We start from the raw sequence: 57671 nt of genomic DNA, 5'->3' as shown, positions 1-57671 counted from the left end.
ACGTGCGCACACGATTCAAACTGCTGTGGCTGCTCATGCCAAACCGGCAGATATTGTACAGCCAGGACATATCTTCCCGCTGATGGCGCAACCAGGCGGTGTCTTGCACCGTGCCGGACATACTGAGGCAGGTTGTGATCTTTCCCGTTTGGCAGGACTGGAACCGGCATCAGTCATTTGTGAAATCATCAATGAAGATGGCACCATGGCGCGCCGTCCGGATCTTGAAGTGTTTGCTGAAAAGCATGGCCTGAAAATCGGTACTATTGCCGATCTGATTCATTACCGCATGACCAATGAACAGACGGTTGAGCGTATTGATCAGCAAAGTATTGATACTGAATACGGCAGCTTTGACCTGTACCGCTATCGTGAACTGGGTAACCCGGATATCCATTTGGCCTTGGTCAAAGGTGAGCCTAAAGAGGGTGTGACCACAGTGCGTGTACATGGTTTTAACCCGACCCGCGACTTGCTCAAACTGAAGAAACAGGATGGCGAGCCGGCCTGGAACCTGGATCGTGCCTTGAAAGAAATTTCCAACAGTGATCGTGGTGTCTTGGTCTGGATTGGCCAACACCATTTACAGGACCTGGGTCCAGCATTAGATACCCTTAAAGCACCAAAAAATGTAAAATCAAATTCTGCACTGTCTCAGCAGTATCAGACCATTGGTGTGGGTGCACAAATTTTGCGTGATTTAGGCGTTGAAAAAATGAAGCTGCTGAGCTCTCCATTGCGTTTCAATGCCCTGTCAGGCTTTAACTTAGAAGTGGTAGAATACATCACCGCACAACAAACATCTTAAGAAATCATCGAGGTTGTTATGGCAGTTCGCCGTATTGAAGGTATGTTACATCTCGCGAACGAAGACCGTTATGCGATTTTAGTTGGTCGTTTTAACAGCTTTGTGGTTGAACATCTGTTAGAAGGTGCCATTGATACATTGAAACGTCATGGTGTATCAGAGGATAATATCACTGTTGTTCATGCACCTGGTGCCTGGGAACTTCCTGTCGTTGCGAAAAAACTGGCAGCTTCAGATCGTTTCGATGCCATCATCGCGCTTGGCGCCGTGATTCGTGGTAGCACGCCTCACTTCGATTTCGTTGCAGGCGAATGTGCCAAAGGTTTGGGCGTAGTTGGCCTCGACACTGGCTTACCTGTAATTAACGGTGTACTCACTACGGACAGTATTGAACAAGCGATTGAACGCTCTGGAACAAAAGCAGGCAATAAAGGTAGCGAAGCTGCCCTGACTGCGATTGAAATGGTTAACTTGTTAAAGGCTATTTAACGCTATGTCGCAAACACTTCAAGCAACTTATGCAGCAAAACGTAAAGCACGTCGCTTTGCTGTACAAGGAATTTATGAATGGCAAATGAGCCACAATCCGGTGCATGAGATTGAAGCACGTACGCGTGTGGAAAATGCCATGCACAAAGTGGATCTGAGCTATTATCATGAATTGTTGACTCAAGTGGTTGCCAATCATGAAGCATTGGATGCGCTCTTAATCCCGGTACTCGATCGCGAACTTTCAGCACTTGACGGTGTTGAACTTGCGACCCTTCGTCTTGGTGCATATGAACTTAAAGAACATCTTGAGATTCCATATCGCGTGGTTCTAGATGAAGCGATCGAGCTGGCTAAACATTTTGGCGGTGCCGATAGCCATAAATACATCAATGGTGTATTGGATCGTTTAGCGACAACTTTGCGTGCAGCAGAAAAACAGCAGTCTAACTAATAGCGTAGATTCGTTGTATGGCTGAATTTTCGATTATCGACACCTATTTCAATCGCAAGAATACCAATTCTGTCGATTTAGGCGTCGGTGACGATTCAGCCTTGCTCACCCCTCCTCTACAGCAACAACTGGTCATCTGTGCCGACACTCTGGTTGCTGGACGCCATTTTCCAATAGACACCGATCCGCATGCGATTGGCTGGAAATCTGTGGCTGTCAATTTATCTGATATTGCCGCGATGGGCGCAACCCCGCACAGTATTTTACTCGCGTTGAGCCTACCCCAAATTGATCATGACTGGCTAAAAGCTTTTAGTCAGGGTCTGTACGATTGCTGTGATCAATTTGGGGTGAGTTTAATCGGTGGTGATACCACTCAAAGTCCTCATTTAACCCTTTCTGTTACTGCATTAGGCTGGGTTGATATTGGTCAAGCCATTCCACGCTCAGGTGCAAAACCGGGTGATCTGATTTGTGTCAGTGGAACGGTCGGTGATGCAGCTTTTGCACTACAGCATCTTGGTCATCCACTACAAAAACGTCTGGACTATCCAACGCCACGTTGTCAGCTCGGTGCTGCCCTAAAAGGTCTGGCGCATAGCATGATTGATGTCTCGGATGGTTTGGCCCAAGATCTTGGACATATCCTGAAAGCCTCTGAAGTCGGTGCAAAGCTGCAACTCGAAAACCTGCCGATCAGTCCTGCCCTGTATGCCTTAAGTGATGAACAAAAATGGCAATATGCCCTCGCTGGTGGCGATGATTACGAATTATGCTTTACAATAAGCCCGCAAAATTACGAAAAATTATTGCAAAAACAACTTGATGTTTCGATTAGTATGATCGGCACAATTCAGCAGCAACACGGCTTAACTTTTGAAAAAGATGGCGTAGATCATTCACTTCAATTTAATGGGTATCAACATTTTGCATAAACCTGCGATTAATTTTAAAGCCATGTCATGGATCGACCGACTGATTGTCTTTAGTGGGGTTGGTTTTGGTTCTGGTCTGGCACCTAAAGCACCCGGTACCTTTGGTTCGGCCTTTGCACTTTTATTTATTCCTATTTGGCTGCATCTTGGTTTTCTAAACAGTGTTTTTGCCATTGCCATCATGTCCCTGGTTGGCATATATATCTGCGGGCATACTGCTAGAGTCATGGGTGTACATGATGATGGCCGCATCGTCTGGGATGAATTTGCCGGACAATCCATCACATTTTTGCCCCTGATCTACTTAGGTCAGATGAACTGGTTATGGTTGCTCATCGGTTTTGCGCTATTCAGATTATTTGATATCTGGAAACCTTGGCCGATCCGTGTGATTGACCGACAGGTCGACGGTGGCTTCGGCATCATGCTGGATGACATTATTGCCGGCCTTTGGGCTGCTCTTTGTATTTTGCTTTATTTTTACTTCATCGTGGCATAAGCCATATTTAGGATTAGAACATGTCAACGACTGTTATTATTCTTGCTGCAGGTAAAGGAACGCGCATGCGCTCTAGCTTACCGAAAGTATTACAACCCCTTGCAGGACGTCCTTTACTGGGTCATGTCATTGAAACGGCAAAAAAATTAAACGCAGATAATATTATTACGATTTATGGTCACGGCGGTGATCGGGTTCAGACAGCATTTGCACAAGAGGATATTAAATGGGTCGAACAGGCTGAACAGCTGGGTACCGGTCATGCCGTACAAATGACCTTGCCTGTCCTGCCACAAGACGGCGTCTCGCTGATTCTTTCCGGCGATGTACCGTGCATTAATCCTGTGACCTTGCAAAAATTACTCGATGCCACTGCAGAAACCGGTATTGGTCTGGTGACGCTTACCCTGCTGGATGCCAATGGTTATGGTCGTATTGTACGTGAAAATGGTGAAATCCAGGCCATTGTGGAGCACAAGGATGCTTCCGAAGAACAGCGTCAGATCAAGGAAATCAATACCGGTATTTATGCCGTCAGCAATGCCAAGTTGCATCAATGGCTGCCAAATTTAAGCAATGACAATGCGCAGGGTGAATATTACCTGACTGATATTGTCGCGATGGCTTTGGCAGATGGTATACAAGTTGCATCGGTAGAACCTGAGCAGGCTTTTGAAGTTGAAGGGGTAAATGACCGCGTGCAGCTCGCTGCTTTAGAGCGTCAGTTCCAGTCTTATCAAGCCAAACAGCTAATGCAGCAAGGTGTACATCTGATTGATCCAAGCCGCTTTGACTTGCGTGGTAATTTAACTGTCGGTCAGGATGTCCGCATTGATATCAATGTGATTATCGAAGGTGATTGCGAGCTGGGCGACAACGTTGAAATTGGCGCTGGCTGTATCATTAAGAATAGCAAGATTGCAGCTGGCACCAAGGTTCAACCATATAGCATTTTTGACAATGCTATCGTTGGTGAAGATACCCAGATTGGACCTTTTGCACGACTCCGTCCGGGTGCACAATTGGCCAATGAAGTGCATATCGGTAACTTTGTTGAAGTTAAAAATACCTCGATTGGTCTAGGCTCTAAAGCCAACCATTTTACCTATCTGGGTGATGCTGAAGTTGGTGCAGGCTCAAACATCGGTGCAGGGACTATTACCTGTAATTACGATGGTGCAAATAAATTTAAAACGATTATTGGTGATCAGGCCTTTATTGGCTCGAACAGTTCATTAGTGGCACCTGTGAAAATTGGCAATGGCGCCACTGTAGGTGCAGGCTCAACGATTACCCGTAATGTGGAAGACAACTGTTTGGCAGTAGAGCGCTCTAAGCAATTTGCCAAAGAAAACTATCCACGTCCGCAAAAAATCAAGAAATAAGGGGAACAAATATGTGTGGTATCGTTGGTGGCATTGCAGAACGTAGCATTACCAATATTTTGATCGAAGGCTTAAAACGCCTGGAATACCGGGGTTATGATTCAGCAGGTTTGGCACTGATTAATAATAGCCAGGTCCTGCGTGAACGCCGTGTCGGTAAGGTCGCAAACCTTGAACAGGCGGTGAATGAATCCCAGATTAGCGGTTCACTCGGCATTGCGCATACACGCTGGGCCACCCATGGCAAACCGACTGAAGAAAATGCCCATCCGCATATTTCTGAAAATGTGGCAGTGGTGCATAACGGAATTATCGAAAACTATCAGGAACTCAAAGATGATCTTGAAGCTTTGGGCTATGTGTTTACCTCACAGACTGATACTGAAGTGGTGGCCCATCTGATCAATGATGCACTGAAATCTACCCCGAGCCTGTTAGAAGCTGTACGCCAAGTGGTTCCGCAATTGAAAGGTGCCTATGCACTGGGCATCGTACATACTGACCACCCGGATGAACTGATTACCGTGCGTGAAGGTTCTCCACTGGTGATTGGTGTCGGGATTGGTGAAAACTTCATTAGTTCAGATCAATTAGCCTTACTTCCAATTACTAACCGTTTTATCTACCTGGAAGAAGGTGATATTGCCCGTTTGACCCGCACCACCATTGAAGTCTTTGTCGATGGTCAGCTGGTAGATCGTCCGGTCAAGGAACTGGATGCTGCGGTCAGCAATGCGTCTAAAGGTGAATACAAGCACTATATGCTCAAAGAAATTTATGAGCAGCCTGAAGCGATTAAACAGACCATTTCCCAAGCTTTAAATGGCAATGACCTGCGTGAAGATTTTCTTGCTAGTGCGGAACAAGACTTTTCAAAAATTCAGCAAATCCAGATTATTGCCTGTGGTACCAGCTATCATGCCGGCATGATCGCCAAATATTGGTTTGAACAGCTGATTGACCTGCCTTGCCAAGTCGAAATTGCCAGCGAGTTCCGTTATCGCACGCCGGTGATTGTGAACAATACGCTGTATGTGTGTATTTCCCAATCTGGTGAAACGGCCGACACCTTGGCTGCATTACGTGATACGCAAAAACGTGCAGCAGCCAAAGGCCTGGACATTACCACGATGACCATCTGTAACGTGGCGACCTCTTCGATGGTGCGTGAAACTCAGCATAGTCTGTTGACGCTGGCAGGTCCTGAAATTGGTGTAGCTTCAACCAAAGCCTTTACCACCCAGCTTGCTGCTTTAATGCTGTTGGTATTAAAAATTGGTTCGGTCAAAAATAGCATTTCTACAGAACAGATGACGAAGATCAGCACAGAACTCTGGCATTTGCCTAAAGTGATTCTGGACACTTTACGTCATGATAATGAAATTTTACGTCTTTCAGAACTGTTTGTTGAAAAGCAGCACTGCCTGTTCCTGGGTCGTGGTACGCACTTCCCGATCGCTCTGGAAGGTGCACTCAAACTGAAAGAAATTTCATATATTCATGCTGAAGGTTATGCTGCAGGCGAACTGAAACACGGGCCATTGGCACTGGTTGACAATGACATGCCGGTGGTGATTCTGGCGCCACAGGATGACATGCTGGACAAACTGAAATCCAATATGGAAGAAGTTCAGGCACGTGGTGGTGAACTATTTGTTTTTGCTGATGAGCACAGTGGCATTAAAGCCAAAGAGCGCAAGCACGTGGTCCATATTCCGGCAGTCAATGCAGTGCTAGCACCGATTGTGTATAGCATCCCGGTGCAGTTACTCTCTTATCATGTAGCAGTGCTACGTGGTACGGATGTGGATCAGCCACGTAACCTGGCAAAATCGGTTACTGTAGAATAATTAAAATTGAATCGAGGCTGGGTAACCGGCCTTTTTTCTTCTGAATGGAGAGCCTCTAAATGACAAAACTGACTTGCTTTAAAGCCTATGATATTCGCGGCAAACTGGGTACAGAACTCAATGAAGATATTGCCTACAAAATTGGCCGTGCTTATGGACAGATTTATCAGCCCAAAACCGTGGTCATCGGTTGTGACATACGTCTTAGCAGTGAAGGCTTAAAACAGGCGACCATTCGCGGTTTAAATGATGCTGGGGTCAATGTGCTGGATCTTGGCATGACCGGGACTGAAGAAGTGTATTTCGCAGCTTTCCACCTGGATGTCCAAGGTGGTATTGAAGTGACTGCCAGTCATAACCCGATGGATTATAATGGTATGAAACTGGTGCGTGAAAATGCGCGTCCAATCAGTGCCGATACGGGTCTTAAAGAGATTCAGGCTTTGGCAGAATCAGGTCAGTTCGTTGAAGTTAGCCAAAAAGGTCATACGGAAAAATATAATATCCTGCCAGAATTTATCGACCACCTGATGACCTATATTGATCCAGCAAAAATCCGCCCGATGAAACTGGTGGTGAATGCCGGTAATGGTGCAGCAGGTCATGTTATTGATGCAATCGAAGTAAAATTTAAAGAGCTCAATATTCCGGTTGAATTTATCAAAATTCATAATGAAGCTGATGGTAACTTCCCGAATGGCATCCCGAATCCAATTCTGGTTGAAAACCGGGATAGTACCAGTGATGCAGTCATTCAGCATGGTGCGGATATAGGAATTGCCTGGGATGGCGACTTTGACCGCTGCTTCCTGTTCGATGAAAAAGGCCAGTTTATTGAAGGCTATTATATTGTTGGTCTTTTGGCTCAGGCATTCCTGCTGAAGCAGTCTGGTGAAAAAATTGTGCATGATCCACGTCTGGTCTGGAATACGCTGGATATCGTGGAACAATACCAAGGGATCACGGTTCAGTCAAAGTCAGGCCATGCCTTTATCAAAGATGTAATGCGTGAACACAATGCGGCCTATGGCGGTGAAATGAGTGCCCATCACTATTTCCGTGATTTTGCCTATTGTGATAGCGGCATGATTCCATGGTTACTGGCGATAGCGGTACTATCTGAAACAGGAAAATCATTATCCTCTCTCGTGGAAGAAATGATTGCCAAATTCCCATGTTCAGGTGAGATCAACTTTAAAGTGGCAGACACTCAAACCACGATTCAAAAACTCTTTGATCATTATGCCGATCAAAACCCTGCTATCGACCAGACAGATGGGGTCAGTTTGGATTTTGGTGCATGGCGTTTTAATGTGCGTGCATCCAATACTGAACCGTTATTGCGTTTGAATATTGAAAGCCGCCGTGATCATAATCCACGCCCCATGCAGGACTATGTTGATGAATTAACCCAGCTGATCCAGAGTTAACTCACTTTAAAAATAAAAAGCTCTATTTAAATTTTGTCATTTAAATAGAGCTTTTGAACTTTTAAGAAGATTTTTTAGAATAATGCACGATCCAAAGGTATCTCAACTCCTAAAGACATCCCACTATCCTTTCCATTTCGGTCTGAGTCGCTTAGCCAACCCCTAACTTTGAGCGGCGTGTCCGGTTGTAGATAATGTGTCCACGTTAAATCCAGCGCTTTTACTTCATCAGCTTGAGGAAATGCATGATTAATTTCAAGCCCTGATTGATTGACTTTAGCCAACATGATCCGCCCATTTAAACGGTTCATTTTATCAAAGCGAATATCACCACCTATGCTGTACATCTGTCCATCTCCCCCGATCGCATGACCTAATGGAAAACCATGTTGGTAATAACCATCTTGATAAATATGGTGATTATATGAGTATCCTGATGCCTCTCCATTGGTACGCGTATCCGACCATTCTGTATAAACTTGGAAAGGCATATTGTTTAACTGGGAGGCATAATCCACCCCAGCCAAATACATTTTTTTCGCAGGAAGTAAACCTGCTTCATCTTCACCAACAAACTGACCATATAGGCTTAGAGGAAGGTTGAACCATTGCTGAAAGTTTAAACGCGCATCCAAACCAGCAATCTGATTTGATGCATTTCCTTCCCCGTTGCACTCATCCGCATTACACTCATTATCTTTACCAATAAAAGCATTCCAATAAGCTTTGAAACTGTCAGGTCGCCCCTGACCATCAATCTGGAATATACGTGATGCGCCGAGTTCAAGATATGGTAGAGGTTGCGCAGTTAAACGCAAACCTAATAAATTAGTGTCACGAACAAGATAGTCATCTAACTGACCCGCAAATGCTTGATATTGCCAAGGTCCAATCCAAGATAGCCATTTGCTCTCAAATGCCTGCTGTTCTGCTCTCTGTATAGTCAAACCATAGACTGGACGGCTCGCATCGCCTCGGATCAAACTACCATCATGCCCGGGTCCCCAATAAGTTGGAATCTGCCCAGCAATTAACCATTGATCCCACAATTTTCCAGCAATATATGAGCCTTCAATATTGATATCATGTCCATGATCTATGATGGAGTCTTTTTCCGCACTAACTCGAAGCTTAGCATCCCATTGAGCTCCACCTGCATTCAATTCAAGCGTAGCTTGATATTGGGATTTTTGATCATCTGCAAATTTTTGAGGTATCTTTTGTGGATCGGTTTCAGCGAATAAAGCTAACTTCACCTGTGTATTTCCTGCATGCAAACTGGCTTTCACTGAATCAAGAACTTTCTGCTGAACTAGATTATCAATTTTAGCTTTGGATAATGCGCGTTGAATCTCCTCCCCACTTAAAGGCCAAGTCGAGGTACTAATTTGAATCACGCCTTGTTGATTCAACCAATTTAAATCCGTGCGTAAATCTTCATTATTTAATACTAAGCCTTGAGCATAAGTAAAAACACTGAAACACGGCAGCAGACAAAGAGATAAAACTTTTCTTTTTAAATTGCGCATAATCGATATATTCATATGAAATAGAAATAATAGTTAGATATTGCTTTAAAGCATTAATTATTTAAAGCCGTTTGGATTCTGCTTCTGCCATTTCCAGCTGTCGGCAAGCATATCCTCCAAGCTATATTCGGGTGTCCAGCCCAACTCTTTTACTGCACGAGCATTGTCTGCATAGAAACTTGCCAGATCACCGGCACGTCGTGCAGTAAACTCAAATGGAATCCGGATCTGATTAACTTTCTCAAAGGTATCTTTCAGGGTTAATACCGATATCGGTTGGCCCGTACCAATATTCCAGGCCCGGCAGCCTTGATGATTTAAACGGTTCTGAATCGCCAGGACATGAGCTTTGGCTAAATCTACCACATGAATAAAGTCACGTTCACAGGTCCCATCCTGAGTTGGATAATCATCACCGAAAATAGACAGCTTATCACGATGACCGACTGCCACCTGAGTCACAAAAGGCATCAGGTTATTGGGAATACCCAATGGATCTTCACCAATTTGGCCACTTTTATGCGCACCCACTGGATTAAAATAACGTAGGAAAGCAATCGACCAATTTTCATCTGCAAGTGCTACTTTTTCTAACATTTGCTCAACAACCAACTTGGTATATCCATAATTATTATTTGGCATACTCAATGGCATATCTTCTTGATATGGAGGAGGATTTTTTTCACCATAGACCGTGGCAGAAGAGCTGAATACCAGTTTGAATACCTGAGCACGCTGCATTGCCTGCACCAGACTGATCGAGCCGGCAATATTATTATCAAAATAAGCGAGTGGAATCTGCTGGCTTTCACCCACGGCTTTAAGACCGGCAAAATGAATCACTGCATCAATCGAATGTTGTTGAAAGACCTGAGCCAGTAACTGACCATCCCGGATATCTCCTTCAACAAGTGTCAGGCTTTTCTGGGTCAGCTTTTCTACCCGGCTTAAGGACTCGGAGGAGCTATTGCAGAGATTATCCAGTACCACGACCTCATGTCCGGCGTTCAACAATTCTACACAGGTATGTGAACCGATATAGCCTGCTCCACCGGTGACCAAAATTTTAGCCATGCTGCTTTCCTAATAAAATATTGATAAGGCCTTGGGTGGAACCATCTAATCCATTGAGATCTGTCTGTGCACCATTCAGAATCGGCAGCAACTGGTTGGCAATTTCCTTGCCCTTTTCTACGCCCCACTGATCGAATGGGTTGATGTTCCACAGCACGGATTGAACAAATACCTTATGTTCATAGAGTGCAATGAGCATGCCCAAGCTATAGGGATTCAACTCTTGCATCAATAGCGTGGTACTTGGCTGATTACCTTCATATTGCTTATAGGCTGACAAGCTCGCCAATTCGGTTTGATCCAGAGCTTCATTACCAAAGGCCAGTAAACGCGATTGTGCCAAACAGTTGGATAAGGCCAAATGATGTTGTTCTACCAATGCTTCGGCACTGTCTGCATAGGTATATTGCTGGCTGTTATAACGCTCTACCGGCGCAATAAAATCACAGCTGACCGACTGCGTACCCTGATGCAATAACTGATAGAAGGCATGCTGGGCATTCGGTCCTACTTCTCCCCAGATGATTGGGCAGGTATCGAACTGGACTTTTTCGCCATTGCGCTGAATTGACTTACCATTTGATTCCATTTCCAGCTGTTGCAGATAGGAGGCAAAATATTTCAGCCGGCCATCATAAGGCAGAATTGCATGGGTCTGGATATCCAGAAAATTGGTATTCCAGGCTCCCAACAATCCCATCAATACCGGAATATTGCGTTCAAAAGGCTGGTACTGGAAATGCTGGTCAACGGCATAGGCACCCGCCAGCAGCTGCTTAAAGCCTTCAATCCCGATACTCAAGGCAATTGGCAGCCCGATACAGGACCAGAGTGAATAACGCCCACCGACCCAATCCCAGAGCAGCAACTGGTTTTCCGGGGCAATGCCCCATGCCGTCATTTTTTCAGGTTTGGTCGATACCCCAATAAAATGATGCTTGAGGATATAAGGATGCTGACCTAAGGCTTTTTCCAGCCACAAACGTACAGTTTGGGCATTGGTCAAGGTATCAATAGTTCCGAAGGATTTGGACGAGATAATAAAAAGGGTTGTTTCCGGACGTAGCTGATGTAATAACTCAGACAACTGACTGCCATCCATGGTCGAAACAAAATGTACGTTGAGTGGCTGGGCAGACTGGTATTTAAAATCAGATAAAGCATGCGTGACCATCAAGGGACCCAGATCTGATCCACCAACACCAATATTGACCACATCTTGAATTACTTCTCCGGTGGCACCCCGACGCTGCCCGGCATGAATCTGCTCGACTAGAGCATACATACGCTCAAGCTGGGTATGTACATCAGCCGCCAGATCAGCATGCTGCTGATCATGCTCGGGCAAGCGTAAGGCCCAATGCATGGCCGCACGCTGCTCGGTATAGTTGATTTTCTGATTTGAAAATAACGAGCCAATCCAGGATCTAAGGTTCTGTGCATCTGCCCAGTCGATCAGGCCCTGCATCACGTTTTGATTGATTCTGTGCTTGCTATAGTCAAAGAGCAGTTGTTCAAACTGAATGGAATATTTGTTAAAGCGCTGCGGATCCGCAGCAAATAGCTCTCGCAGATGCTCAGCTTGTAGTTGTTCTTTGTTCGAGACTAATTTCTGATACATAGTTTCAGTGTCGAGATTTGGATTTAAATGATTCAACATTAACGTCCCACCCCAATATAATTAAAACCACGTGTCTTGATATAAGTCGGATCATACAGGTTACGCCCATCCAGAATCAGGGGATGCTGCATCAGCTTCATCAGGTAAGGATAATCCGGACTGCCATACTGTTTCCATGCCGTAATCAGACACAAGGCATGTGCCCCTTCAACCGCCTGATACTGATCTTGACACAGGATTAAATCTTCCCGTGCACCATAGACTTTTTCAATATTGGCCAGTGCTTGCGGATCATGCAGTTTAACTGTCACACCTTGTGCCCATAAGGCGGTTAGCATGGCATGCACTGGAGATTGCTGGATACTCGGGGTATTTTCTTTAAAGGCTGCACCCCAAATCGCAATGACTTTACCCTTTAAGTCTCCACGGAAATAGTTCCAGAGTTTACGAAACAGTAATTCTTTTTGCTGTTCGTTAATGTCCCAGACCTGTTCCAGCAACTGGTTTTTTACCCCTGAATCTGCCACGGCGTGAGTAAGCGTCCGGATATCATGGGAGAAATTCTCTCCACCAAAACCAACGCCGGGGAACAGATAGGCAGAACCAATCCGGTTATCCGCGGCCATGCCTTGCCGAACCTGCTCAATATCAATTCCAAGTTTTTCTGCCACACCTGCCAAATCATTCATATAACTGATTCGGGTCGCCAGCATGCCGGAAATACTCAATTTGGTAAATTCAGCATCCAATACCGGCATAAATAAATACTGCTGGGCGCGCGGGAACAATGGGCGTAATAGCTCCCGGATTTTAACCTGCGCATCTTCATGATCACAGCCAACGATCAACTGGCTCGCCCGAACAAAACTGCGAATCGCATTACCTTCCTGAATAATATCTGGGAGATAAATCCAGTCATCATTCGGCAACAGTTGCTGAAATCGTTGAGTCCCGTGCAAGCCAAAGGTTGAAGCATTTACCATCAGTTTGGGATGAGCAAAACAGGCATGACGGATCGTCTCCAACATTTGAAATGCTTGTTGCTCTTCGGTGGCATTAAAACTAAAGAAAAAAGCATCCTGATTAAAATCCAGATGCTGAAAATCACAACAATTTAAAAACCCGGATTTTTCCTGTTTTTGCAGCAAGTCCTGTAAAGACTCATCCTGAAAATACGTCCGAACCGGTTCATCTACATTGAAGCTATTGCACCAGACCACCTGATGACCACATTCAGATAACAGGCCAGCAATGACCCCCGAAAACAAGGTTTTGCCTAATACTGCGACTTTCATATTATTCCTTTTTATTATTTTTTTTACAAAGCCAGTTCCTGAATCAATGCTTTAAACTCGCTACCGAGTTTAGGATGATCTATACCATAATATAAAACAGCCTTTAGATAACCTAACTTGCTACCACAGTCAAAAGTCTGGCCTTTCATGCGATAGGCTTCAACGGCTTCGGTTTGCTGCAGCATGGCAATCGCATCAGTGAGCTGGATTTCATTGCCTGCCCCGCGTGGGGTCTGTTCCAAAAGCTGCATGATTTTTGCCGGCAGAATATAACGTCCGACCACAGACAAATTCGAAGGTGCAGACCCAACCGCAGGTTTCTCGACAATCCCTTGCATGACAATACTTTCGCCTTCGGCAGGTGATTCTGCCACATCAACAATCCCGTATTGATCGACTAAATTATCAGGTACCGCTTCAACCATAATTTGTGAGGCTTTAGATTCGTTAAAACGCTGAATCATCAAGCTCAAGTCATTTTCCGGATCCTGATCCTTGACTAGCACATCCGGTAATAGCACCGCAAAGTCATCATCACCAATCACAGCTTTGGCACATAGTACCGCATGGCCCAGACCTAGAGGCTGTGGCTGGCGTACACTAATCACACTCACACCCGCAGGCAAAATTTCAGTAATTTCTTTAAGCAGGTCGGTCTTATTTTTTTGCTCAAGCGTGGTTTCAAGCTCAAAGTTACGATCAAAATAATTTTCAATCGATGCTTTGGAGGAATGGGTCACCAGAATAATCTGCTCAATCCCGGCAGCAACTGCTTCACGTACTACATATTCAATCGCAGGGCGATCCACGACTGTCACCATTTCTTTAGGAATGGATTTACTGGCAGGTAAAAAACGCGTGCCGAGTCCTGCTACAGGAAGAATTGCTTTCTTGATCATAAGGAGTACTGCTTGAGTTCGAATTTAAATAAAACTTTAATTTAAAATTTATCAGTTATCTTGTTCTCTAACAAAATTTAGATCTGCCGCTCTTTGCTGAGAGAATCTTGGAGCCCCTACCGCCTGATTAGGAGCATTAATACCCTCCTTAGTTAGCATCACTTTTGCAGTTTTAAACATGATTTTGAAATCTAACCAATTGGATTGCGTATCCACATATTGAATATCCAGATCAAATTTTTCTTCCCAAGACAAGTTATTGCGTCCACTCACTTGGGCTAGGCCGGTCATCCCTGGTCTAACTTCATGTCGACGCATCTGTTCAGGCGTGTAGTAGTCTAAAAAATCTTTCATTTGTGGGCGGGGCCCCACAATACTCATATCACCTTTTAAAACATTGATAAGTTGGGGCATTTCATCCAAAGTGGTCGAGCGTAGCTTTTGTCCGAATGGGGTTATGCGCTCTTCATCCGGTAAAGGATTACCTTCTTTATCAAATGCAGCCTTCATTGATCTAAATTTAATCATTTTGAAAATTTTACCATCTTTTCCTGGTCGGTCCTGATAGAAAAAAATAGGTGCACCTAGATTTTTTCGAACTTTATAAGCAACCAATAAAAAAAGTGGAAACAAAATAATTAAAGCTACTATTGAAATAATTAAGTCACTTAAACGTTTCACTAATCTATACCCATTTAATCTAGAATTTGCTATAAAATTTTGTTTATAATCAATCTTTACTATCATTCAACAAAGTTAATTACAATATAATACCATATAAATATTTTGTGTGAATTGTTTAAAAATAATCCTTTTTAACCAATTACTTAAAATAAATTTTTTTATAAGCTAACACCATTTTATCTAAACTGAAGTTTTTGATAACAAACTCTCTTGCATTATACCCTAATAGCTTACACAACGCCCTATCTTCCTTTAATTTTAGCATTAGACCCATTAATTCATATGCACCACCATCATACAACAGACCTGTTTCATTATTTTTAACAACTTCAGGTATTCCCTCTACGCGCTTAGCTATTGCAGGTATAGAAAAATATGCTGCTTCCACAAATACCAAACCAAATGCTTCCCATTTTGAAGGTTGACAGAGAACATCTACATCATTTAAGAAAGAATTTTTATCTTTTACCCATCCTATTAGTTTTACTTTTTCTTCGAGACAATATTTACTTATCAGTGTCTTACATTCCTCCATCAATTCCCCATCTCCTGCTATAGAAAATCGGTCATTTGAAATATCTGAACATTTAGAAAGTAAATAAATAGCTTCAATAAATTCTAAAGGGTTTTTTTGCTCATCAAGGCGTGCAAAAAAAGCAAAATGTATAGATTTATGGACTTCTTTTTTTTTTATTACACAAGGAGAAAGAAGGGTAAAGTCAACACCATTATAAATAGTAGAGGTGCTCCCAAAAGGATAAAATTTTTTATAATAATTATTCACTACTATATTTTTATGACCAAAAAGAACACTAAAAATTTCCACAAAATAAAAAATTATTCTTTGAAAAAATTTCACATGTTGATGAAAAGCAATGCCATGAACTGTATGAATAATATTTTTACAGCCAACTAAACGTGCAGCAATTCTAGCTAATATACCAGGCTTTGTTGAGTTAGTATGAACTATATCAAATTTGTAGTGTTTAAAAATCTTTCTCAGTTGCTGAAAAGCATACCAATCATGTTTACCTATTTGACGCTTTAAAAAGGGAACTTCAATTATTGTCACACCAATGGAAGTAAATTTTTCAACAAATTCTGTACTTTGTTCAGACAAACTCCCACATATCAAGTAAAGTTCATGTTTACCATCATTTAAATTAGCCAGAATATCATAAGAAATTCTTTGAACACCTGACATTTGAGGTTTTATTTGGACATGTACAATTTTCATAAAATCACATCATATTGTAAATAAAAAAAATTAGAAATACTCAACTAAAGTCTAGATTAGTAAAAATCAAATTAAATCTAACCAATATTTATTAATATTTTCAGGATAGTAATTTTTAATAATTTGCAAATTCTGCAAAGAATAGTTCTTACGTAAATCTTTATCTAGACATAGTTCTTTAAGTTTTTTTGCATAAAAATTTTCATCATATTCAAATACAATTTGTGAGTTACTTTCACCCAAAATTTCTTTAGCGCCAGTTGGAAAATTTGAAACTAAAACTGGTAAAGAATAATTCATTCCTTCTAATAAAACCATTGGTAAAGCTTCAAATCTACTTGTCATACAAAGCAAACTAGCATTAGCATAATAAAAACCAATGTCCTTAGTAAATTTATGAATTTTAACAAACTCTTTAATATTTAGTAGATTTATGAGATTTATAATATCTTCATATTCAGAACCTTCACCCACAATATCTAGAACCCAACCTTTTTTATGTAAATCAGACAATTCAAATGCTTTTATTAGAAATTGAAAGTTTTTTTGATACTCTAACCGACCAACAGCCAAAATAGATTTAGATTCTGAGTTATAAATACTTTTTACAGGATTAATAAAATTTGGAATTACAAAAGTGTTAATATCATCTTGTATAAATTTCAATTTATCTGTTTCAGTAAGGCAAACAAGTTTTACATGCTTCATAGAATAAAAAATTTTTCTTATTCTATTTCGCAATCCTTTATGATACGAATAAGCTATATGCTCACAAATGATCGAATTAATCCCAAACATCATAGATAAAAAAATATTTAAAATATTTAAATCAAATGAGAAGGAGATTAATATATCATCTTTAGAAAAGATAAAATTATTTTTTAAAAGAAAAAAATATTTTATTCTATGAAAAATTTTACTTAATTTTCCAACTTCAGGAAAATCACCAACTTCTAATGATTTAATATTTAAGTGATTGAAACCATCAAACGCAATATCTTTTCGACCTGGCACCAAAATTACAACATTATCATATATCTGTGACAGCTGTACTATAGCACGTTCTGTACCAGCCATACGATGTAGGCCATTGGTAATAAAATATATAGTCAATTAATAATCTCCAAAACTATATTTACAACTTACATATATGAAATAAAAGCAGAAATACCAGAATAAATTTTATATGAAAAAAATATCAATAAAGGCAAGGTAGAAAAAAATAATAACTTTTTATACGAATAAGTTAAAACTAAATATGATAACAATAAATATTGAAAAGGAATACCTAAACGTACCAATATTTCCATTTCAGGTATAATAAAGTACGGTAAAAAGCTTAAAGAACCATATATTCTTAAATCATTTAATACCTTATTTTTTAAATTTGGAGCTAACAATAATGAAAAATAACAAAAAAATGATACAAGTCGAGCTAAATCTGATACTGGCTCCAAATCCATATTATTTATATATACACTAATTCTAGCCATAAGAAATATTGGCAATATATTAAACAACTCACCAAGCTTAAACATTATTAAAATCAATAAAAAACCAACATGAGATATTAAATAACTATTCTTTTTATTAATTTTAAATCTTAAGTACTGCAGAAAAATTGTAAAAATAGAAAAGATAACTGAGTAATGTGTAAAAATTGCAACAACGCCCAATATAAGTGGTTTTAAAAAAAAATTATTTGCACTATCTTTATGAAGATAAATTAAACTAAATATATAAACAACTATACTACTCGCCAAACCAAATCTTATTTGTATTAAACAATGCATAATACCGTATGTACATAACCAAAATATTAGCAATAATCCAGACTTTACTATTGAATTCTTAAAAAAATTTAAAAAGGAAAATATTAAAAATAATTGTATTAAAAAAATATACTGAAAATAAAAAAAAACTAATGGCTCAAATCCAGTAATTAAACTCATTGTTCTAGATATAGATGAAATAAAATATACAGTTGGTTCTATACCTAAAGAAAAAGAGGTACTAGTGTTCATAATTATTAAATAATTATACTTATCGGGGTTGTTAATTACAAATAATGAAATGTAGACCAACCATATAGTTGTAATAAATATAATTAAAATTGTAAAAAAATTTCTAATATTAACTCTCATCTTAAATCACTTTAAATTCTGAAAACTTTATCAAAATTAAATTCAAATAATAGTCATCATTATAATATCTTTCAAAATATTGACTAAAATCCTTTAAAACATTATCAGAATAAATTTTTCTATCCTCAAATTTGATAATATATTCATGAACATCTAGTTTAGGATCTACTTTAATTAAAAAATCACCTATCAAATTTAAATTAAAATCATCTATACAATTTGAGAAAATTGGAATTACCCCATTAGCAAGATAACCATTCATTTTAGTTGGGGTAGAAACATTATTAACTAAAACATCTTCGCGAATTAAAAATCCATATTTAATCTTTTCAAGTTTTCTATTTAATTGACTATATGGAATATAATCTATAATTACATTAGGCACCTTTAAATTATCAATTAATTTTAAAGCTTTATCTTTTTCAGCAGTGTATAAATACATCTTAGCATTAGCGATAACCTTTTGAACATTTTTAAAAATTATTAGAGTTTCATTTATACACTGCCAATCAGATAGTGATCCTGCATATACGAATGTTGGATATTTATATTTATCTTTATTAAAACCGCTGATATTAATCTTTTGATTATAACAAGGCATTATCATATAATTATTGCGATTATATCTATACTTGTTTATATAATGCCTAAGCATTGCTTCAGAAACAAAAAAGTTAAATTTTGAATAGTGAAGTACGAATTTTTCGAAAAAAGATAAATAAGTCCATCTTATTCTTTTTTGGAAACTATCTTTATATAACATTAACGCTTCTTCCGGAGTAACCCCCTGAAACCAATGTATAATAAACTGACGTGGATTTCTTAACCATGTGAAAAAAAAACCTTTTAATGAAATAGTTAAAACTTTATCATCTTTCTCAATTTCCCTGAATTCACTGATCACTTTAACTTCATATCCATGATTTTCTATAGCTTTTTGAATTAAACTAACATAATAATCTGTAGCATCATTTCTTTCATTTTTCAAAAAAATAATTTTAAACATTTCTTAAAATCTCAACAATTCTTTTACTTGCGGTTCCATTACCATATGGATTATGTGCCTTACTCATCTTTTCAAATTCATTTTGATTTTCAATAAGCTGAACTGCTGATTTTACAATCTTATCTTTATTTGTACCAACAAGCTTCACTGTACCAGCGTCAACTGCTTCAGGTCTTTCAGTTGTATCTCTTATTACTAAGACAGGTTTACCTAGTGATGGGGCCTCTTCTTGTATACCACCACTATCTGTAATGATAAAAAAAGATTCATTCATTAAAAAAATAAATTCTTGATATTGAAGCGGTTCGATTAGATAAATGTTTTTTATACCATTCAAAATTTCATTGACTATCTGACGCACATTAGGGTTTAAATGTACCGGATAAACGATATCTAAACTGGGATAACGTAGTGCAATTTCTTTCAATGCTTCACAAATATTTATAAATCCTTTACCAAAATTTTCCCGGCGATGTCCTGTCATCAAAATAAATTGTCGATTTAGTATACCTGGATAAGACTCTTGTAGTTTTATAATCAATTGTTCTTTTAATTCCTTTCTATTATTAATCTTTTCAATTGTATATAATAAAGCATCAATTACAGTATTGCCTGTAATAAAGATTTTATTTTTATCCTTTAATTCATTGATCAAATTTTCTTTACTCTTAAGTGTAGGAGCAAAATGATAATCTGTTAAAATTCCTGTTAATTGTCTATTTCCTTCTTCTGGCCATGGTGACTGAATATTATAAGTTCGAAGTCCAGCCTCTACATGTCCAACTTTAATTTTTGTATAAAAAGCTGCCAAACCTGTAACAAAACTAGTCGTTGTGTCACCATGAACAAGTACCAAATCTGGATTGAAATCATCAAATACTTTTTTCAAACCTAACAAAATATTTGAAGTTACATCAAATAGATCCTGTCCAGTTTTCATAATATTCAAATCATAATCTGGTTGAATGTCAAAAATTTCTAAAACCTGATCAAGCATTTGTCGATGTTGACCAGTTACACAAACTTTTGTATTAAACTCTGTGTTGAATTTCTGAAACTCTTTGACTAATGGCGCCATTTTAATTGCTTCTGGACGAGTTCCAAATACCAATAATATTTTTTTCATAAACTACGCTCTTCCTCTCTTTAAATAATGATTAAATTTACTCCATATAGGTTTTACTGAACTATATTTATATATATCATTCAAAGTTAATTCAGTATTAAAAGCGTATTTTATTAATTTTGAGCCAACATTAATACTACAATGATTTTCATATGTATATTTAAAACAAAGATCTGCCAATAATTTATTATTTTCTTGCAATTCAGAAAAAATAGAGTTTAATGTTTTCATTGAATCTATTTCAGAGTCCGATAAAAAATCAATATCCCTACCTAAAGTATAATTATTAGTTTCAAATATCCATCTATATTTATAATAAAAAATATCTTTATATGAGAAATCAACCAATATTGTAGGTACTCTTTTAGCAGAAATATCGAGTGCAGAAGTTCCCATTGCAAAACCAATATCACTTTTTTCAAGAACTACATCTAGCTCACTATCCTTTAATTCATATAAAAAATTTACTTTAAAACTAATATTCTCTTTAGTAAAGTTTTTAAGATTTTCCAACCCAGGACCGCAACCAATGATATTAAAGACAAATTTACTCTTAAATTTAGAATTTACTTTTTCCAAGTCCAGTAATAATTTTTTTAATATATATATCTTAAACTCTAAATCTATTCTACCTAGCCAAACGATATTGATAACATCTTTATCTTCACAAACATAGTTTCCTTTTCGAAACTTATTAAAATCTATAAAAATAGGTAAAAAATTTTTATAACTTATATTATATGTATTTTTTAGAATCTTATTACACTCATCATCCATAGAAACAATTCCATTTTTATTTAAGATTAACTCTAAATTATTTTTATGATATTTTATTTTTTTATTTAGGTACATTTCACCTAATACTTTAAAAAATTTATTAGTACTTAAAAAATACGGAAGTTTTAACACTACATTATATGGCTGAACAGTCCAAAATAAAACCTTTGCATTGCTTTCAAAAAATAAATTATCTAACTTATACATATTATTAGCTGTAGTTATAATAATATCATCCTCATCCAATCTAATTTTTTCCCCTTGAAAAATATATCTTTTTTGTATTAATGGATTAGATATATTGGAAACAACCCACCCATTTGGATAATCAATTATACCAACTTCTAAACCTTTACCTACTAAAATATTTGCACAATTAATTATTAAATATTCAGCCCCTCCCATAATATTACTTGAATAAAATAAATAAATCATGTTTAACTATCCTTAAGCCCTTTAAATACAAAAACACACATAATTAACCAATACAATGCATAATTTACTAAATATGCTATTGAAACACCCTCAAAACCAAAGACTTGAGTAAATATATAGGTCAATAGAATCAAGCTAAGCGAAAAAATAATTTCTGTAGTTACAAATAATTTCGTCATTGCCTTACTTAGCATCAAATAAGCCAATATCCAGCTGCCAATTTTAAGCGAATCACCTATCATTTGCCATAAAAATAAATCACGCATTGGTATAAATTCATGACTAAACAACAAGGTAATAATCCAATCCCGCAAAATATAGACCCCCAAGCCACCAACTAAAGCTAAAGGGAAGATAAATTTATAACCTAAATATACTTCTTTTTTTATTTCATCTAAATGTGCCAATTCGGCTAGTCTTGGTAAGTAATATACGCTTAGGGTTGTCGTAACCAACATTAAATAAGCTGCACTTAAGCGAATCATGGCTTCCCAATAGCCAGCATAATTTAAACCAAACTCTTGTGATAAATAAGAACGGATGACCATTTGCGACAAAGGCACACAAATAGCACTTACTAACGCCATAAGTGCAAAAGCTGCAAAGTTTTTAGCGATTTTCGGCTCAATTTTTCCAAATACATATGAGATTTTGAACCAATTGGCTTTATAACACAAAAAAAGTGTTGTAAAAAAAGCAATGGATTGATAAATTGAGAGTGCAATTAAAGCACCATATAAATGGTATTGAACAGCTAAAATACCCGTTACCAATAGAGAAAGTATACTACCTATTATATTTGCAGTGACTAACTTTAAAATCTCCTTTTTTCCATTCAAAATTGCTAAAAAAAGTGCATTTAGATTAAATAAAACCAAGAAAACTGCAAACCAAACAAAAACAGATTGATAGTGTACTGTCTGAAAAATATAAAGTGATAATTGTTTTTGAAAAATTAAAATTATAAACGTAAAAATAAAACTAAAAATAAGGACTAAACTACCCGCAGCTTTCCAAATTGCTTTTTGCTTAGCTTCATCTTCATGATATTCAGCAGTATATTTAATCACAGCTGTATTAATTGCACTTCCTGCAAAAGTTGTTACCATTTGTATAAAATTTTGAAACTGCCCTATAGCTGCATAACCGACAGGGCCAACGTACACGGCTAAAATCTTATTTAAAAAAAACATTGTGGCTGTTTTAATTAAAACAGCCACACCATTTAATACACTTGTCTTTAACAAATTCATACTTTTAAGCTTGAAATTGATTACATAAAGTGATAATACGCTCCGCATCTACTACCGACAGAGTTGGCCCCATTGGTAAACTTAACACCTCACTATGTATCTGCTCTGAAATAGGAAAACTCATTTCATTCCATTCTTTATATGCTTGTTGTTTGTGTGGAGGAATCGGATAATGAATTAATGTTTGCACACCATGTTCCAACAAATATTTTTGTAAAGCTTCACGATGCTCCGTACGAATCACAAACAAATGCCAAACATGCTGCACATATTTTTCTGCATTGATCTCGTCCAATGGAAGCTTAATTAGTGGATTCTTTATTCCATTCAAATACAAGCTCGCAATATGACGTCTATGCTGAGTTTCTTGATCTAAATATTTAAGTTTAACATCCAGCATGGCTGCTTGAATTTCATCTAGTCGGCTATTCACACCCGGAACTAAATTTTTATACTTTTCATGCGAGCCATAATTACGCAATGCTTTGAGCATCATTGCTAACTCTGCATCATTTGTCGTAATCGCTCCCGCATCTCCCAGTGCACCTAGATTTTTTCCAGGGTAAAAACTAAAACCTGAAGCATCACCCCAATTTCCAGCTTTTTTACCATTTAACTCTGCACCATGTGATTGTGCTGAATCTTCCACCAACAACAAATTATATTTTTTTGCAATTTCCATAATTTCAGGCATTGGCGCAAGTCGACCATACAAATGGACAGGCAAAATGACACGAGTTTTAGCTGTGATAGCCTTTTGAATCCGAGTAGGGTCAATATTATAAGTATTAATATCAGGTTCAACTAATACAGGTGTTAAATTGTTAGCCGTAATGGCAAGAATACTGGCAATATAAGTATTCGATGGAACAATAACTTCATCCCCATCTTTAAGTTTGCCTAACTCTTTCCATGCACGTAGTGTAAGAATCAAAGCATCCAAGCCGTTTGCAACACCTATCGCAAACTGTGTACCACAATATTCAGCAAAATTCTTTTCAAAACTTTCTAGCTCTTTACCACCAATATACCAACCGGAATCAATAACACGATTACAAGTCTCTAAAAGTTCAGCACGATATTGAGCATTTATAGCTTGAAGATCTAAGAATGGAATCATTAAAAAAACACCTAAGGAATAAAGATTTCTGCTGTACCTATCGTTACAACTTTCCCACTTACAGAACATACTGTTTCGAAAGTTACTCGTTTCGTAGAGATATTCACAGCTATAACTGTTACTTTTGCCTCGACTGTATCTCCTAAATAAACCGGCCTTTTAAATTGCAAATTCTGACTAACATAAACACAACCTTCGCCAGGAAGTTTTGTCCCAAAAATCGCAGAAAAAAAACTTGCCGTTAATAACCCATGTGCTATGCGACCCTTATATCTTGATTTTTTCGCATACTGCTCATTGACATGTACAGGATTATGATCACCTGAAAGCCCAGAAAACCCCTTGATATCTGCATCTGTTATAGTTTGTGAATATGATGCTGTCATACCAATTTGAATTTCTGTAATTGGAAATGATTTTTTTAATTCCATTATTCAGCAATCCACTCTTTAACAATTTCAGCAGGATAGCCACGATGAAAATGTTTTCGCCAAGGATATGCATCCTCTTTACTGTCTTGTAACTTTATTTTAGAAGTTGTACATATTTTTTTGGCTGGCGACCCTACATAAACCATATTTGCCTCGGTTTGACCTTTTAGTGAAGAGTGAGCACCAACTAAAACACCTTCTGCAACAGTTGTACCAGGCAAAATTACAGACATCGTTGCGATTACAGCAAAATCCTCAACAGTTACGCCTATTAGCGTGTCACTAGGCGGATGTGGATCATTTGTAAGAACTACGTAAGGAAAAATCCAGACAAAATTTCCAATTTTGCTTTTCTGCCCAATATGTACATTACTATGGAAACGAACATAGTCTCCAATTTCACAATGCCCTTGCAAATCTGATAGTGTGCCTATTTGCAAGTTTTTTCCAGCTTTAACTAACTCTCTCACAGTGACTCGATGCCCTGTAGTCAAGCTTTCGCCAAAGTATGAACCTTCATAAAAAATACTATGTGATCTAATATTAGCGTTTGCACCAATTACAAGAGGTTCACCTTTTGATAAATGATTAGCAATACCAATTTCACAAAATGCACCAATAATTGAATTATCACCTATAACAACGTTGTCATACACAATAGTAGAGGGGCCGATTTCCACATTATTACCAATTTTTGCTTTAGGTGAAATAATTGCAGAAGGATGAATTTTCATTTAATCACCTTTTTCAAAAAATCTTTATAATCACGAATGTAATCATTTTCATCATAATGTTCACTCGCTAACACAAGAAGAACACAGTCTACTGAAAAATCATGCATTTCTCGCCAAGTTAAACCCTCAATAAGTAAACCCTGAGCAGCTGAGTTTAATACAATTTCTTCCTTTTGGTGACCATCATCTAAAATAAAGCGACAACTCCCTTTTAAACAAATCGCCACTTGTTTTAAATCTATATGTGCATGAAAACCACGAGGTTTATCTACTGTATTAAAAATATAATATAAACGCTTAACGGCAAAAGGAATGGATTGATTGGACTCAATGGCCACCAACCCACCACGGTCATCACCAAAGTTTGGCAGGTTAATTAACTTTACTAAACTCATTTTAATTCATTCACCAATGAAATTAGATATTGCCCATAATCATTCTTACTCATGCTTTGACCAATCTCTAAAACCTGTTCTTTACTCAGCCAACCATTATTCAAGGCAATTTCTTCCAAACAAGCGACTTTATAACCCTGACGCTTTTCAATGGTTTCTACAAACTGTGCGGCTTCTAATAAACTTGAATGTGTCCCTGTATCTAACCAAGCAAACCCACGTCCAAGCAATTCCACATTTAAATCACCGCGCTCTAAATACATCTGGTTTACTGTGGTAATTTCCAACTCTCCACGTTCAGAGGGTTTTACCTGTTTAGCAATTTGAATCACATCATTGTCATAAAAATACAAACCTGTAACTGCAAAGTGAGACCTAGGTTGTTTAGGTTTTTCTTCTAAAGAAATTGCACGTTTCTGCTCATCAAACTCAACCACACCAAAACGTTCAGGGTCTTTCACCTGATAGCCAAATACTGTTGCACCTTTTTGACGTGCTACTGCCTGACGTAACATTGGGGTAAAACCTTGACCATAAAAAATATTATCGCCTAGTACCAAACAAACATTACTCTTACCAATAAAGCTTTCACCAATAATAAATGCCTGTGCCAAACCATCTGGACTTGGTTGAATTGCATATTCAAGCTGAATCCCAAATTGACTACCATCCCCCAATAAACGCTTAAAACCTTCAATATCTTCAGGGGTACTAATAATGAGTACTTCACGAATACCTGCAAGCATAAGCACTGAAAGTGGATAATAAACCATCGGTTTGTCATAAATTGGAAGTAGTTGTTTCGATACACCTTTGGTAATTGGATATAAACGTGTACCAGAACCACCCGCTAAAATAATACCTTTTATTATATTTGACATTATGAATTTACACCCAATCTTTCACGTTGGTAACTGCCATCTTGTACTCGATGGCACCAGTCTAAATTATCTAAATACCACTTTACTGTTTTACGGATTCCTGTTTCAAATGTTTCCGTTGGCGTCCAGCCTAATTCATTTTGAATTTTTGTAGCATCAATTGCATAGCGTAAGTCATGACCAGGGCGATCTTTTACAAATGTAATCAATGATTCATACGCTTGACCACTTGCTTGCGGTTTTAACTCATCCAAAATCTTACAAATAATTTTTACTACTTCAATATTCTGCTTTTCATTATGACCACCAATATTATAGGTCTCGCCTACTACACCCTCAGTGACCACTTTATACAAAGCGCGAGCATGGTCTTCTACAAATAACCAGTCCCGAATTTGCTGACCATTACCGTATACAGGCAACGGTTTAGCATCCAGTGCATTTAAAATCACCAATGGAATAAGTTTTTCTGGAAAATGATATGGCCCGTAATTATTTGAACAATTAGTGACGATTACAGGCAAACCATAAGTTCTGTACCAAGCGCGTACCAAATGATCTGAACTGGCTTTAGAAGCAGAATATGGAGAGCTTGGCGCATATGAAGTTGTTTCTGTAAACAAATCCGTCATGCCGTCTAAGTCTCCATAAACTTCATCTGTTGAAATATGATGAAAGCGAAAGTTTTGTTGAGCTTTGGCTTCAAGATTCATCCAATACTTTCGAGCGGCTTCTAATAAGGTATAAGTTCCAACAATATTAGTTTGAATAAATGCTGCAGGGCCATCAATTGAGCGATCTACATGCGACTCTGCTGCCAAATGCATAATTGCATCGGGTTGAAATGCTTCAATTGCTTTTGTAATTTGCTCAGTATCGCAAATATCCACTTGTTTGAACTGATAGTTTTGGTTTTGTTCAACTTCTTTTAACGACTCTAAATTACCTGCGTAAGTCAGCTTATCGATATTTAAAACTTCATTTTCAGTATTTCTAATAATATAACGGATAACTGCTGAACCAATAAAACCAGCACCGCCTGTAATTAATACCTTCATTATTCCCTACTATTAAATTAAATACTAAAACCTGTATAAAATTAACCTTTTATAATAATAGTGCAAAGACTGTACACTATATTAATCCTTGACAGTATATCATTTGGATTAAAAAAAATTGCTTTATTTTTAATCTATTAGTCATAATCATTTTTATTTTCTATATATTTTATTATTATAACCATCTACATATTTTTTCATAAAATCAAATATTTTCGAAACGTTACAGGCATCACAAGATCGATTCAACTCTAGAAAAACCGTATCAATTTCTTCAAAATTATAAAAATTCTCAAAAGATTTTAAAATACGCTCATGTTCTGTATTTTCAATACTCTCTTGATCAATCAACAACTCTTCATACAGTTTTTCACCCGGTCTTAGACCTGTAAACTGAATCTCTATATCACCCACCCCATGCTCATCAACAGGTCGGAAGCTACTCAGACGAATCATTTGTCGTGCCAAGTCTACAATCTTCACTGACTCACCCATATCAAGCAAAAACACATCTCCACCTGTGCCCATTGCACCTGCTTGAATCACCAACTGCGCAGCTTCAGGAATAGTCATAAAGTAACGAGTCACTTCAGGATGGGTCACCGTCACTGGCCCCCCTTGAGCAATTTGCTTTTTAAAGAGTGGTACAACTGAACCCGATGAACCTAGTACATTACCAAAACGCACGATACTAATTTGCGTTTTTGGATTAGTTGATGCTAAACCCTGACAATACAATTCAGCCATGCGTTTCGATGCACCCATCACATTGGTTGGACGGACCGCTTTATCGGTCGAAATGAGCACAAAAGTTTCCACACCTTGAGCGACAGCGGCATCAACACTGCGTTGTGTTCCAATCGAAGTATTATAAATTCCTTCAAAAGGATTAGCTTCAACCAATGGCACATGCTTATAAGCCGCAGCGTGATACACCGTTTGCACAGCATATTGTTGCAATATACGTTCCAATTTTTGCTGATTGGTGACAGAGCCTAGAACTGGAATAACCTCAATGCCTGAAGATTGTAGTTCACGATCTATCGAGTACAGTGCAAATTCAGACATTTCAAACAACACCAGCATTTTAGGTTGATGTTTCACAATCTGACGGCAGAGTTCAGAGCCAATCGATCCCCCTGCCCCAGTCACCATCACCACTTTATTTTTAATATTTTTTTCTAAGAGTTCTGGCTTCGGTGGTACAGGATCACGTCCAAGTAAATCAATAATATCAACTTCACGAATATCAGAGACTTTGACCTTGCCATCGACCAGTTGAGTCACCCCTGGCAATTCCATGATTTTCACATCAGTAGCTTCAAAGGATTCAATAATTTCCTTTTTACGGGCACGACCCACCGATGGCATGGCAAGCAAGACTTCTTCAATACCAAATTTACCGAGTTTCTTTTGCGCTTTTTTCGGTGAATAGATTTTTAAACCACTTAAAGATTGACCACGCAGTGATTTTTTATCATCAATAAAGCACACCGGCAGATAATCATCGGAACGGTTTAACGCCGCCGCAATTTGTTGTCCTGCAAGCCCTGCGCCATAAATTGCCACACGTTTACGGGTTTGTTTTTTCGCAAAAGTTTTTAAGGTCGCATAGCGAATGACCCCACGACTCCACCACATGTATGAAAACAGCATAAAGCCATACATGAGCGGAATACTCATTGGAATAAACGCAATATCTAATTTTTTAATGGCGTACAAAGCGACAATTTGAACGAATGTGCCAATCGAAATGCGCAGTAGATAATCTTCGTTAAATGAGCGCACGATGGCACGGTAAATCCCGAGCACAGCAAAAACCGATACGCCAAAGATCGCAACATAGATAAACCAAGCCTCAAGTCCTTGCATCACCGTGACATTTGGACGTGCCAAACGAATGGCATAGGCAAGCCACATCATCAGTGGCAGCATGCACACATCCATGGTCACCAAAACCACTTGTTTTTGGCGGCGCGGTAAGGAAGCAATGGAACGAATAAAATCTTTCATTGAAGCTCGGTTATATCTGCTGAAATAGCACAGCGTGATTATACGCTGTTTTCAGTTTGAATCTGCGTAATCACGCTTTGAATCGCATCGACAGTTTTTTGCAGGCTTTGCTCAGATAAAGTCGGATGCACCAAGAACATCAGACTACTTTCACCTAGGGCTTTTGCATTGGCTAAACGTGTCTCTGGACGCCACGGTGTACCCTCAAAAGCTTTTTCTAAATACACTTCTGAGCATGAGCCACTAAAGCAAGGCACGGCTTGCGCACTGATTTCTGCCATGATGCGATCACGTGACCAACCCTCAGGTAAGGCATCAACATTGACCTGTACATAGCATTTATAAGCAGCATGTACATAATCAGTCGATGGTTGAGGAACAGTAAAATAAGAGCTATTTTCAAAGACTGCTTGGATACGTGCCATATGGGCATTGCGTTTTACTGTCCATTCGGGCATTTGTTTCAATTGCAATCGGCCAATCACCGCTTGCATTTCCATCATGCGCCAATTGGTGCCAAATGAATCGTGTAACCAACGAAAACCCGGTGGATGTTGTGTGTGATACACGCTATCAAAGTTTTTGCCGTGATCTTTATACGACCACATTTTTTTCCAAAGACTTTCATCTTGGGTGGTGACCATGCCCCCTTCACCACCTGTGGTCATAATCTTATCTTGGCAAAATGACCAAGCACCAATATGCCCAATTGAACCTGCCGATTTGCCTTTATACATTGCCCCATGCGCTTGAGCACAATCTTCAATCACGAAGATGCCTTTTTCCTCAGCCAATTGCATGATCGGATCCATATCACACATCCAACCTGCCAAATGCACACAAATAATCGCTTTGGTATTCGGCGTAATCACTGCTTCAATAGTACGGTGTGAGATATTTTGCGAATCGAGTTCCACATCAGCAAAAATAGGATTGGCACCTGCAGTTACAATCGAGCTTGCTGAAGCCAAGAAAGTACGTGAAGTGACAATCACATCATCGCCCGCACCAACACCTAAAGCTTTCAGGGCTAAATCCAGTGCCACAGTACCATTGGCTACAGCAACGGCATGTTGGGTTCCTGCAAACTGTGCAAATTCCTTTTCAAATTCACGGCATTCCTGACCTGTCCAATAATTGACTTTATTGGACAAAAGGACTTTTGACACCGCATCGGCTTCTGCTTGGGTAAAGCTTGGCCAAGGCTCAAATGCACTGTTTAACATGGAATTTTCCCAGTCTAAAAATCGAGTTTAAAAATCTATTTTTGCATCACAATACGGGCAGGATTCCCAACCACAGTAACGCCTGCAGGCACACTTTTGGTGACCACGGCGCCCATCCCGATAATCGCACCTTTGCCAATGATTAAAGGCTGATCAGGTGTGCCCTGCTTAATCATGGCACCTGTGCCAATATAGGCGTGGTCGTGAATATGAATATTGCCGTTGCATTTTACGCCTGGTGCAAAGGTAACGAAATCCCCAATCACACAATCATGCTCCACATAGCTATATAAATTGGCGTGAAAGCATTTACCGATTTTAATATTCGAGGTAATCGTAACAAATGGACTTAAAGCCGAACCTTCTGCGATTTTTACCTCATCCATTAAAATCACATTATCCGCGCAGATCGACCAAAGCTGAATCCCATCGAGTTCTAAACGATTCGCTATTTTTTGTCGTACACGACTATTGGCAATCGCAATTTGCACGTATTTTTCAGAGGCTGATTCATTTAAAAATGCTGAGTAATTCATGGCACGATGACCATTTACCACATCAAACTCTGTTAAAGCATCATCAATAAAGACAATTTCAAACATACTTTTTTCACGCGTCAATTGCTGACGTGCAACAGGCATCAAACTGCGCCCACAACCTGAAGCACCATAAATCGCAAAGAGTTTGGTCATTATTTTTGTTCCGGTGTGCCGGTAAATTTGCTCATGGTCGCCTCGCCTTCGGCACTGATATCATCTTTGGCAATGACTTTTTTTATTGTTTTCAGCATAATTTTAAAATCGAGCCATAGTGACTGGTTTTCCACATACCATGTATCCAGCTCGAATTTCTTTTCCCATGAAATGGCATTACGACCATTCACCTGTGCATAACCAGTAATGCCCGGACGCACGTTGTGGCGTTTGGCTTGCTCGCTATTATATAAAGGCAGATATTCCATCAGTAATGGACGTGGACCGACAATACTCATATCACCTTTAATCACATTCCACAGTTCAGGCATTTCATCCAAACTGGTGGCACGCAGTATTTTACCAAATGGGGTTAAACGCTCACTGTCCGGTAATGGATTACCCTCAGCATCCAATGCATCCTTCATGGTACGGAACTTGATCATCTCAAATGGCTTGCCGTGTAAACCCGGACGTACCTGACGAAATAACACAGGTGAACCTAAATTCTTTCTCACTTTGTGAGCGACAGCGAAATATACCGGTGATAACAGGATTAAAGCGGTTGAGGCAACCGTAATATCAATGATACGTTTTAACATCATCTGCACCTTTATAGATTTGTCCAACGTCTATTCACCAATCCGCCCGGATTATTCATATTCAACACTTTCGCATAATTACCTGCTGCGGTGGCCCCTTCAGGAATATCTTTGGTGACGACACTCCCCGCGCCAATCGTTGCATTAGCACCAATTTTAACATGGTCAATAATACAGACCTGTGGCCCAATATAAACGTTATCTCCAATTTCAGCAGCCTGACGACCACCATTTGCCCCAATAGTGGTAAATTGCGATAAATTCACATTATTCCCAATGATCGTGGAAGGATTTACAACCAGTGGTCCGCCATGACCGATATATAAGCCATAGCCGATCTGGGTCGTAATATGAATATCGATTCCATATTTCTTCTTTTTGTAATAATAAACGGGATAGGCAAATTTTGCCCAGAACGATTTAGAACTGGCTAAACGCAACCAAAATGAAAAGTTAAAACCACGATTAAATAAATAGTTTTTTAAAAATAGTTGAAAGCTGATTTTGCCCGTATATCGATACAAGTCACTTTTGATATATTTCAAAATCATAAGATCATCTCTGAATTATTTATCCTATCTAGCCGCTTCATTTCGGTCATGGCTGAGAAATTAGTTGCATCTCTGTCAGCATATGCTGATTCACCTGATGTACATCATATTTATTTAAAGCGATTTCCCGCGAACGCTGCCCCATAGACTCAATCAATTTTGGATCTTCAATAAAGTACTGCATGGCTTGTACCAGATCATCAACCGATTTCACCCCAACGAGATAGCCATTCACGCCATTCGAAACCGTTTCACGACAACCCGGCGCATCGGTGGTAATCACTGCACGTCCCATGGCCATGGCCTCTAAAACCGTACGCGGTGTACCTTCACGATAAGATGGCAATACATACACCGAACTTTCCGCAATGGCTAGACGTACATCACTGAGTTTACCCCAATATTTTAAGCGACCATCGGCAATCCAAGCATCGAGTTCTGCCTGGGAAATGGCTGAGGGATTATCATCAATCCAACCGATCAAATGAAACTCCGCTTCTGGATATTGGGCTTTGATAATGCGTGCCGATTCAGCATATTCACGTACACCCTTATCACCCAATAATCGGGCAATGAGTAAAAATGATGCTTTGACCTGCCCTTCTGCATTTTTAGGTAAATCCATCACATCAAAGTCTTGTACATTGACACCTGAACCATTCACCACTACAGCGGGTTTGTTGACTTCAAGCAAATGCATGTCTTGGAACAGTTTTAAATCGTCAGGGTTTTGAAAAAACACTTTGTCGCTATGTTTTAAAGTTTGGGCATATAAGCCATGTACCATTTTCTGAAACAGACTACGCTTGCCTGATTCGACATTTTGAAAGGCATAGCCTAGACCAGTAATTAAAGCAAAACGATGTGGGACTTTTGCCAACCATGATGCGAGCGTGCCATAAATCACCGGTTTAATGGTATACGACAACACATAATCGGGTCGAATGTGACGAATTTGTTGATACAGGTTTTTGAGGAGTTTTAAATCTGCCAGTGGATTGGTACCGGTACGTTGCATCGGAATTTCATGCAAGTGATAGCCAAGTGATTGTAGTTTTTGCATTTCTTCAGGAAAATTTGCAAACTCAGGTGTCATGATATGAATTTCATAACCATGAGCAGAAATCGCTTCTAATAATTTGCCCCGAAAATTCAATACCGACGGCAAAAAACTACTGATCATTAAAAATTTCATACCTGTTGGCTCCACACCTGAATATATTGACGACTGACGGTTGCAATACTGAAATTCTGCTCAACTCGTTTACGGGTCGCTTGTTTTAAGGCTTGTTTTTCTGCTGGTGACTTTTGTGAATAAGCCATAATCGCCTCTGCCAAAGCTTGGGCATTACGTGGTGGAACAATACTGCCTAAATCCTGCACAATATATTTGGCATCACCGACATCAGTACTGATACACGGTAAACCTGATGCCATGGCTTCGACCAACACATTCGGGAAACCTTCGGTAATTGAAGTCATTAAAAATGCATCAATCGATTGATAAAAGGCAGACATATCTGAAATTTGATTGAGTAAATGAACTTTTTGAGGGTCTAGTTGATACTGCTCAAACAGGGCTTTGACTTCCACATTGTCTAAGCTCGCACCGCTCCCTGCGATTTTAAAAATGATGTTTTCATCTTTCAGTAAGCTCATGCATTCAAACAAATACGGGTAACCTTTAGCCGTGTGATAACGTCCTGCAAAACCAATCACGGTCGGTTGGTGCAACTGCTCATTCGGCTGAAATTTATCGAGAAATACCCCATTGGCAATCACCTGATGATGGGCATTTTCAAAACCAAAATCAGTATGTTGCTGTTTAGATGAATGGGCACAGTAAATAATGCTACTCGGTTGTTTCGATAAAAATTTACTTAAACCGAGTGCAATTTTGGTGCTGATCGATTCATCTTTTGGAGATGCCAATGAGTGATGAATCCCCCACACCACATTAGTTTTTTTGGCCAAACCAATAACACTTAAACTCGTAAGTGCATTGGCGTGATACATCCAACATTGCACCGTTTTTGGTTGTAATTGTTTGAGTAAACCACGCAGTTTTTGAATCGTACCTAAGGTATTTAGACCATTCCAACCCAAAGCATAATGTACCTGACAACGATCTAAGGTAGTTTGATACACCTCTGAAGTTTTCATCAAACTGATGATCACATGCTGATACTGATCTTCAGTAAATTGAATCAAACGTGCCAACATCATCTCGGCACCGCCAACACCTGCAAAGTTGGTAATCACATGCACCATTAACGGTTTGCTCATGATGCAGACTCCATCATTTTTAAGTACTGTTTCAGGATAGTTTTTTTATGGAACTGCTGAATATGCATGTCGAAATCAGCATCTGCATATTGAATATAATCAGCAAAAATGGCTTGATTCATAGCTTGGATAAGACCAACTTGATCATTACATTCGACCAATAAACCAAACTTGGCGCTGTGCAAGATTTCCATAGGACCACTTGGGCAATCGGTACTCACGACTTTCACTTTAGATGCCAAGGCTTGAATCAGGACACCCGGCAAGCCTTCCCAATTCGAGCTTAAGACAAACAGCGAGGCATATTTAAAATAAGCATAAGGATTGGCATCAAAGCCTGATAAATCCACCACATCGTTTAAACCCAATTCCGTAATTAAGGCTTCAAACTCAGTGCGTAATTCACCTTCGCCTAAAATAATCAGGCGTGTATCGGCATGCTGATCGTGTAAGGTTTTAAATGAACGAATCAAAAAACCAAAGTTCTTGGCTTCGGTCAAACGCCCGACAGCTAAAATGACTTTGTTGGCTTCATTGAAAAATTTGTGCGTGACAGGTGCTTTGAGTTTTTCAAAATAAGTATCATCGAGTACTGGGTTATAAATAGTGCTGATATTATTGGATTTATAGCTGTAATATTCTCGGAAATCTGCTTCCACGCCCTTAGACACACAAACCACTTGCTGTGCCATCGGATAAGTCCAGTTCACTAAAGTTTTCAGTACAAACTTGCCAATGCCCTGTAATTTTATATTTTTCGACGGCGTAGAGACTTCACGGAAAATCAACCGTGTTTGAACGCCTGCCAACTTTTTGGCAATGCCTGCGACAATATTGGTATGGGTTTGTGTCGCAACAATACAATCATATTGTTCGGCTTTCATTTTTATTTTTAATGGCGTGATGCTATTCATCACTCGACCACAATTAAAATTGATTAACTCAATTTTAAGGCTGACTTCAGGCAACAGTTTGGCTTTATCACCATGCAGATCGCACACGCCCAAATGTATATTCAGGCCTTGTTCGGCAAAGCTATTGGCCAATTGAATGACTGTACGTTCTGCACCGCCACCGCCCAAGCTTGGCAAAAAGAACATGACTTTATTCAACATAATCTGACCTAAATAACATGAAATGGGAGAATATTAATGTGAGTTTTTTGAGGATTGAATCGCCATGGCACGTTCTACACGCTCATGGTAATCCGTGATGCCAACCAAATCACTATCACTGGCGCAAGTAGTTTGAATTTTGGCTTGATAATCGGCAAAGTTCGAGACCACTTTGGCCGGTACACCAATCGCCACACTATGATCAGGAATGTCTTTGGTCACCAATGAACCTGCGCCAATCACCACATTCGAGCCAATGTTGACACCCGGCATAATAATGCTATTTACACCAATAAACACATGCGAACCAACCTGAATCGGCGCAAAGCGTTGATAGCGTTTACCGTGCTCATCTTTAACCAAACAGGTACTGCCATCATGGGTGATAAACTTCACGCCTGAGGTGACCGTGACATGATCGCCAATAGTGACTAAAAACGGTTCTGAGCCCCAATTTTTAATATAGATTCGGCAATTTTCACCCAATTTGACACCCTTTTTACGTGCATATGCCACACTGCCTTTGGTCACAAAATAAGCCAAATCAAACAGCTGTCGAAAAGCAGAAACAAGAAATGCCATATACATAACCTATATCAGGTTGTAAAAAGGAGGTAAAATCGTTGAATATTTTACGCTGAAAATGCGCTTTAGGATATGAAAGTCCAAGTCACATGAAACTTGCTTTAAAGTGCTTTAATTTTTTTGACTGGACTACCGACATACACCCCAGCATCATCCAATGGTTTAGACACTAAACTACAGGCACCAATCACACTATTGCTTGGAATGCTAACACCATCCAAAACTGTCACTCGTGCGCCAAGCCAAATGTTTTCACCTAAACTGACACCGAGTTTGGTAATCGCATCTTTGACCAAAAGATCAGGCTCACCAAACTTATGATTACTCGCAATGATGATGCTTTGCGTACCAATACGGGTGTTATTACCAATTGTGACACCGCCACAGCCATTGATATACGACTTGGAATTAATACTGACATCTTTGCCAATGACAACCTTGCCACCAAAGCATTTGATATAGCAGTTTTCACCAATAAAACTATTATCGGCAATTTCTAAGAATGCGCCTCTTTCAACGATCATACTGACATGATCACCAATATAGACATTGTTGCCGATCTTGACCTGTCCGCTAATATCGACCGTACAACCTTTGCCGAAATAGCGAAATTTGGTGCTAAATGCCATGTTATAAAATTGCTGACGACATTGTGCAGTGAACCAATTCATCAGTTTTAATAGTTTAAAAAACATCAGTTTTTGTTTCTCCACACCACAAATAAAATGGCAAAGTTATAGATGATCAGTGCAACAGGCACTGCCAATAGCATATAAATTTTATCGTCAAATAAAACATATAGTCCCGCAAATAATGCGAACTTGATGATCAGTTCCACAATTTGCAATTTAAATAACACTTGGCTGTTGCGCTTGGCAATTAAAAAAGCAGAGCTGGGTGGATTACAAAAAATCGCCCAATAGCCCAATGCTAGAATTTGAAAATATGCTGAGATGCCGACCCATTCACTGCCAAAAACCCATAAATAAACAGATTCAGGCAGAATAAAAAATATCGCAAATAAAGGCAGTGAAACGATGCTTAAAAGCACACTGGCTTTTAAGGCATTTTGATTGGATTCTGTGCTTTTAAATTTGCGAATAAAGAATTGGCGTAAAGTTTGCGAAATCAGATTAATCGGTACACGCAAAGTCCGCTCGACAATGCCATAAAAACCCATCGCCTGCACACCGACAAAATGCGACACCACATAATAGGGCAAGTTATGTGAAAAACTATTCAGCAAGGCATGTGGTGTATTGGCATAGATGAAATCTTTGTAATTTTTAAATGCCTGCCAACTAACTTGATACAGTTGATGTTTCAATACATAAATCAGCACCGCCACAATCATGATGATCGAACTGACGTTATAGCTATTCACCAAACTAATCTGCATGACAAGTGGCAAAGACAGTTGAACCAACACCACGATTGCACTTCTAAAAATATTTAAACCTGCACAAAAATATTCTTTGTGTGCGGCAAATTGATAGTTATACAGACTTTGAATCAGCGTATTGGCAAGCACACCAGTCGCCACAGCAAAAGCCATTTCAACATTTAAAATAAAACTAATGACGATGCCACTGATGATAGCGATAGCTGTTGAGAACACCGCCCCTTCAAACATCAGGCTTTTTTTATCCTGTTGTTCTGCCACCAATAAGGCTTGATCAAGGCGTAAATTCGCCACCGTCGATAAAACACTGACAATCGCTAAAGCAATGCCATAAGTACCAAAGTCCGCAACCGAATATAGGCGTGTTAAAACAGGAAGTGCGATAAATGTCATTATCGCACCTGCCAGTAAACTTAATGTAATCAGCCCAATCGACTGATACTTTGCGAACAGTTTCGCAATCATCTGTTCAAGATCATTTTAAGTTATTTACATACCAACGCATCGCCAATTGAATGCCTTCAGCAATTTTAAACTCAGGTGCATAACCCAAATGTTGCTGAATTTTGGCAATACTGGCTTGTGAATGTCGCACATCCCCTGCACGAAAATCACGGTACACAGGATCACGCTCAAACTGCACATCATTTTCCGCAAGTGCAGATTGAATGGCACGATACAAATCATTGAGCGTGGTACGGTCACCCACAGCCACGTTATAGACCTGATTTTTAGCCTCGTCCGATGCGGTCGCAGCCAAAATATTGGCTTGTACGGTATTGTCGATAAAGCAGAAATCACGACTGGTTTCACCATCACCATTGATGAAAACATCTTCGCCAGCAATCATGGATGCTGTCCATTTTGGAATCACCGCTGCATAAGCACCGTTTGGATCTTGGCGTTTGCCAAACACGTTAAAATAACGCAGACCAATGGCTTTAAAACCATAGCTCCGTGCAAACACATCAGCATACAGTTCATTCACGTACTTGGTCACCGCATAAGGTGACAATGGATTGCCGATATTTTCTTCAACTTTTGGCAATGCAGGATGATCGCCATAGGTTGAACTACTTGCCGCATAAGTGAAACTTGATACATTTGCATCGCGCGCAGCGACCATCATGTTCAAGAATCCTGTGATATTTGCACTGTTTGTTAAAATAGGATCTGCTATTGAACGTGGTACAGAACCAAGTGCCGCTTGATGCAATACATAATCCACGTCTGCACAAGCTTTTTGGCAATCTGCAAACTGCCGAATATCGCCTTCAATAAAGTTGAATTTCGCCCACTGCTCAGCTGTAACAGAAGCTTGAACTTCATCCAAATTATACTGATGACCGGTGGCAAAGCTATCTAAACCCACTACCGTTTGATCAAGTTTGAGTAAAGTTTCTAGAAGGTTTGAGCCGATAAAGCCTGCAACCCCAGTGACCAACCATGTTTTCGGTTGTGCTTGAAGGCTTGTACATACCCGTTGATACTGATTCATGAAGTATGTCCTATTATAAACGAAGGTCAGATTCAGACTGACTCAATACATATTTAAGGTCATATAACACATGATTAGCCTTGCCGAGTCCGCGAATCGCTTCAACATCCATCGCCTTAAACTGGTCATGTGCAACTGCCAAAATCACAGCGTCATATTGACCGTTTTCAAGTGTTTGAACTGGGGTAATCCCATATTCATGCTCTGCTTCTGATGCATCCACCCATGGATCATAGACATCGGCTTGAATGTGATATTCCTGAAGTTCATGCACAATATCAATGATTTTAGTATTACGAATGTCTGGGCAGTTTTCTTTAAAACTTAAGCCCAATACCAAAACTTTTGCACCTTCGACATGAATCTTTTTCTTGATCATGCCTTTGACCAATTGAGTCACGACATAAGCACCCATGCCATCATTTAAGCGACGCCCCGCTAAAATAATTTCAGGATGGTAACCAATCGACTGCGCTTTATGGGTTAAGTAGTACGGATCGACCCCAATACAGTGACCACCGACCAGACCTGGACGGAATGGCAAGAAGTTCCATTTCGTCCCTGCAGCTTGGAGTACTGCTTCTGTATCAATATCCATTTTATTAAAAATCACAGCTAGCTCATTGATGAGAGCAATGTTGACGTCACGCTGAGTATTCTCAATTACTTTTGCTGCTTCAGCAACTTTAATGCTTGATGCTTGATGCGTGCCTGCTTCAATGATCAAGTTATAGACTTCATCGACAAAATCAGCGACTTCTGGAGTGGAACCTGAAGTAATTTTAAGAATATTGGTCACACGATGAAGTTTATCACCCGGATTAATCCGCTCAGGGCTATAACCTACAAAGAAGTCTTGGTTAAATGTCAAACCTGACACTTTTTCAAGTTCAGGAATACATACTTCTTCGGTTGCTCCTGGGTAAACAGTTGATTCGTAAACGACGATATCACCTTTTTTCAATACCTTACCAATACTTTGAGAAGCTTTTACTAGTGGCATTAAATCAGGTTGTTTAAATTTATCGATTGGTGTTGGCACAGTCACAATGAAGAAATTACAATCTTTTAAATCTTCTAAATTTGAGCTGTAATCCAGCTGTGTCGATAGAGCAAGTTCTTCAAGAGAGACTTCTAAAGTATGATCTTTACCAGATTTCAGTTCATCAATACGTTTTTGATAAATATCAAAGCCCATAACTGGAATTTTTTTACCAAATTCAACGGCTAACGGCAAACCAACATAGCCTAATCCAATAATGGCAACTTTCACTTCCGAGAGCTTTAGCATCAATCTAAACCTTGAATTTTGATGAATCTAACAATATAAACTAAAGTGATAAATGGAATCACTTTACTGAGTATTTTATTATACTTTTATTTAAGAAAGTGAATCATATTTTTGGAGATACCTTCTATTTATCTCAGCAGATAAATATAGAGAATCAAACTAGGCTTGTTCCGAAACTTAGTATAGAATTACAAGCAGAATATATTCATAGTCTGGCATACACTTTTGCCTCCGATTATCTAAACATTATTTTTATAAGACAGGATTTAGAGTGAGTTATTACCGTTACAGCTTTTTGTTAGCACTTGGTTTAGGAATGAGCGGGTGTGCAATCACTTCTGGCCTGCAAACCTATGATCTACCAGCTGAAGGTTTCTTTCAAACAGATGCAGGTACACGTGTCAATCTCATCAAAATCACTCAAGATAATCTTTTTGCCTTACAACCTGCTCAGCTTGCTTCTCAAGACTTAGCCACACTATTCAATAAGCCTCATAAAAATTATGTTTTGAGTCCAGGCGATATTCTTTCAATTTATTTATGGGCTTATCCAGAACTTACCCCATCTTCCTCGAGTGTAAGTGGCGTAGAATCTGCACGCGCGAATGGTTATCAAATTAACCAAGAAGGTTATATACAATTTCCAATCATTGGTCGTTATAAGGCAGCAGGTAAATCACTTACTCAAGTAAATTCTGAACTACGTAGCCAGCTGTCACGTTATTTAAAAACACCAGATGTTATTGCTCGTGTCCTTTCTTATCAAGGGCAACGTTTCTCTGTACAAGGGAATGTCAAACAAGGAGGACAATTCTTCTTAAGTGATCAACCAGCAAGTGTCTACACAGCTCTCGGCATGGCTGGTGGAATTAATACTGAGCAAGGTGATAGCACTTCAATTACTTTAGTAAGAAATGGACAAACCTATCAGTTAAATAGTATTGAATTAGAAAAAAATGGATTTTCCTTACATAATTTACTGATTCAGCCTAATGACACCTTATATATAAATAGTCGAGAAAATCAGAAAATTTATGTACTGGGGGAAGCTGGTAAAAATCAATCGCTGCCTATACGTGATCAAGGGATGAGCTTGAGCGATGTTATTGGTGAAAGTTTAGGCTTAAATCCAATGTCTGCTAGCCGTAGTAAAATTTATATTATTCGTAATCAGTCCAATCAGCCTATAACAGAAATTTATCATATTGATTTAAGCAGTATCGGTGATTTTGGCTTGGCAAATCAATTTAAAATGCGTAGTAATGATATTGTTTATATAGATGCTACCGGCTTAGTACGTTGGCAGCGTATTGTTAATCAGATTGTACCTTTCTCAAGTGCTCTATATAGCTTTGACCAGCTGGGTAATTAATATGATTCTTATCTTATAAATAAACTGATTTTAATCATTATCAATCATCAGAACATTGAAGAGACAGTTTCAAGCTTAATCTAAAAAATCAAAGTTTTGATATAAAATTTTTAATTATTTGTAGTAATAAACGAATGAACTCAAACGTACAAGACGATACTATTGATTTAAAGGAATTATTTTTTTCACTTATAGCCCAATGGAAATTAATTAGTCTCTGTATCCTGTTATCAATAGTTAGTGCAATTATATATTTACGTACTACTGAAACTATCTATCAAACTGATGCATTGGTACAGATTAAATCCAATACATCAAGTCCCTTAGCTGGGCTAAGTTCAGATATGGCAGCCATGGCGAGTCTGGCCGGATTAGGGGGCATGGGAAACTCTTCTACACAAAGTGAAATTGAGTTATTAAAATCTCGTGCAATCTTAGGTCAGGCAATTAAAGATTTAAATCTTGATATTCAAATTCAACCTAAAGAAAATTTTTTTCAAAAAATTGTATCTGATAATAACTATATCAAAACGTATACTACCCAAGATATTTTATTAAAAAAAGAAGGTCAGAGACTTGTAATCGCCCAGTTTCAAGTACCCAAATTTTATGAAAATAAAGCCTTACTCCTAACTGTTGAAGACAATAAATACACTATTCATGACTATAAAACTGAGCAACTTCTGAAAAAAGGAGAGTTAAACCAAGCTTTACGTGATGGATCCTGGAATATTAGTATTTCTGGAAATATAAAATCGGGACAACAATTTATCCTTCAGAAAAACTCTCTGCCTATTGCAATGTCAAATATCTTGGCAAACTTTGATGCTCAAGAAAAAGGTAAAGGAACAGGTATATTAGAACTCACTTATCAAGGTGAAAATCCAGAAAATATTCCGAACCTCCTTAATACGGTTTTAAATATTTATAAGCAACAAGATATTAGCCGAAGTGTTACCGATAAAGATCAACAAGTTGCCTTTTTAGAAAAACAGCTTCCAGAGCTGAAAGAAGACTTAAATAACTCCGAACGTCAGTTTAATCAGTTCAGACAAAAATATGGCACAGTAGATGTAAAAGGTGAGTCTGAATTATACCTTAAACAAGGTATGGAACTTGAAATTCAGAAAGTTCAGCTTCAACAAAAACAGGCCGAACTCGGGGCTCAGTACACTGCTGAACACCCAGCGATGCAGGCTATAAATGCTCAATTAACGACTCTCAATTCAAAAATCAATGAAGTTAACAATAAAGTTAAGCAACTTCCAGAAATCCAGCGTTTATACCTGCAATATTACCGAGATGTTGAAATTAAAAACCAGCTTTATACTGGTTTATTAACAACGTATCAGAGTCTTAATGTCGCTAAGGCTGGTGAATTAGGTAAAGTAAGCATTGTGGATTATGCAGTAGAACCTGTTAACCCTGTTAAACCTAAAAAGCTAATCATTTTAGTGCTCTCTATTTTCCTTGGTGGATTTATTGGTGTATTGATTGCCTTAGTACGTAATTTCTTACACTCTGGTATACGCAATATTGAACCTATCACGACTAAGCATACCTTAAGAAATTTAGGGAAAGTTAATCAATATGATTCCTTAAATAAGAATTCTAAACAGTATGTGCATCCATTAGCAATTTTGGAGCCTTCAGCCCTGCCAATTGAACAAATGCGAAAAATTGCTACTTCGATTCAATATGCGGCACAACTTTCAGGACAACCTGTCGTACAAATGTTAGGTACTACAAAAAATATTGGTACTTCTACTCTGACAGCAAATCTTGCCATTATTTTAGCTCAGATGAATTTGAAAGTTGTCTTGATTGATTCTGATTTAAGGCAAGGCCAATTGAAAGATTATTTCAATATTGAGACTGCAATAGGTCTGAGTGACTATTTAAATGGTACAGCAGCTTTAGGTTCTATTATTACTCCGACTCAACAAGCCAAACTTGATTTGATTTCTAATGGTAAAGAAGAAATTAATCCAGTTAGTTTACTGAGCAAGCCAGAAATGGCGAGACTGCTGGATCAATTAAAAGATACTTACGATTTTATTCTGGTAGATGGAACAGCTATTTTGGATGTTTCAGACAGCCAAATATTGGCAAACCATATTAATACCAATATATTAGTAACACACTATAGTTACACTTCAGAACAAGAGATTGAAATGGCATTAGAGTCTTTTAAAAACTCGGGGCATAGCATCCAGGGGATTATTTTAAATATGGTTAGAAATAATCCTTAAAGTTTTATAGTTCTTATACAAAACAAGAGTTACCTTCCTTATTATAGGAGGGTAACTTTTACATTTATATTACTTTTTTGAATATATTAAATATAGCAAATCTATCTATCATAGCGTATGTCTTATAAAATTCTGTTAAGATCATTTCTAGCTTTTTTGGACAAATTACCATTAGGAAATAATACATGAGCAAGGCCTTACCGATTGCTGTCGCTGTTCTTTTAGGCGGTGCCGCGCTAGTACCTGTTTACTATGCAACTCAAAACCCAGCTGCTCAAACCACGAAAGCATCTAAAGATGCCTCTGCTGTTTCTAAAATTAGCTATGCACTCGGTTATGAAGTCGCTCATCAAACTCCACCTGAGCTGGATATTAACAGCTTTGTGACAGGTGTTCGCGAAGGTCATGCCCGTACCGCTCCTGCTTATACTGAAGAAGAATTACAAGCAGCTTATGAGCAGTTCCAGAAAGACATGCAGCAGAAGCAAGTGGATAGTGCCAAACAGGCTCAGGCATCAAGTGATACTTTCCTGACTGAAAATGCCAAAAAAGCTGGGGTAAAAACTACCACATCTGGTTTGCAATATTTAGTGACCAAAGAAGGGACAGGCAAGCAGCCTGCAGCCACTTCCATCGTGAAAGTTCATTACACTGGCAAACTGGTGGATGGTACCGTGTTTGACAGTTCGGTTGAACGTGGCGAGCCAATTGAGTTCCCACTTAATCAGGTCATTCCAGGCTGGACCGAAGGTCTGCAACTGATGAAAGAAGGCGGTAAAGCAACCCTGTATATCCCATCTAAACTGGGTTATGGTGAACAGGGCGTGCCAGGTACGATTCCTCCACACAGTACTTTGATTTTTGATGTGGAACTCATCGAAGTAAAATAATCCACAAAAAGGAGAGCAACGCGCTCTCCTTTATTTTGAGAATTAATCATGAAAATACAAACAAGTTTGATGGTTTTACTGCTGAGTTCTGGCAGCCTGTTTGCCAAGGAAGTCACCAATAAAAGCCCTGAGGCTGAACAGGTCGGCTACAGCTTTGGCTATCTGATGGGAAAAAGTAATGCAGATTCCTTACAAGGCATTGATCTGGATGCCTTCAGTGCCGGTTTAAAAGCGGCAGCCGCTGGGAAACAGGCGACTTTAAGTGAGGAAGACATGGCGCGAGTCTTGACCCAATTTAAGCGTCAGGCTGAAGCCAAAGAGCTGATTACCCTGAAAAAGCAGGCTGATGAAAATGCCAAAATTGGTCAGGCTTTCCTGGCTGAAAATGCAAAAAAACCGGGGATAAAAACCACAAAATCAGGTTTGCAATATCAGATTCTTCAGGAAGGAAAAGGTAAATCGCCGAGCGCAAACAGTAATGTCCGCGTACATTATGAAGGCCGTTTGATCGATGGTACGGTTTTTGACAGCTCGATTGCCCGTAATCAACCCGTGGTATTTCGTACCACCCAAGTCATTACCGGCTGGACCGAAGGTTTACAGCTGATGAAAGAAGGTGCCAAATATCGTTTCTTCATTCCGGCCGAACTGGCCTATGGACAGATTGGTTCAGGGGATGTAATTGAACCGAACAGTACTTTAATTTTTGATGTGGAATTACTGGAAATTATTAAATAATAAGTCCTATTTTTCCCGATCTAAAATCGGAGAGGTTCTATATTGGCCTCTCTTTTTTTATGGGCTTAAGTATCCTTAAATCGCAGGTTTTCATGTCACATTCCGATCAGTTTTGCTATGTTATGTTTTAATCAAGCAATTCAACAACAATAGAGGACGTCAGCATGGCAGCAATCAAGACTCGCGAAATTCATTACACTGCGCAGGATGGCAGTCCATTAATTGGTTATTTTGCTGCACCAGAAACAGATCCTCCTGTTGCCGGTGTACTGGTCGCACCAGAATGGTGGGGTCGAAATGAATATACTGAACAGCGTGCCCGTGAACTTGCAGCACATGGCTATGCGGCCTTGGCCATCGACATGTATGGGGACAAAAAAGTCACTACCAACTCTGATCGGGCCTATCAGTGGATGATGCAGACTTTTGAAGATCCTGACACTATCGTGAATCGTGCAACAGCAGCCTTGAATGCTTTGGCAGCCCAGGATGAAGTCAATGCAGAGAAACTTGCAGCGATTGGTTTCTGCTATGGCGGCAAAGTCGTACTGGATCTGGCACGTGCCAATGCACCTTTAAAAGCGGTGGCCACTTTCCATGCCAACCTGTCTCCGAAAGCACCGGCTCAGGAAGGTCAGGTACAGGCGGAAATCCTGGTGCTACATGGTGAACTGGACAGCATGGTGACCCTGGATGATGTGGCCGGTTTCCGTGAGGAAATGCATGCAGCCAAAGTCGAGCATGAAGTGATTGTTTTTGAAAATGCCAAACATGGCTTTAGCAACCCGCTTGCGGATGAACGGGCCAAATCCAATGGTGTGGATCTTGGTTACAATGCAGAAGCGGAACAAAAAGGTCTGGCAGCAATGTATGCCTTGCTAGACTGCCATTTGGCATAAATAGAAACAACTATCCGGCTTGTTCACAGGCTGAATATTTTAGATACTTCATGAAGAAAAGAAGATAAATCCTACCAGAGGAGAATGTGTATGATGGCTGAAACCAACTGCCCCTACTGCAATTTTGACGAATATGATGTCATTGCCAAAAATGATTATGGTGTGGTGTTGCCTGAACCAAATTCATTGTCCGAAGGTCATTGTGTGATCATTCCATTGCGGCATGTGGCCTCATTTTTTGAAGTGACTGACAAAGAACGTAAAAGTTTGATGTCTTTATTGGAACAGGCACGCAATGAACTGCAATTACGCTACCAGCCTGCCGGTTTTCATGTCGGTTTTATTGATGGTGAAGTATTTCAGGAAAAGGTTGAACATCTGCATATTCATATTATTCCGCGTTATGCAGGCAAGACCTTGAAGCTGGATGAGCGCTGGGGAATTAACGATTAACCGGATTTTTGATCAAAAATAAATGCTCTCCGGAGCATTTATTTTTATGAAAGCTAAGTTCTATCAAGCTCGATGAACATCTACGTTTTTATCTCACTTTTCACATTCCCACCCTGCTGATTCCGCTATACTAGCTGCTGCTTATTCGGTTGCTAGGTATTCATGTTCGTATTTTCAGATGCCCTGTTGGAATGGTTTGATGTGCATGGTCGTCATGACTTGCCCTGGCAGGTAACAGATGATCCGTATAAAGTCTGGGTCTCTGAAATCATGTTGCAGCAAACTCAGGTCAAAACTGTACTGCAATATTTCGAACGATTTATCCAGCGTTTTCCGACTGTTCAGGACCTAGGATATGCCTCATGGGATGAGGTCGCACCCTACTGGGCAGGTCTCGGCTATTATGCCCGCGCCCGCAATCTGCATAAAGCTGCCGGCATCGTGACAGCACAGCAGCAGTTCCCTCATACTCTGGAAGAATGGATGGCCTTGCCCGGCATTGGCCGTTCCACTGCTGGTGCCCTGATGTCACTGGGTTTACGTCAATATGGCGTGATTATGGATGGCAATGTGAAACGGGTCTTGTCACGTTTCTTCGCGATTGAAGATGACCTGTCCAAACCCGTCCATGAACGTGCTTTATGGCAACTGGCCGAAGAATTATGTCCGGTTGAACGTAATCATGACTATACCCAGGCGATTATGGATCTGGGTGCAACTGTATGTACCCCGAAAAAGCCTTTGTGTCTGTATTGCCCGATGCAGCAGCATTGCAAGGCTCACCAGCAAGGACTGGAAAATGAGTTACCGTTTAAGAAAGCCAAAAAACCAGTTCCGGTGCGCTCTGCTCAGGTCTTGCTAATCCAATCTGGTACAGATTGGCTTTGGCAACAACGCCCCAATAGCGGTCTGTGGGGCGGTCTCTGGTGTCTGCCGATTATTGAAAATGCACATGAATTTGAACAGCAATGCCAGCAACTTGGCCTGAAAAATATCCTCAAAAAAGTCCAGATCAGCCATAGTTTCACCCACTTCACCTGGCAGCTTGAAGCAATCGTTTTTGCAGTGGATCAGCAGGAACATCTGGCGATTGAACTGCAAGGCAACTGGATGCGTCCAGAGACAGCCATTGATTGCGGTCTGCCAACAGCGATGAAAAAATTGATCTCTGCGGTAAATGTATGACATAGTCTGGACAAAGCAAAAAACCGATCAGCTCAGAATGAGCATTGCCAATATTTAAGGATGAATAGCGTGCGCCAATATCTTGCTTTGACCTGGGTGGCTTTAATTGCCATATTACTAACCGCCTGTAGCAGTACACCGAAACCCCCCCCTGCTGTACAGCTCAATCCTATCGTCGTGCAAAAACTGAAAAGTATGCGAGTGCCGTCCTCTCTGCCCATCCCGGTGGCACGCGTACAGGCACGTGAATTATCAGATACCTGGGGCGCTTCGCGCAGTCGCGGACGTTTACATGAAGGCATTGATATCATGGCTCCACGTGGAACCGAAGTCTTTAGCGCGACTGAGGGCCTGATTGCAGATTTACGTAACAACAATTTGGGTGGTAAAGTAGTCTGGATTCTTGGCCCGGGCGGCTCCTGGCATTATTATGCGCATCTGGATGGACATAAACGTGGCTTAAAAGTGGGCGACTATGTCAAAAAAGGCCAGCTGATCGGTTATGTCGGCAACAGCGGTAATGCCCGGCACACTGCACCACATCTACATTATGGAATTTATTTACAGGGTAAGGGTCGCGGTGTGGTCAATCCCTATCCCTATTTACGTTAATTTTAGGATATTTACATGTCAGAAGCGTTGATCAATCGTCTGGTAGAATTTGCTGAATCAGGCAATCAACAAAAAATTGTATTGAATGGTCAAACTTACCAGGGCTGGGTGATGGAAATTACCGAGGATGCGCTTCTGATCAGTACTGGTTATGCCGACAAGGCCGGTAAAGATATGTGGATTCTATTTAGCGATCTGGATCAGGCTGAACTGTCGTACTGGGACAATCAGCAAGATCAATGGACTATGTTTAAATTATAAAAGCATAAAAACAAGGAGCATCACATGACTGTGCAACGCTGTGGCTGGTGTTCCGATGATCCGCTGTATATCGCCTATCATGACCAGGAATGGGGACAGGCCCTGCTGGATGAAAATCGCCTGTTTGAAATGCTGTGTCTGGAAGGACAGCAGGCCGGTCTGGCTTGGATTACCGTGCTCAGAAAACGTGAAGCTTATCGTAAACATTTTTTTCAATATTCGATCGAATCTATCGCCTCACTTACAGATCAACAACTCCAAATAAAACTTGAAGATGCTAGCCTGATACGGCATCGCGGCAAACTCAATGCCATTCGGGAAAATGCCCAAGCATGGCTTAAGCTACAGCAGCAAGGGATCAATCTGGTGGAATGGCTCTGGTCTTTTACCCAGCAACCGCGACTGAATAATGATGTTATGGATTATCGTCAGGCACCCGCTCAAACCATTGAGAGCCGGAAGATGTCTAAAGCACTCAAACAGGCTGGTTTTAAATTTATTGGACCCACCATTTGCTATGCCTTTATGCAAGCCGTCGGTATGGTCGATGACCATGAAAATCATTGTGACTTTAAAACAATATCCTCGCATTTAAATAAGAGCTGAAAATCATGTCGAATAATATTATTCAAGCTTATGCTGCCATGTCCGCAGGTGCGCAACTCGAACCTTATCAGTTTGATGCCGGAGAGTTCCAGCCGCATCAGGTCGAAGTGAAAGTGGAATACTGCGGACTCTGTCATTCGGATATTTCGGTCATTAATAATGACTGGGGTTCGTCGGTCTATCCGGTCGTGGCTGGACATGAGATTATTGGCACCATTACCCATCTGGGTACAGAAGCCAAAGGCCTGAAAGTGGGTCAACGCGTTGGCATCGGCTGGACAGCGGAAAGCTGCCAATATTGCGATCCGTGTATTTCGGGCCAGCAGGTGATGTGTACTGGCGGTCAGGTGGCTACCATTGTCGGACATGCCGGTGGTTTTGCCGACAAAGTGCGTGCCGGCTGGCAATGGGTCATTCCCCTACCTGACGATCTAGATCCTGAAAGTGCCGGCCCTTTGCTCTGCGGTGGGATTACCGTATTCGATCCGATTCTGAAACATCAGATTCAGGCCATTCATCATGTTGGCGTAATTGGTATTGGCGGTTTAGGGCATATGGCCATCAAGCTGCTGAAAGCCTGGGGTTGTGAGATTACCGCTTTCACCTCAAATCTGGATAAAAGCGAAGAACTGAAAGGCATGGGCGCTGACCATGTAGTGAACAGTCGTGATGTCGCTGCATTAAAAGCCCAGCGTGGCAAGTTTGATTTATTACTGAGTACTGTCAATGTCACCTTGAACTGGCAGGCTTATCTGGCAACTTTGGCACCGAATGGCACTGTGCATATGCTGGGTTTACCACTTGAGCCGATGCAGATTCCGGCTGGCATGCTGATTGGTGGAGCCAAGTCAGTTACCGGTTCACCGACAGGTTCGCCGGCGGCATTACGTCAGTTACTCCAATTTGCTGCACGTAAAAATATTGCTCCGCAAATTGAAGTCTTCCCGATGTCACAACTGAACCAAGCGATTGAACATCTGCATTCTGGCAAAGCCCGTTACCGGATTGTGCTTAAAGCAGATTTTACAGCTTAAATCCTGCTTATTTTCAGCTGTTAAAAAGACCCAGAAATTGGGTCTTTTTTATTGTAGAGCTTCAGGCAAGACCGCAATAGATGAAGGCTTGGCCAGCTCGGTCTTCATTTTCTGCAGCATCTGATAAGGTTGCTGTTGCACAAACATATTTACGAAGCTCAAAGGAATGGAACCTTCCGGATTGGCATAACCATAGGTAGAGACCTTGACTTTATTATTGGCCAGTTTCTGAAAAGTCCAGTCGCCCTGATAATCGGTTAAACGCACATAATCCGGGTTTAAAGGATAGGCACTTTGGATGGCTTTATTTTTGATGGTGATCTGGCCATTGGCTTCCTTGATCATCTTGCCCTGTACAATCAGGTCACGGTCTTTTAAGGGAAATGGAAAATCCAGCACCATATACAGGGTAAAGTCGCCTTTTTTATCATCGCGGGACAGGACCTTGATGCTACCCATATAGGGAACCCACTGCACTGCATGCTCGACGTTCAGAATCAAGGACACGGCATTTTCAAGCGGTGCAGTATAAGTGGTTTCAGCTTTATAGAGAAAGACCGGGTTTTGTTCATTCTGGTATGTCCAGACCTTGATATTATTTTTATGAATACTGAGTTTAGGCGTCCCGACAGGCTTGGCCTGCGCAATGGCGCCAAGCGCCACTGCACAGAGCAGGAAAATCATTTTTTGCATTTTTTATTCGTCTTATTTTAGTTTTAGATTTTTTTATAAATGATTTTAACTCGGTTTTAGACCTGAATATCGTTAAAACCAAGCACGTCCTTCATATCATATTTACGCGCTTCACGACCGACGACCCAAGCTGCAGCACGTACCGCACCAGAAGCAAAGTTCATCCGGTTAGTCGCTTTATGAGTAATTTCCACACGTTCCCCATCAGCAATAAACATTGCAGTATGTTCACCGACAATATCGCCACCGCGAATGGTCTGGAAACCAATACTTTTACGCTCACGCGGACCGGTATGACCTTCACGGCAATACACCGCATCTTCTTTCAGGTCACGGCCCAAAGTTTCCGCAATCGCCTCACCCCACATCAAAGCTGTACCCGATGGCGCATCTACTTTGTGACGGTGATGTGCTTCAATCACTTCGATATCAACCGTATCGCCAAATACTTTAGAGGCCAGTTCAAGCAGTTTGATTGAAACGTTCACACCCACTGAATAATTCGCTGCATAAACTACAGGAGTTTCCGTCGCAGATTGATTCAAATAGGCTTTTTGCTCGTCATTCATACCGGTGGTACCAATCACGATTGCGACCCCTGCTTCACGGCAGATTTTCAGATGATTGACGGTCGCTGCTGGCGCAGTGAAATCAATCACGACATCACAGTCTTTAACTACATCGGTCAGGCTACCCACGACCTTGACACCTGTTGCACCAATTCCGGCAAGTTCACCCGCATCTGCGCCTAATAGTGTACTTTCAGGGCGTTCTACCGCGGCCGCCAATTGATAACCTGCTTCATGCACCGCCTGAATAAGGATACGCCCCATACGACCGCCGGCACCCAAGATCCCAATGCGTGGTGTAGCTGACATAACATAGTCCTGATGTTGATCCAAAATTGCTCTTACTATAGCAAAACTGCAGAATAACACTAAGATGCATTGCATAAAAATCAATGAAAATACTCAAAGAGTGAAATCACTGATATTGATAAGAGTTTTAATCAAGCTTAAGAAGTTAGGCAATCACTTCCGTCAAAGCTATACGATATACATCAACTTGACTCGTCATATAGTTTTTAGCAATTACTCATATAACTGAAATAAGCTTATTCATAATTTTATCGCTATGATTTTGCATTGATTTACTGAGATTACTGATTTGTGAAGTTAAACAGACGACTTGCCAATACAGTTTTTCCTGTTTAGTCTCGCCATTATTAATTGAGCTCAAAATCTTGATGATTTAAATCTCAGTTAGATTAACAGGATTCTTATGCAAGACTTTTTACTAAATTTTAATTATGAATATCTACTTTTGAATTGATGAGCAGATAAGATTTTAAGTCTTATTGAGATTAAAAGGACTCAATTTTGCTTTATACAAAAATCAGTCCTTAGATTGAGCAAATGAATTATCTAGCTCTTAGGGAACTTATTAAAAATAATAATACCTAAAGCAAAATTTGCCTGGTCTATACAATTTTGAAAATTTTTCCACTTAAGGTACTTTGAAAGCACATTTCAAAACTGGGACGAATATCTTCACCATCTACAGTGATATGTTTTATATTGGAATGAGATTGTGTTTTAGAAAAATGATGATCGACTGTTGCTTGAATAGCGTGTTGAGCCCCAAACTGATCCTTCACACTGATACTTTGTTTAAGCATATCTATACCTTTAATAATAGTTAAAGTGGCAAAATATCCACTAAAAATTGATGTTTCTTAATTTTATCTTTAAATAACTTTATGATTTAGCTTAAATAATTGATTTAGAGAAGTATAGAATGTACGGCCATCTAAGTTTAAATCTACCTCAACTCCAGATGAAAGAAGAACTCTTTTACCCACTTCAATTCTTTTTAAACCCTGACGTGTATTTTGCATTTTATTGAGAGGAATTAACGAAACAATAATTTCAGTACCATTTTTAGATTTTGCAATTAAATCATTTATTTTTAACAACTTGAATCCTGTTTTTCTAAAGATTTTTCCAATTTGGAAAATAACTTAAAATTAAATTTTGAACGATAAAAAAAGCACTTATTAAGTGCTTTTTTTACTGTTTATTCTTGCTTAGATAGCAACAATATTTACAGCATTCGGTCCTTTTTGACCTTGAGCTACACTGAATTCAACCAGTTGGCCTTCCATTAAGGTTTTAAAACCTGAACTGGCGATTTCGCTGAAATGAGCAAAAACATCTGGACCTGATTCTTGTTGAATGAAACCAAAACCTTTAGTTTCGTTGAACCACTTTACAGTACCTTTAACAACATTTGAGTTTGACATAATATATCCTACTAATTTTTTAATAATTTTTAGTCAATTTATTGACTGAATATAACTTTGAAATAATAAAGAATGAGACTTCAAATCTGAAAAAAACGAAGGATTATGACTAAAACTGCGATACTTAAAGAAGATTTACCGAAACAAGACTTTTTTCTAGTTAAGTTAACTATACACGAAAAATTTAATTAATCAAGTTTTCTTATATATATATTTATTTTATTTATTAAAAAATGAAATTTTAAAAATTTATAGTGATTTCAATAAGATTAAGCTTTCATTGTCATGATAACAAAATAAGAGTAATTTGCTATACTGGTAAATTTGATAAGTAATGAATGCGATTATATAGCTCTGTAATAACAATATTGGCCTTTTTAATTTCGGGAATGATGCTTTTTTCTCACTTACAAAATATCTATCACCCTCCAAATTTGGACTCATACTTTCTATTTAGATAGTCAAATATAAAAACAGAAACCGCTTTTTAGGCGGTTTTTATGTTTAAGCGATACCTATCAAACAATAAGATAGCTATCAACTAATAAATAGCATCTTCTAATCTAGAGTATCTTATCTACATAATAAAAAAGGACGCCGCAGCGTCCTTCTTTACTTTCATTCAATTAATCAAACAAACGATCAAAGAATGATTTTTTCTTTGGTGATGATTTGCTGTCTTCACCATCCATGGTTTCTTGCAGTTCTTTTAACAGTTCACGTTGACGTGCACTTAAATTCACTGGAGTTTCTACCACAATACGGCACAGCAAGTCACCTTGCATGCTGGTACGTACCGGTTTAACACCCTTACCACGTAAGCGGAACAGTTTACCTGTTTGCGTACCTTCCGGAATTTTCAGGCTAACACGGCCATCCAGCGTAGGAATCTGAACTTCCTTACCTAGGGCTGCATCAGCAATCGATACCGGCACATCCATATACAGGTCAGCACCATCACGCTGGAAGATTTCATGCTCACGCACCACCACTTCTACGTACAAGTCACCTGACTGACCATCACGGATTGCTTCACCCTTACCGGTCAAGCGAACGCGGTCGCCATTGTCCACACCCGCAGGAATAGTGACTTCCAGAGTTTGCTGACGATCCGACACACCCGAACCATGACATTTATTACATGGGTTCTTGATGATCTTGCCCTGACCACGACAGGTGCTACAGGTTTGCTGTACCGAGAAGAAACCTTGCTGCATACGCACTTGACCGGCACCATGACAGGTACGGCAGGTTTCCACATCATTTGGATTTTTTGAACCCTTACCATCACAGGCATCACACGGTGCCGGTGCAGTAAAGGTAATGGTTTTCTTGACGCCCTTGACCGCTTCTTCCAGGGTCAGTTCCATGACATAGCGTAAGTCGGAACCTCGGCGCGCGCGCTGCTGGCCACGACCACCGCCGCCACCAAAAGCACCACCGAAAATATCACCGAACTGGCTGAAAATGTCTTCTGCGCTGAAACCACCGCCGAAGCCGCCACCGCCGCCGCCCATACCACCTTCAAAGGCCTGATGGCCCATACGGTCGTACATGCTGCGCTTTTCACCATCAGAGAGCACTTCATAGGCCTCTGCTGCTTCTTTGAATTTCTCTTCAGCTTCAGCATTGTCCGGGTTACGGTCTGGATGATATTTCATCGCCAACTTACGGTAGGCTTTTTTGATTTCATCATCACTAGCGGTTTTAGCGACGCCCAAAACCTCATAATAATCACGTTTAGCCATGTCTGGCGATGCTCCTCACGGAATTTTGTTTAATATTTAACTGAGGTCTGAAATTGGGGTCAAACCGAGTTTTACAAGGGGAAATATGAAAAAAATTATACGCTTTAGAACACAGCTTTGTTTTGAGAGAATTTATGGATGCCTTTAAACCAGGCATTGATCAGGAAAATAAAAGCAATAAAGCTGAAAATCACTCCGGTCACCACACAGGCTTTGACCCATAACTGGCTGTCCCAGGCAAAGAAAAACAGGGGAATAAACCACAGTGCAGCAAAGATCGCCAAAATGGTATAAATCACGATATTACGCATGATCCACAGCGCCTGTGCCTGTAACCAGACTTCAGCATAATCAACTTGAGTGACTTTACGTGCGAACCAGTAAGCCAATAGTCCACTAAACAGGGTAAATAAGGCCAAAAACATGAAGACATAAGCCATCGCTACGGAACGTCGCATCTTGGTTAATGTATCTTGAGTCATGTTCGGTTCAACCTCGTTACCGTATTGGCAGCTCGGCCAATGCAGCAATTACTTATTTTTTTAAATTATAAAAATCTCAGGTGCTACTATATTGAAAATTTCCAAATTTCGCACCTGAAATTATGACAAATTTAAACAGAATTTAAACTTTTTTTCACTTTAAACCACTGTGCATATAGTGCAGGCAGGAAAAACAGGGTCAATAATGTCGCCACAATCAAACCACCCATAATCGCCACCGCCATTGGCCCGAAGAAAATACTACGGGACAAGGGAATCATGGCCAGAACTGCAGCCAGTGCGGTCAATACGATCGGACGACAACGGCGTACTGTGGCATTGATGATGGCATCCCACTGCGACTCTCCGGCCTGAATATCCTGCTCGATCTGGTCAATCAGAATCAGCGAGTTGCGCATGATCATTCCGGATAAGGCAATCGTTCCGAGCATCGCAACAAAACCGAAAGGTTTATTGAAAATTAACAGGAATAACACCACTCCGATAATGCCTAAAGGTGCGGTCAGGAACACAATAAAGGCCCGTGAGATGCTCTTGAGCTGAATCATCAGCAGGGTCATGACGACTGCGAGGAATAAAGGCATGCCGGCATTCACCGAGTTCTGTCCACGAGCCGATTCTTCAACTGTACCCCCCACTTGCAGCAGATAGCCATTCGGCAACTCAGCTCGAAGTTGGTGCAGTGAATCATGTAATTCATTCACCACAGTGGCCGGCTGTAAGGCCGTGCGAATATCGGCACGCACAGTGATGGTCGGTAAACGATTCCGATGCCAGATCAAGCCTTCTTCAAAGCTATATTCAATGTTGGCAAGCTGTGCCAACGGTACCGAAGTACCACGTGACGTCGGTATCGCCAGACTGCTTAAAGAAGCGACATCAACGCGTTCAGCCTGCGCACCACGTAAACGGATTTCAATCAGTTCACGCTTTTCCCGATACTGATCAATGCCGGCCCCCAAAATCGAGCTGTTCAGCACATTGGCCAGTTCGCTGCTAGTCACGCCCAACTGACGGGCACGATCCTGATCGATCTCCAGTTTGATGACTTTGCTCGGCTCACCCCAGTCTAGATGTACATTGGTGGTATTCGGATTTTCGCCCACGGTTGCGGCGACTTTCTGCGCCCATTCACGAACCAGTCCCAGATCTTCACCAGAGACCCGGAACTGCAATGGATAACCGACTGGAGGGCCATTTTCCAGCAGGGACACCCGGGTACGGACTTCCGGTAATAACAGCCGAATCTGGTCACTCAAGGATTGACGGATTTCGTTACGATCTTCCAAAGAGGATGCCAGCACCACAAACTG

The 57671-nt window shown here is 39.9% G+C and carries 59 protein-coding genes (2 of these 59 cut by a window edge); 19 read left to right on the top strand and 40 right to left on the bottom strand.

All coding sequences use genetic code 11. The features are described from left to right. The 8 genes in view from ribBA to H0S56_RS00480 are tightly spaced (at most 59 nt apart) and all read left to right on the top strand, a layout consistent with a single transcriptional unit that may run on beyond the window. Nucleotides 1–808, top strand: the 3' portion of a protein-coding gene (gene ribBA, locus H0S56_RS00515; RefSeq protein ID WP_004647616.1) for a bifunctional 3,4-dihydroxy-2-butanone-4-phosphate synthase/GTP cyclohydrolase II. The gene continues 308 nt to the left of window position 1, outside the view; the window shows 808 of its 1116 coding nt (coding positions 309–1116); its start codon lies beyond the left edge, outside the window; the stop codon is at nucleotides 806–808. 18 nt (nucleotides 809–826) lie between these two features. Then, complete coding sequence (ribH, locus tag H0S56_RS00510) at nucleotides 827–1297, top strand: 6,7-dimethyl-8-ribityllumazine synthase (RefSeq protein WP_004280926.1); 471 nt, start codon at nucleotides 827–829, stop codon at nucleotides 1295–1297. A gap of 4 nt (nucleotides 1298–1301) precedes the next feature. Next, the gene (nusB, locus tag H0S56_RS00505) at nucleotides 1302–1751 is read left to right on the top strand and encodes a transcription antitermination factor NusB (RefSeq protein ID WP_004280924.1); all 450 of its coding nucleotides are present in this window, start codon (nucleotides 1302–1304) and stop codon (nucleotides 1749–1751) included. Nucleotides 1752–1768: 17 nt separating this feature from the next. Next, a complete protein-coding gene (thiL, locus tag H0S56_RS00500) occupies nucleotides 1769–2686 on the top strand; it encodes a thiamine-phosphate kinase (RefSeq protein WP_195725422.1) in 918 nt (305 codons plus the stop codon). Then, on the top strand, nucleotides 2664–3185 hold the full coding sequence (locus H0S56_RS00495) for a phosphatidylglycerophosphatase A family protein (RefSeq protein WP_085064581.1): 522 nt from the start codon (nucleotides 2664–2666) through the stop codon (nucleotides 3183–3185). The genes thiL and H0S56_RS00495 overlap by 23 nt, the downstream gene beginning before the upstream one ends. A 20-nt stretch (nucleotides 3186–3205) precedes the next feature. Continuing rightward, nucleotides 3206–4570, top strand: coding sequence for a bifunctional UDP-N-acetylglucosamine diphosphorylase/glucosamine-1-phosphate N-acetyltransferase GlmU (gene glmU, locus H0S56_RS00490; RefSeq protein ID WP_195725421.1), 1365 nt, complete (start codon nucleotides 3206–3208; stop codon nucleotides 4568–4570). 11 nt (nucleotides 4571–4581) lie between these two features. After that, on the top strand, nucleotides 4582–6420 hold the full coding sequence (glmS, locus tag H0S56_RS00485) for a glutamine--fructose-6-phosphate transaminase (isomerizing) (protein WP_195725420.1): 1839 nt from the start codon (nucleotides 4582–4584) through the stop codon (nucleotides 6418–6420). Between the two features lie 59 nt (nucleotides 6421–6479). Further along, the gene (locus tag H0S56_RS00480) at nucleotides 6480–7850 is read left to right on the top strand and encodes a phosphohexomutase domain-containing protein (protein ID WP_195725419.1); all 1371 of its coding nucleotides are present in this window, start codon (nucleotides 6480–6482) and stop codon (nucleotides 7848–7850) included. Nucleotides 7851–7924: 74 nt separating this feature from the next. Here H0S56_RS00480 and H0S56_RS00475 read toward each other — a convergent pair whose 3' ends face one another. From H0S56_RS00475 to tviB, 32 genes are all read right to left on the bottom strand, one after another. Further along, the gene (locus tag H0S56_RS00475; RefSeq protein ID WP_195725418.1) at nucleotides 7925–9379 is read right to left on the bottom strand and encodes a capsule assembly Wzi family protein; all 1455 of its coding nucleotides are present in this window, start codon (nucleotides 9377–9379) and stop codon (nucleotides 7925–7927) included. 57 nt (nucleotides 9380–9436) lie between these two features. Beyond that, on the bottom strand, nucleotides 9437–10453 hold the full coding sequence (gene galE, locus H0S56_RS00470) for a UDP-glucose 4-epimerase GalE (RefSeq protein WP_195725417.1): 1017 nt from the start codon (nucleotides 10451–10453) through the stop codon (nucleotides 9437–9439). Further along, nucleotides 10446–12074 carry a glucose-6-phosphate isomerase gene (pgi, locus tag H0S56_RS00465; RefSeq protein ID WP_265088331.1) on the bottom strand — a complete coding sequence of 543 codons (1629 nt, stop codon included), beginning with the start codon at nucleotides 12072–12074 and terminating at the stop codon, nucleotides 10446–10448. Before pgi ends, galE begins: the two co-directional genes overlap by 8 nt. A gap of 38 nt (nucleotides 12075–12112) precedes the next feature. Beyond that, a complete protein-coding gene (locus H0S56_RS00460; protein ID WP_195725415.1) occupies nucleotides 12113–13369 on the bottom strand; it encodes a nucleotide sugar dehydrogenase in 1257 nt (418 codons plus the stop codon). Between the two features lie 23 nt (nucleotides 13370–13392). After that, nucleotides 13393–14268, bottom strand: coding sequence for a UTP--glucose-1-phosphate uridylyltransferase GalU (gene galU / locus H0S56_RS00455; protein WP_195725414.1), 876 nt, complete (start codon nucleotides 14266–14268; stop codon nucleotides 13393–13395). Between the two features lie 51 nt (nucleotides 14269–14319). Continuing rightward, nucleotides 14320–14949, bottom strand: a complete 630-nt coding sequence (locus tag H0S56_RS00450) for a sugar transferase (RefSeq protein WP_227554905.1) — start codon at nucleotides 14947–14949, stop codon at nucleotides 14320–14322. Nucleotides 14950–15091: 142 nt separating this feature from the next. Continuing rightward, the gene (locus H0S56_RS00445; RefSeq protein WP_195725412.1) at nucleotides 15092–16189 is read right to left on the bottom strand and encodes a glycosyltransferase family 4 protein; all 1098 of its coding nucleotides are present in this window, start codon (nucleotides 16187–16189) and stop codon (nucleotides 15092–15094) included. Nucleotides 16190–16255: 66 nt separating this feature from the next. Beyond that, entirely contained in the window at nucleotides 16256–17266 is a 1011-nt protein-coding gene (locus tag H0S56_RS00440; RefSeq protein WP_227554904.1) for a glycosyltransferase, read from the bottom strand. A 65-nt stretch (nucleotides 17267–17331) separates the two neighbouring features. Next, on the bottom strand, nucleotides 17332–18213 hold the full coding sequence (locus H0S56_RS00435) for an EpsG family protein (protein ID WP_227554902.1): 882 nt from the start codon (nucleotides 18211–18213) through the stop codon (nucleotides 17332–17334). 121 nt (nucleotides 18214–18334) lie between these two features. After that, nucleotides 18335–19339: a glycosyltransferase family protein gene (locus tag H0S56_RS00430; protein ID WP_195725409.1), complete on the bottom strand. Its 1005-nt coding sequence runs from the start codon at nucleotides 19337–19339 to the stop codon at nucleotides 18335–18337. Continuing rightward, entirely contained in the window at nucleotides 19332–20465 is a 1134-nt protein-coding gene (wecB, locus tag H0S56_RS00425; RefSeq protein WP_195725408.1) for a non-hydrolyzing UDP-N-acetylglucosamine 2-epimerase, read from the bottom strand. Before wecB ends, H0S56_RS00430 begins: the two co-directional genes overlap by 8 nt. A gap of 3 nt (nucleotides 20466–20468) precedes the next feature. Further along, nucleotides 20469–21677 carry a hypothetical protein gene (locus H0S56_RS00420; protein ID WP_195725407.1) on the bottom strand — a complete coding sequence of 403 codons (1209 nt, stop codon included), beginning with the start codon at nucleotides 21675–21677 and terminating at the stop codon, nucleotides 20469–20471. Between the two features lie 2 nt (nucleotides 21678–21679). Next, nucleotides 21680–22930: an O-antigen translocase gene (locus H0S56_RS00415; protein ID WP_195725406.1), complete on the bottom strand. Its 1251-nt coding sequence runs from the start codon at nucleotides 22928–22930 to the stop codon at nucleotides 21680–21682. 4 nt (nucleotides 22931–22934) lie between these two features. Then, entirely contained in the window at nucleotides 22935–24050 is a 1116-nt protein-coding gene (locus H0S56_RS00410; RefSeq protein WP_195725405.1) for a DegT/DnrJ/EryC1/StrS family aminotransferase, read from the bottom strand. Between the two features lie 11 nt (nucleotides 24051–24061). Then, nucleotides 24062–24481 carry a MaoC family dehydratase gene (locus H0S56_RS00405; protein WP_195725404.1) on the bottom strand — a complete coding sequence of 140 codons (420 nt, stop codon included), beginning with the start codon at nucleotides 24479–24481 and terminating at the stop codon, nucleotides 24062–24064. Beyond that, nucleotides 24481–25215 (bottom strand): N-acetyltransferase, encoded by a 735-nt coding sequence (locus tag H0S56_RS00400; protein ID WP_195725403.1) that lies wholly within the window; start codon nucleotides 25213–25215, stop codon nucleotides 24481–24483. The genes H0S56_RS00405 and H0S56_RS00400 overlap by 1 nt, the downstream gene beginning before the upstream one ends. Beyond that, on the bottom strand, nucleotides 25212–25610 hold the full coding sequence (locus tag H0S56_RS00395) for a sugar 3,4-ketoisomerase (protein WP_195725402.1): 399 nt from the start codon (nucleotides 25608–25610) through the stop codon (nucleotides 25212–25214). The genes H0S56_RS00400 and H0S56_RS00395 overlap by 4 nt, the downstream gene beginning before the upstream one ends. Then, nucleotides 25607–26491 (bottom strand): glucose-1-phosphate thymidylyltransferase RfbA, encoded by an 885-nt coding sequence (gene rfbA / locus H0S56_RS00390; protein ID WP_195725401.1) that lies wholly within the window; start codon nucleotides 26489–26491, stop codon nucleotides 25607–25609. Before rfbA ends, H0S56_RS00395 begins: the two co-directional genes overlap by 4 nt. Beyond that, nucleotides 26491–27549 carry a dTDP-glucose 4,6-dehydratase gene (gene rfbB / locus H0S56_RS00385; protein WP_195725400.1) on the bottom strand — a complete coding sequence of 353 codons (1059 nt, stop codon included), beginning with the start codon at nucleotides 27547–27549 and terminating at the stop codon, nucleotides 26491–26493. Before rfbB ends, rfbA begins: the two co-directional genes overlap by 1 nt. Nucleotides 27550–27702: 153 nt before the next feature. Next, a complete protein-coding gene (locus H0S56_RS00380; RefSeq protein WP_195725399.1) occupies nucleotides 27703–29562 on the bottom strand; it encodes a polysaccharide biosynthesis protein in 1860 nt (619 codons plus the stop codon). Between the two features lie 38 nt (nucleotides 29563–29600). Next, a complete protein-coding gene (locus H0S56_RS00375; RefSeq protein ID WP_195725398.1) occupies nucleotides 29601–30788 on the bottom strand; it encodes a DegT/DnrJ/EryC1/StrS family aminotransferase in 1188 nt (395 codons plus the stop codon). Between the two features lie 35 nt (nucleotides 30789–30823). Further along, on the bottom strand, nucleotides 30824–31480 hold the full coding sequence (locus H0S56_RS00370; RefSeq protein ID WP_195725397.1) for an acetyltransferase: 657 nt from the start codon (nucleotides 31478–31480) through the stop codon (nucleotides 30824–30826). Next, nucleotides 31480–32082 (bottom strand): sugar transferase, encoded by a 603-nt coding sequence (locus H0S56_RS00365; RefSeq protein ID WP_195726021.1) that lies wholly within the window; start codon nucleotides 32080–32082, stop codon nucleotides 31480–31482. Before H0S56_RS00365 ends, H0S56_RS00370 begins: the two co-directional genes overlap by 1 nt. Nucleotides 32083–32093: 11 nt before the next feature. Then, nucleotides 32094–32633 carry a serine O-acetyltransferase gene (locus H0S56_RS00360; protein WP_195725396.1) on the bottom strand — a complete coding sequence of 180 codons (540 nt, stop codon included), beginning with the start codon at nucleotides 32631–32633 and terminating at the stop codon, nucleotides 32094–32096. 46 nt (nucleotides 32634–32679) lie between these two features. Beyond that, nucleotides 32680–33828, bottom strand: a complete 1149-nt coding sequence (locus tag H0S56_RS00355; RefSeq protein WP_195725395.1) for a glycosyltransferase family 4 protein — start codon at nucleotides 33826–33828, stop codon at nucleotides 32680–32682. Continuing rightward, the gene (locus H0S56_RS00350; RefSeq protein ID WP_195725394.1) at nucleotides 33825–34919 is read right to left on the bottom strand and encodes a glycosyltransferase; all 1095 of its coding nucleotides are present in this window, start codon (nucleotides 34917–34919) and stop codon (nucleotides 33825–33827) included. The genes H0S56_RS00355 and H0S56_RS00350 overlap by 4 nt, the downstream gene beginning before the upstream one ends. Next, nucleotides 34916–36034 (bottom strand): glycosyltransferase, encoded by a 1119-nt coding sequence (locus tag H0S56_RS00345; protein ID WP_195725393.1) that lies wholly within the window; start codon nucleotides 36032–36034, stop codon nucleotides 34916–34918. The genes H0S56_RS00350 and H0S56_RS00345 overlap by 4 nt, the downstream gene beginning before the upstream one ends. Before the next feature lie 33 nt (nucleotides 36035–36067). Continuing rightward, nucleotides 36068–36616: an acyltransferase gene (locus H0S56_RS00340; protein ID WP_195725392.1), complete on the bottom strand. Its 549-nt coding sequence runs from the start codon at nucleotides 36614–36616 to the stop codon at nucleotides 36068–36070. 104 nt (nucleotides 36617–36720) lie between these two features. Beyond that, the gene (locus H0S56_RS00335; RefSeq protein ID WP_195725391.1) at nucleotides 36721–37314 is read right to left on the bottom strand and encodes an acyltransferase; all 594 of its coding nucleotides are present in this window, start codon (nucleotides 37312–37314) and stop codon (nucleotides 36721–36723) included. Next, entirely contained in the window at nucleotides 37314–38414 is a 1101-nt protein-coding gene (locus H0S56_RS00330; RefSeq protein ID WP_227554901.1) for an oligosaccharide flippase family protein, read from the bottom strand. The genes H0S56_RS00335 and H0S56_RS00330 overlap by 1 nt, the downstream gene beginning before the upstream one ends. Before the next feature lie 82 nt (nucleotides 38415–38496). Further along, complete coding sequence (locus H0S56_RS00325; RefSeq protein WP_195725389.1) at nucleotides 38497–39519, bottom strand: NAD-dependent epimerase/dehydratase family protein; 1023 nt, start codon at nucleotides 39517–39519, stop codon at nucleotides 38497–38499. Nucleotides 39520–39532: 13 nt separating this feature from the next. Further along, complete coding sequence (gene tviB / locus H0S56_RS00320) at nucleotides 39533–40810, bottom strand: Vi polysaccharide biosynthesis UDP-N-acetylglucosamine C-6 dehydrogenase TviB (RefSeq protein ID WP_195725388.1); 1278 nt, start codon at nucleotides 40808–40810, stop codon at nucleotides 39533–39535. Between the two features lie 271 nt (nucleotides 40811–41081). On the opposite strand from tviB, the gene H0S56_RS00315 reads away from it, so the two are divergent. The 11 genes from H0S56_RS00315 to ahr all read left to right on the top strand — a co-directional run bounded on the left by H0S56_RS00315 (nucleotide 41082) and on the right by ahr (nucleotide 51112). Then, on the top strand, nucleotides 41082–42182 hold the full coding sequence (locus tag H0S56_RS00315) for a polysaccharide biosynthesis/export family protein (protein ID WP_195725387.1): 1101 nt from the start codon (nucleotides 41082–41084) through the stop codon (nucleotides 42180–42182). Nucleotides 42183–42316: 134 nt separating this feature from the next. Then, on the top strand, nucleotides 42317–44434 hold the full coding sequence (locus tag H0S56_RS00310) for a polysaccharide biosynthesis tyrosine autokinase (protein WP_195725386.1): 2118 nt from the start codon (nucleotides 42317–42319) through the stop codon (nucleotides 44432–44434). A gap of 185 nt (nucleotides 44435–44619) precedes the next feature. Beyond that, on the top strand, nucleotides 44620–45324 hold the full coding sequence (locus H0S56_RS00305) for an FKBP-type peptidyl-prolyl cis-trans isomerase (RefSeq protein ID WP_195725385.1): 705 nt from the start codon (nucleotides 44620–44622) through the stop codon (nucleotides 45322–45324). A 48-nt stretch (nucleotides 45325–45372) separates the two neighbouring features. Further along, entirely contained in the window at nucleotides 45373–46062 is a 690-nt protein-coding gene (locus H0S56_RS00300; protein WP_005245453.1) for an FKBP-type peptidyl-prolyl cis-trans isomerase, read from the top strand. Between the two features lie 164 nt (nucleotides 46063–46226). Continuing rightward, nucleotides 46227–46961: a dienelactone hydrolase family protein gene (locus H0S56_RS00295; protein ID WP_195725384.1), complete on the top strand. Its 735-nt coding sequence runs from the start codon at nucleotides 46227–46229 to the stop codon at nucleotides 46959–46961. Between the two features lie 93 nt (nucleotides 46962–47054). Next, complete coding sequence (locus tag H0S56_RS00290; RefSeq protein ID WP_026055739.1) at nucleotides 47055–47414, top strand: HIT family protein; 360 nt, start codon at nucleotides 47055–47057, stop codon at nucleotides 47412–47414. Nucleotides 47415–47576: 162 nt separating this feature from the next. Further along, the gene (mutY, locus tag H0S56_RS00285) at nucleotides 47577–48599 is read left to right on the top strand and encodes an A/G-specific adenine glycosylase (protein ID WP_195725383.1); all 1023 of its coding nucleotides are present in this window, start codon (nucleotides 47577–47579) and stop codon (nucleotides 48597–48599) included. Nucleotides 48600–48668: 69 nt separating this feature from the next. Then, on the top strand, nucleotides 48669–49211 hold the full coding sequence (locus tag H0S56_RS00280; RefSeq protein WP_195725382.1) for a M23 family metallopeptidase: 543 nt from the start codon (nucleotides 48669–48671) through the stop codon (nucleotides 49209–49211). A gap of 15 nt (nucleotides 49212–49226) precedes the next feature. Beyond that, nucleotides 49227–49472, top strand: coding sequence for a hypothetical protein (locus tag H0S56_RS00275; RefSeq protein ID WP_005108279.1), 246 nt, complete (start codon nucleotides 49227–49229; stop codon nucleotides 49470–49472). A 24-nt stretch (nucleotides 49473–49496) separates the two neighbouring features. Next, on the top strand, nucleotides 49497–50078 hold the full coding sequence (locus H0S56_RS00270; protein ID WP_195725381.1) for a DNA-3-methyladenine glycosylase I: 582 nt from the start codon (nucleotides 49497–49499) through the stop codon (nucleotides 50076–50078). A 5-nt stretch (nucleotides 50079–50083) separates the two neighbouring features. Continuing rightward, nucleotides 50084–51112: an NADPH-dependent aldehyde reductase Ahr gene (gene ahr / locus H0S56_RS00265; protein ID WP_195725380.1), complete on the top strand. Its 1029-nt coding sequence runs from the start codon at nucleotides 50084–50086 to the stop codon at nucleotides 51110–51112. Nucleotides 51113–51160: 48 nt separating this feature from the next. Here ahr and H0S56_RS00260 read toward each other — a convergent pair whose 3' ends face one another. The 8 genes from H0S56_RS00260 to H0S56_RS00225 form a co-directional block, all read right to left on the bottom strand. Next, on the bottom strand, nucleotides 51161–51805 hold the full coding sequence (locus H0S56_RS00260) for an START domain-containing protein (RefSeq protein ID WP_195725379.1): 645 nt from the start codon (nucleotides 51803–51805) through the stop codon (nucleotides 51161–51163). 56 nt (nucleotides 51806–51861) lie between these two features. Continuing rightward, nucleotides 51862–52683: a 4-hydroxy-tetrahydrodipicolinate reductase gene (gene dapB / locus H0S56_RS00255; protein WP_195725378.1), complete on the bottom strand. Its 822-nt coding sequence runs from the start codon at nucleotides 52681–52683 to the stop codon at nucleotides 51862–51864. Nucleotides 52684–53285: 602 nt separating this feature from the next. After that, nucleotides 53286–53483 (bottom strand): hypothetical protein, encoded by a 198-nt coding sequence (locus H0S56_RS00250; RefSeq protein ID WP_004280859.1) that lies wholly within the window; start codon nucleotides 53481–53483, stop codon nucleotides 53286–53288. Nucleotides 53484–53552: 69 nt separating this feature from the next. Then, nucleotides 53553–53780 (bottom strand): hypothetical protein, encoded by a 228-nt coding sequence (locus H0S56_RS00245; protein WP_004647679.1) that lies wholly within the window; start codon nucleotides 53778–53780, stop codon nucleotides 53553–53555. A 111-nt stretch (nucleotides 53781–53891) separates the two neighbouring features. Next, nucleotides 53892–54107 (bottom strand): cold-shock protein, encoded by a 216-nt coding sequence (locus tag H0S56_RS00240; RefSeq protein WP_004280856.1) that lies wholly within the window; start codon nucleotides 54105–54107, stop codon nucleotides 53892–53894. A 626-nt stretch (nucleotides 54108–54733) separates the two neighbouring features. Further along, nucleotides 54734–55855, bottom strand: coding sequence for a molecular chaperone DnaJ (gene dnaJ / locus H0S56_RS00235; RefSeq protein WP_195725377.1), 1122 nt, complete (start codon nucleotides 55853–55855; stop codon nucleotides 54734–54736). 104 nt (nucleotides 55856–55959) lie between these two features. After that, nucleotides 55960–56337, bottom strand: a complete 378-nt coding sequence (locus tag H0S56_RS00230; RefSeq protein WP_005245471.1) for a hypothetical protein — start codon at nucleotides 56335–56337, stop codon at nucleotides 55960–55962. A 131-nt stretch (nucleotides 56338–56468) separates the two neighbouring features. Further along, nucleotides 56469–57671 carry the 3' portion of an efflux RND transporter permease subunit gene (locus H0S56_RS00225; protein WP_195725376.1) on the bottom strand. Its footprint extends 1935 nt past the window's final position, so 1203 of the gene's 3138 nt are visible here — the last part of the coding sequence; its start codon lies beyond the right edge, outside the window — the gene reads right to left on this strand; the stop codon is at nucleotides 56469–56471.

It is taken from the genome of Acinetobacter lwoffii (genome assembly GCF_015602705.1).
GTDB classification, from domain to species: Bacteria; Pseudomonadota; Gammaproteobacteria; order Pseudomonadales; family Moraxellaceae; genus Acinetobacter; species Acinetobacter lwoffii_E.
This window is presented reverse-complemented; position numbering and strand designations above follow the sequence as displayed.

Bases quoted from the DNA above. Each gene is read 5' to 3' on its own strand.
- ribH (WP_004280926.1), top strand. From the start codon at position 827: ATGGCAGTTCGCCGTATTGAAGGTATGTTACATCTCGCGAACGAAGAC.
- nusB (WP_004280924.1), top strand. From the start codon at position 1,302: ATGTCGCAAACACTTCAAGCAACTTATGCAGCAAAACGTAAAGCACGT.
- thiL (WP_195725422.1), top strand. From the start codon at position 1,769: ATGGCTGAATTTTCGATTATCGACACCTATTTCAATCGCAAGAATACC.
- H0S56_RS00495 (WP_085064581.1), top strand. From the start codon at position 2,664: ATGGGTATCAACATTTTGCATAAACCTGCGATTAATTTTAAAGCCATG.
- glmU (WP_195725421.1), top strand. From the start codon at position 3,206: ATGTCAACGACTGTTATTATTCTTGCTGCAGGTAAAGGAACGCGCATG.
- glmS (WP_195725420.1), top strand. From the start codon at position 4,582: ATGTGTGGTATCGTTGGTGGCATTGCAGAACGTAGCATTACCAATATT.
- H0S56_RS00480 (WP_195725419.1), top strand. From the start codon at position 6,480: ATGACAAAACTGACTTGCTTTAAAGCCTATGATATTCGCGGCAAACTG.
- H0S56_RS00475 (WP_195725418.1), bottom strand. From the start codon at position 9,379: ATGCGCAATTTAAAAAGAAAAGTTTTATCTCTTTGTCTGCTGCCGTGT.
- galE (WP_195725417.1), bottom strand. From the start codon at position 10,453: ATGGCTAAAATTTTGGTCACCGGTGGAGCAGGCTATATCGGTTCACAT.
- pgi (WP_265088331.1), bottom strand. From the start codon at position 12,074: ATGTATCAGAAATTAGTCTCGAACAAAGAACAACTACAAGCTGAGCAT.
- H0S56_RS00460 (WP_195725415.1), bottom strand. From the start codon at position 13,369: ATGAAAGTCGCAGTATTAGGCAAAACCTTGTTTTCGGGGGTCATTGCT.
- galU (WP_195725414.1), bottom strand. From the start codon at position 14,268: ATGATCAAGAAAGCAATTCTTCCTGTAGCAGGACTCGGCACGCGTTTT.
- H0S56_RS00445 (WP_195725412.1), bottom strand. From the start codon at position 16,189: ATGAAAATTGTACATGTCCAAATAAAACCTCAAATGTCAGGTGTTCAA.
- H0S56_RS00440 (WP_227554904.1), bottom strand. From the start codon at position 17,266: ATGGCTGGTACAGAACGTGCTATAGTACAGCTGTCACAGATATATGAT.
- H0S56_RS00435 (WP_227554902.1), bottom strand. From the start codon at position 18,213: ATGAACACTAGTACCTCTTTTTCTTTAGGTATAGAACCAACTGTATAT.
- H0S56_RS00430 (WP_195725409.1), bottom strand. From the start codon at position 19,339: ATGTTTAAAATTATTTTTTTGAAAAATGAAAGAAATGATGCTACAGAT.
- wecB (WP_195725408.1), bottom strand. From the start codon at position 20,465: ATGAAAAAAATATTATTGGTATTTGGAACTCGTCCAGAAGCAATTAAA.
- H0S56_RS00420 (WP_195725407.1), bottom strand. From the start codon at position 21,677: ATGATTTATTTATTTTATTCAAGTAATATTATGGGAGGGGCTGAATAT.
- H0S56_RS00415 (WP_195725406.1), bottom strand. From the start codon at position 22,930: ATGAATTTGTTAAAGACAAGTGTATTAAATGGTGTGGCTGTTTTAATT.
- H0S56_RS00410 (WP_195725405.1), bottom strand. From the start codon at position 24,050: ATGATTCCATTCTTAGATCTTCAAGCTATAAATGCTCAATATCGTGCT.
- H0S56_RS00405 (WP_195725404.1), bottom strand. From the start codon at position 24,481: ATGGAATTAAAAAAATCATTTCCAATTACAGAAATTCAAATTGGTATG.
- H0S56_RS00400 (WP_195725403.1), bottom strand. From the start codon at position 25,215: ATGAAAATTCATCCTTCTGCAATTATTTCACCTAAAGCAAAAATTGGT.
- H0S56_RS00395 (WP_195725402.1), bottom strand. From the start codon at position 25,610: ATGAGTTTAGTAAAGTTAATTAACCTGCCAAACTTTGGTGATGACCGT.
- rfbA (WP_195725401.1), bottom strand. From the start codon at position 26,491: ATGTCAAATATAATAAAAGGTATTATTTTAGCGGGTGGTTCTGGTACA.
- rfbB (WP_195725400.1), bottom strand. From the start codon at position 27,549: ATGAAGGTATTAATTACAGGCGGTGCTGGTTTTATTGGTTCAGCAGTT.
- H0S56_RS00380 (WP_195725399.1), bottom strand. From the start codon at position 29,562: ATGAAAGATTTTATTCGTTCCATTGCTTCCTTACCGCGCCGCCAAAAA.
- H0S56_RS00375 (WP_195725398.1), bottom strand. From the start codon at position 30,788: ATGTTAAACAGTGCATTTGAGCCTTGGCCAAGCTTTACCCAAGCAGAA.
- H0S56_RS00370 (WP_195725397.1), bottom strand. From the start codon at position 31,480: ATGACCAAACTCTTTGCGATTTATGGTGCTTCAGGTTGTGGGCGCAGT.
- H0S56_RS00365 (WP_195726021.1), bottom strand. From the start codon at position 32,082: ATGTTAAAACGTATCATTGATATTACGGTTGCCTCAACCGCTTTAATC.
- H0S56_RS00360 (WP_195725396.1), bottom strand. From the start codon at position 32,633: ATGATTTTGAAATATATCAAAAGTGACTTGTATCGATATACGGGCAAA.
- H0S56_RS00355 (WP_195725395.1), bottom strand. From the start codon at position 33,828: ATGAAATTTTTAATGATCAGTAGTTTTTTGCCGTCGGTATTGAATTTT.
- H0S56_RS00350 (WP_195725394.1), bottom strand. From the start codon at position 34,919: ATGAGCAAACCGTTAATGGTGCATGTGATTACCAACTTTGCAGGTGTT.
- H0S56_RS00345 (WP_195725393.1), bottom strand. From the start codon at position 36,034: ATGTTGAATAAAGTCATGTTCTTTTTGCCAAGCTTGGGCGGTGGCGGT.
- H0S56_RS00340 (WP_195725392.1), bottom strand. From the start codon at position 36,616: ATGGCATTTCTTGTTTCTGCTTTTCGACAGCTGTTTGATTTGGCTTAT.
- H0S56_RS00335 (WP_195725391.1), bottom strand. From the start codon at position 37,314: ATGTTTTTTAAACTATTAAAACTGATGAATTGGTTCACTGCACAATGT.
- H0S56_RS00330 (WP_227554901.1), bottom strand. From the start codon at position 38,414: ATGACATTTATCGCACTTCCTGTTTTAACACGCCTATATTCGGTTGCG.
- H0S56_RS00325 (WP_195725389.1), bottom strand. From the start codon at position 39,519: ATGAATCAGTATCAACGGGTATGTACAAGCCTTCAAGCACAACCGAAA.
- tviB (WP_195725388.1), bottom strand. From the start codon at position 40,810: ATGCTAAAGCTCTCGGAAGTGAAAGTTGCCATTATTGGATTAGGCTAT.
- H0S56_RS00310 (WP_195725386.1), top strand. From the start codon at position 42,317: ATGAACTCAAACGTACAAGACGATACTATTGATTTAAAGGAATTATTT.
- H0S56_RS00305 (WP_195725385.1), top strand. From the start codon at position 44,620: ATGAGCAAGGCCTTACCGATTGCTGTCGCTGTTCTTTTAGGCGGTGCC.
- H0S56_RS00300 (WP_005245453.1), top strand. From the start codon at position 45,373: ATGAAAATACAAACAAGTTTGATGGTTTTACTGCTGAGTTCTGGCAGC.
- H0S56_RS00295 (WP_195725384.1), top strand. From the start codon at position 46,227: ATGGCAGCAATCAAGACTCGCGAAATTCATTACACTGCGCAGGATGGC.
- H0S56_RS00290 (WP_026055739.1), top strand. From the start codon at position 47,055: ATGGCTGAAACCAACTGCCCCTACTGCAATTTTGACGAATATGATGTC.
- mutY (WP_195725383.1), top strand. From the start codon at position 47,577: ATGTTCGTATTTTCAGATGCCCTGTTGGAATGGTTTGATGTGCATGGT.
- H0S56_RS00275 (WP_005108279.1), top strand. From the start codon at position 49,227: ATGTCAGAAGCGTTGATCAATCGTCTGGTAGAATTTGCTGAATCAGGC.
- H0S56_RS00270 (WP_195725381.1), top strand. From the start codon at position 49,497: ATGACTGTGCAACGCTGTGGCTGGTGTTCCGATGATCCGCTGTATATC.
- ahr (WP_195725380.1), top strand. From the start codon at position 50,084: ATGTCGAATAATATTATTCAAGCTTATGCTGCCATGTCCGCAGGTGCG.
- H0S56_RS00260 (WP_195725379.1), bottom strand. From the start codon at position 51,805: ATGCAAAAAATGATTTTCCTGCTCTGTGCAGTGGCGCTTGGCGCCATT.
- dapB (WP_195725378.1), bottom strand. From the start codon at position 52,683: ATGTCAGCTACACCACGCATTGGGATCTTGGGTGCCGGCGGTCGTATG.
- H0S56_RS00250 (WP_004280859.1), bottom strand. From the start codon at position 53,483: ATGCTTAAACAAAGTATCAGTGTGAAGGATCAGTTTGGGGCTCAACAC.
- H0S56_RS00240 (WP_004280856.1), bottom strand. From the start codon at position 54,107: ATGTCAAACTCAAATGTTGTTAAAGGTACTGTAAAGTGGTTCAACGAA.
- dnaJ (WP_195725377.1), bottom strand. From the start codon at position 55,855: ATGGCTAAACGTGATTATTATGAGGTTTTGGGCGTCGCTAAAACCGCT.
- H0S56_RS00230 (WP_005245471.1), bottom strand. From the start codon at position 56,337: ATGACTCAAGATACATTAACCAAGATGCGACGTTCCGTAGCGATGGCT.